Below are 50,653 nucleotides of genomic sequence, written 5' to 3' on the forward strand. Positions count from 1 at the left end.
GGTAGTATTGGATCCTCATGAATACCCCCTTCGGTTTCAGGTTGAAGGTTTATGTATCATGAGTGCCGTCAGGTCACGGCTTTATTCTATCATTCAGCGCAAGATGTGTCAATAGATAACTGTACAAAAAAACTCCCCACAAAATAATAATTGTGTGATATAATATGTATGATGTAAAAGAATTAGATAGCAGGAGAACGGACTGTTTATATAATGCCACTACTGAAAGTGAATTTTATGCAGTATTTTATTGAAACTTTGGCTCTTTGTTAAGGCTTTTACAGAAATAGCCAGCAATTTGTGTGTGATATTGACATTTATATACTTTTATGATATAATTAACAAGGATTTTGGCAATAAATTTATTTATTTTTAACAAGAAATGAGTTGGCAAAAATTATGAGAAACGGTACAATTCGACAGACAGACAGGATAACTGCGTCTTTTTTTCAATATGGAAAAAAGCACGCTCTTTGGGCAGCCATGCCTAAAGAGCGTGCTTTTCGTTTTTGCCGATAATTTTTTCGGGGGTAAGGATAAATGAACAATGATAATTACAGCGGCGGATTGACTCGTGAGCAGTTTCTTTTTGAGGAAACAAGGATAACTGCAAGGCTCATGGATCAGGGCTTGGAAGATAAAGAAATAGTGGACATGATACAGGCAGACAACCTGTTTCAGTACCCGACAGAGAAGATGCTTCGGTCCAAGGCTCTATCGTGTCTGAGGAGGCTGAAGGCGCTTGACAATAAACATCTTGTTTATCATCTTGCGCATGGTTCGGGCAGCCTTGCAAGGCAGATAAATCTATATGCTGTTATGAGGGAAAATGCGATCGTATGGGATTTTTTTGTTTATACGATCGGTGATAAATACAAAGCACAGGATCTTAACTTTACTCAAAGGGATATCAACGCATTTATAAGCGAGCTTATGGAACGTGTCCCGAAGTGTTCGCAGTGGAGCGAATCTACAGAGAAAAAAATCAAGCAGGTACTTAAGAAAATGCTCGTTGAGTGCGGGTTCCTCAGAGATATAAAATCTGAAAGATTGGAACAGATCTACCTTTATCCCGAGCTTGAGGACGGCATTGTTGCAAACGGTGACAGCATTGTGCTTGCAGCATTTAACAGTATCAGATGAGAGGTAATGATATGAGCGATATAAAAGACAGACTCGCAAAGGTCGAGGAGCTTATTTCAGATGAGAAATTCCTCACCAATAAAGGCGTTGCAAATGAGGTTGGGATTCATATTTTTCAGTATGATCCCAAGGATGAGATAACAGTAAGGAGCTTTTTTGAAGAGCTCAGTCAGTCAGCAGGCAAGCCGTTCAGATTTGTTGAGTGTGATCTGTTTGAGATCTTTCTGCAGATATGCGATGAAAAGCATCTTACAAAGAATATCGAGAAAACAGAAGAAAAACGAGGCAAGGATTATCTGCTGACTAATATCCACAAGGCTGTTCCGGTCGAGCTGTATGTTAAGAAAATGCAGTATGAGCCGCACGAGCAGGGCGATATACTCCTTATAACCGGCGTGGGTAAGGTGTATCCGTTCATGAGATCACATACTGTGCTCAACAACATTCAGCATATGTTCTCGGATATTCCGGTAATAATGCTTTATCCGGGCAGCTATGACGGACAGAGCCTGAAGCTGTTTTCAAAATTCACCGATGACAACTATTACAGGGCGTTCAACCTGATCTGAAACGGGGGCAATGAAAATGCAATTGCAGAATATATACAAGGCGGACATAAACAGAAATATCAACGGAGTTATCAAGGTTGCACAGGATGATGAGGCATCAATAAAGCAGGAGCTTAGCGAGTATGTTATTACCAGAGAGCTGAGAAGTCATTTTGCGACTTTTTTTGAGAACTATGAGAACTCGATCCACGAGCCGACGGATAAGATAGGCGTTTGGATCTCGGGCTTTTTTGGAAGCGGTAAATCTCACTTCCTGAAGATGCTTTCTTATCTGCTGTCAAACCCTGTTGTTGCGGGTAAAAGAGCTGTGGATTACTTTTCGGATAAGTTTGATGATCCGATGATGTTTGCACAGATAGAAAGCTGCGCAAAGGTACCTACGAAGACTATTCTTTTCAATATAGACAACAAAGCACCGATAAACAAGGACAAGACGGTTATCGTAAGGACTTTTGCAAAGGTGTTCTATGAGCATCTCGGATATTACGGCGATGATCTGAAGGTCGCTAAGTTTGAGCAGTTCCTTGCGAAGTCAGGAAAATCAGATGCTTTCAAGAACAGCTTTGAACAGATCAATGGTGACAGCTGGGAAGATGCAAGAACAGCATTCGGGCTTATAGAGGACGATATTGTTGAAGCTCTGACAGGCGGTATCGGAATGAGCGAAACAGCTGCACGCAACTGGTTCAACGGAACAGAGGATGCCGAGATAAGCATCGAGAGCCTTGTAAGAGATATCAAGGATTATATTGATTCACAAGGCAAGGATTTCAGGCTTATGTTCATGGTCGATGAGATCGGTCAGTACATAGGCTCGGACAGTAATCTTATGCTCAATCTCCAGACCATCGTTGAAGAGATCGGAACACGCTGCGCAGGCAGAGTGTGGGTAATGGTGACCAGCCAGGAGGCTATTGACAGCATTACAAAGATAAGCGGAAACGATTTTTCAAAGATCCAGGGCAGATTCAATACCAGGCTTAGTCTTTCTTCGTCTTCTGTTGATGAGGTCATAAAGAGAAGAATACTTGCAAAGAACGAGCAGGGCGAGGATATGCTCAAAATGAGCTATGCTAAAAACGAAATGGTCCTTAGGAATCTCTATACGTTCGATAAAAATGCTGCGGTGCTCGATATGAAGGGCTATGCAGGTGAGGGAGAGTTTGTAGAGACATACCCATTTGTGCCATATCAGTTCAAGCTCATGCAGAATGTTCTTGTTCAGATAAGGCAGCACGGCAATTCGGGCAAGCATCTTTCAGGCGGAGAGCGTTCGATGCTTTCAGGCTTCCAGGAGGCTGCTCAGGCAATCGGTGACAAGGACGAGAATGCCCTTGTGCCTTTCTGGAGATTTTACGATACTGTTCACACATTCCTTGAGGGTACTATCCGCCGTGTTATCGACAGATGTCAGACTGCTGCGGATGGTAATGACGGTGTGGAACAGTATGATGTCAGTGTTCTCAAGCTTTTGTACCTGATAAGATATGTAAACGATGTAAGGGCCAATGTTGATAATATCACCACGCTAATGATAGATGACATAAGAGCTGACAAGATCGAAATGAGGAAAAAGATACAGAATTCTCTTGACAGGCTTGTATGGCAGAACTATGTTTCAAGAAGCGGTGACACTTACACGTTCCTGACCAATGATGAGCAGGATATAGAAAGAGATATCAAAAAGACGATGATCGGAGTAATGGATCTGACCAAGGGAATGAGCGATATTCTTTTCCAGGAGCTGTTCGATGAGAGAAAGCTTCGTTACGGCAAGAACGATTTCCCGTTTGACAGAGTAGTTGATGATGTTCCTGTCGGTCAGCCCAACGGCGCAATTCAGCTGTATTTTGTAACCTCTGCCAATTGCAGCTTTAACGAAGATGATGATCCTGCGTACAGATTGTACTCAGGCTCACACAATGCGGCACTTATTGCTTTGCCTGATGATAACAGGTATCACAATGAGCTTGAAGAGGCACTGAAGATCGAGAAATACTTAAAAGAAAAGAATGTTTCGCAGATGCCTGAGGCTATCCAGACTATCATCAGATCAAAGCGTGATCAGGCGCATATGTATAAGCAGCACGCAAAAGAGCTTACCAAGAAAGCTATTGCAGATGCAGATGTTTATGTTGCGGGTGAAAAGCTGAATATAAAGACAAGCGATATACATGAAAAGATCAGGAGAAGCCTTGAGGCGCTTGTTGAGAGTGTTTATACAAAGCTGAGCTATGTCAGAAAAAACTATGATGATGACTCGGATATACTAAAGATTCTTGCAGGTGCTGACGGGCAGACCAGCTTTGATGGCATCGGTTCACCTAACAGTGAGGCGTGCGACGAGGTCTTGCAGTATGTTGACCTTCAGAATCACAAGAGTATCCCAGCTAATATGATGGATATACACAGGAGATTTTCAGGCATACCGTATGGCTGGAGAGAGATAGATATAGCAGGCGTTGTTGCTGAACTGGTCGCACAGAGAAAGCTTACCGTAAGCTACAGCGGTGAAGCGGTACTTGCGGCTGACAGAAAAATGCCCGATTACCTGCGCAAGAAAAATGCAATTGATAAAACAGTTATCAGTATGCGTGTGAGCATATCACCTAAGCTCATCAAGGACGCAAGAGATGTTCTCAAGGAGTATTATAATGTCAATACCATGACGATACCTGAGGACGAGGACAAACTGATAGAATACATTGTTGACAGTTTCACAAAAGATAAGCAGCGCCTTACGGATATGCTTTCCAATGAGTACGGACAGCACAGATATCCGGGAAAGGATACGGTGCAAAAAGGTATTGATCTGCATAACAAGCTGCTTGCACAGAGAAAGGATAACGTAGCTCTTTTAAATGCTATAGTTGATTCGCAGGACGAGATGTTTGACCAGGCGGACGATATGGCAGATGTTGATTCATTCTTCAAAATACAAAAGGAGGTTTTCAAAAAGGCAGCAGCTCAGGCAGCTCGGCTTGAAAATGAAAAAGACTATCTTGAAGCAGACAGCGAGGCAGTAAAAACACTTGGCAGGATCAGAGAGATACTTGAAAGCCCACGTCCATACAACCGCATAAGCGAATTGCCGGAGCTTTGCAAAACGCTTGAGGATAAATATAATGCGATCTTAGCTCTGAAAAAAGATGAGCTGAGCAGTGATATTATTTCGGCACGGGGTGATGTTCACCAGGCAGCTGACGAGATAAAGCAGCAGGATATTATCAAGCGTGCTGATGATGAGCTGGATATGAAGCTCAGCGATGTCAGAAATGCTGATTCAATTACAAGACTTGATGCGATGAAGACACGTATCAATGCGATAAGACAGAAGTATATCCAGCAGATAATGACACCGCCTGATGGAAAAGTTGATATAGTTACAACGAGCAGAAGTGCTGTTTGTCACAGTGCTAAACTGAGATCAGAGGCGGATATTGACGAGTATCTGTCAGAGGTAAAGCAGAGGCTTATGGAAAAGCTCGGTGAACACGAAATACTTCAGATAATGTAACAGGAGCGAACGATGAATAAAACAGCGATAAAAAATTTCGCCATAGGGGCAAGAGTAAGTCTTATCTCGGCGGTTACGCAGAGAGCTTACGAGTACGAGATCACAAAGGACGGCGAGAACACTGCTGCGCTTGATCAGGTCAGCGGCAGACCGCTTACACCGACCGAGAAAAGCCAGCGTTCACAGCTCATCGCAAGGATAAACGAAAAGGGCTTTGACAATGTGATGGAGGAGGCTGCGTACACCTGGTTCAACAGGTTCACAGCTCTGCGTTACATGGAGGTCAATGGCTACCTGCCAACGAGGATAAAGGTTTTCTCGAACGAAAGCGATGAGTTCAAACCGGAAATACTTTCGCAGGCTCTCGATGTTGAGATCGAAGGGCTTGATAAGTCGTACATAGTTGATCTGATAGATGCACAGGATAACGAAACGCTTTACAAGTATCTGCTGATAGCGCAGTGCAATGCTCTGAATAAGGGGCTGCCCGAGCTTTTTGAGCAGATAGGCGGCTGGACGGAGCTTTTGTTCCCGAGAAATCTGCTGCGTGAGGACAGCGTAATTGCACGAATGGTAAAGGATATTCCGCAGCAGGATTGGCAGGATCAGGTGCAGATCATCGGGTGGCTGTATCAGTATTACAACAGCGAGCCCAAGGACAAGGTTTTTGCAAATCTGAAAAAGAATATCAAGATCAGTAAGGACGACATACCAGCGGCAACACAGCTTTTCACTCCCGACTGGATAGTTCGGTATATGGTGGAAAACTCCCTCGGTCGGCTGTGGGCAGAGGGTCACGGCAAGATTGATTCTGCCGACTGGAAATACTATCTTGAAGAAGCACAGCAGGAGGAATCTGTAAAGGCAGAGCTTGAAAAGCTGCGGGCGGAGTATGCGCAGATAAAGCCCGAGCAGATCAAGTTCCTTGACCCGTGTATGGGGTCGGGGCATATCCTCGTGTATGCGTTTGACCTGCTGATGAGCATTTACACGCAGCAGGGCTGGAGCGAGCGTGATGCAGCGGTTAGTATAATCACAAAGAACCTGTACGGGCTGGACATTGACCGCCGTGCGTATCAGCTGGCGTATTTCTCGCTGATGATGAAAGCAAGGCAGTACAACCGCAGGCTGCTGAGTCTGTCGGCAGAGGGTGCCTGCACGCCGAATCTTGCGAATTTTCAGGACATCGGCAGATTCAGCACAGATATGCTGACGGGGGAGATAGCGCAGCTTGCAGGGCAGTTTGAGAACTGCGACACCTACGGCTCGCTGATAGACGTGCAGGAAATACAGGGACTTGACGAGGCGATCGACGAGTTTCACGGGGTGATCGGGTTCAACGCACAGCAGCTTGAGCGAATGATGCAGCTTTACAAGATACTTTCGCAGCGGTACGATGTGGTGTGCACCAATCCGCCGTATATGGGCGGCTCTGGAATGAACAGCACGCTGTCAGCGTTTGTCAAAGACAAGTATCCCGACAGCAAGAGCGACCTGTTTGCGTGCTTTATTGAAAAGTGCGGAAAGTTCGCAAAGGCTGACGGATTATATGCGATGATAACACAGCACGCTTGGATGTTCCTGTCGAGCTATGAAGGACTGCGGAAAATGTTGTTAAATCACAAATCAATAATTGATATGGCGCACTTAGGCATTGGCACATTTGAGGATTTGAATAGTAAAGTTGTTCAGTCAGTTTCTTTTGTATTTTGCAATAATTATATACATAGCTATCTTGGAAGATATGATAGGCTTTTTGAGAAACAGGGTTTGCAGGAGAGCAATAATGATAAAGCTCAATGGTTAATTCAAGGAAAGCATAAGTTCCATGTGAAGCAGGAAAACTTCTCCAAGATTCCGGGTATGCCGGTGGCTTATTGGGTGAGTGAGAATTTTGTTAGGGCGTTTGAACACGGCACTCTACTTGGAGAAATTGCTGACTCAAAACAAGGACTTGCAACAACAGATAATAAAAGATTTCTTAGGTTATGGTTTGAAATATCATACAAAGATATAATGTTTAACGTTGATGACATTGAATCAGCTGCTAAGACTATGGCAAAGTGGTTTCCCTATAATAAAGGGGGAGAATACAGAAAATGGTATGGCAACAATGATTACATTGTTAATTATCAAGATGATGGTGAAGAGATAAAGAAGAATGTTTTACGAAAGTACACATATCTCAAAACGCCAGACTTTGTTGTAAAAAATACTAATTATTATTTTAAGGAATGTTTTAGTTGGTCTTTGATTTCTTCAAGTGTTGCAGCATTTAGGTATAAAGAAAAAGGTTTTATTTTTGATGTTGCAGGAATGAGTTGTTTCTCGAAAAATAACCTTCTTTATTTACTTGCGCTTTGTAATAGCAACTTTGTTATGAAAGTTCTTGAAATAATTGCGCCAACAATAAACTATCAATGTGGTGATATTGCAAATATTCCAGTGATTTTCCCTGAATCTCTGGACGAAAAGAACCATATTGAGAAAATGGTTAAAGAAAGTATTAACTTATGTAAAATTGACTGGGACAGCTTTGAAACAAGCTGGGATTTTGAAAGGCACCCGTTGGTGTGAGGTAAGAAAAATGTGTGATGTGATATGTAATATATTAATTGGTTTATTAAGTGGTATTGTTTCAAGTGGAATAGTTACAATTGCGTATGATAAAAAAACAAAGAAAATTGAGCATGAGCGTAATTTCAACGCTGACAAACAGGTGTATCATAGATATATTCTTAGTATAAGGAACGAACTGTTTTTTGCATATAAAAATAATGATTATGAAAACTTGATAAGGACAATTGAAAACGAACCGATTAGAGATAGTTTTACCAATTTAGATGATGAGAGTCATAAGAGCATAGGAGAGATTAGTAATTTTATTTCGCAGATGAAAGAAAGAATCCTATCAACAGGTTATTCTATGAAAGAAAAAGATTATAAAATCTATAACGGAAAACTATTTCAGTATAGTGTTCACGCATTGAAACTTGAGGAAGTGAAGGAAAATGGGAAAACTGATAAGTGACAAATACAAAGTATGGGAACAGGAATGCGAAGCCCGTTTCCAGAAGCTAAAGGCGAACGAGGAAGAACTCAACCGCATTTTTATCGACATTTACGGCTTGGGCGGCGAGCTGACACCCGAGGTGGAGGACAAGGACGTGACCGTGCGCCGTGCAGACCTCACCCGTGAGATCAAAAGTCTTGTCAGCTACGCTGTGGGCTGTATGTTCGGGCGGTACAGCGTTCAGCGCAAAGGGCTGGTGTTCGCAGGCGGCGAGTGGGGCGATGCGTTCCGTGAAAGCGAGGAGTCTAAAAATCAGCAGGAGGAGGCGCTCTCCGAGGCGGGCAGGGCGCTGAATGTCAAGAAAAAAGTCTACGATGAGATATTCATTGACGGTGCCTGGGAAAAGTGTATTTTCCCGCCCGACAGCGACAATGTTATCCCGATCTGCGATGACGAGTATTTCCGTGACGATGCAACCACCCGCTTTGTCGAGTTCGTTAAGGTCGTTTACGGCGAGGACACCCTTGAGGAAAACCTCAATTTTGTCGCTGACGCTCTCGGCACAAAGGGCGACGGCGCAAGGGAAAAGATACGCAGTTATTTTCTGAACGATTTTTACCCAGACCACTGCAGGATCTATCAGAAACGTCCGATCTACTGGCTTTTCAGCTCGGGCAAAAAACACGGCTTCAAGGCGCTGATGTATATTCACCGCTACCGCCCCGACACCGTTGCAACGGTCAGAACAAACTATGTTCACGAGCTTCAGGAGCGTTACCACACGCAGATAGAAATGCTGGAGTCTCAGCTCGTATCGGCATCGGGTGCACAGCAGGCACGCATCAAAAAGCAGCTGGAAAAACTGCGTACACAATCCGATGAGATCGCTGCTTACGAGCCAAAGGTCAAGCACCTTGCGGATTCGATGATACCGCTTGACCTTGATGACGGCGTAAAGAATAACTACGAAAAGCTTTCAGACATTCTGGAGAAAATCAAGTAAAAAGGGCTGGTTCAAATGACCATTGAAAATATAAAGCAAAATCTTACCGAGCGTTTCAGCGCACCGCTGCTGGAGTTCTACAAGCGCCGCATTGTGTTCTGGTTCGATCCCGAAAAAGAGTTCGAGGACGTTATTGATGAGCTTGTTCCTGACGGTGTTAAGCTGCTAAAGCTCACGGGCAGCAATAATTTCACTGCAAAAAAGCTGCTGGAGCACGATGATGCTCAGTGCGATTACCTCGTCTATGATCCCACCGAACACGGCAGAGCCCAGGACAACTGGCTGCACGATATCGAGCTTTACAGCGAATCGTTCAGTGCCGACAGGATATCTATGTTTATGCAGGATATTGGCATCCCCGACGAGCATAATTTCCGTAAGGCTTTAAAGGGCTATTCAAAGTTTCTGGCAAGCCAGGACAGAGTGGGTAAGCTGAAGGCTTTCGGCACAAAGTATACATCTGTCGGTCAGCTGAACTGTGATATTATTGCCGTACTTCTCGGCGTTAAAGATAACAGCAGCCGAGGAATCATCAAGTCGCTGATGATTGCTTCACTGCGGTGTGATGACAGCTATATGCTTGAAAACATAACTAAGTTCGGTAATGATGATGCTTTCCGCCAGATGCTGATAAACTCCGTTGGCTTTGCAAGTGAAGCGATCGATCTGAATGAGCTTGCGGCGCATGTTATCATTTCAGCGGCAGCATCAGAGCTTGGCGACGATATGGTGGACGGCTTGGAAAAGTATATTTCCGAGCAGAGCTCAAAATGTGATAATTGCTATTCTCTTATCAGCGATTGGCAGCACTCGGGTGACAGTGATGTATTGTACGAAATAATCGCACAAGTCAATGAGCGTTTGCAGCTTAATGAAAAGTTCAGAACACTGGAATACGAAACTCTGCAGCGTGCCAGCTGTCTGCCTTGCTTTGATGAGCTTTTGCTTGAAAAGATGTACTCAGGTCTGATAAATGACAGCATCCGCACAGATGAGCTTATCAGCGTATGTGAGAGCCGAAAGCTATGCGGCTGGATAGATAAGTATCGTGATGTATATGATGGTATCAGCTGCGCTGCACAGATGATAGAGTGTCTGCGTGAAAGCATGGCACAGCTACACGTATCGCAGTATAGCGAATTGTGGTCGCTGTATACTGACAAGCTCTGTTATATAGATACATATTACAGAAAGTTCTGCCTTGCATTTGAACGCTCGGTAAAGCACCCGATCGACTATCTTGACGATATTTTCAAGACAGCTGCTGAAAGGGTAGAGAATATTTACAAGAATGAATATCTTTGCAAGCTCGGTTCAAAATGGTCTGCACTTATCGCTGATGATGTGAGAGAAGATATGTGTCTTGTGGGTATCGAGCAGCAATGTGAATTCTATAAGCGCAAGGTCCAGCCGATAGTTTCGGGAGGATCAAGAGTCTATGTTATAATCTCTGATGCATTCAGATACGAAGCAGCAAAGGAGCTTGAAAAGAGACTTACCGCTGAAACTAACGGTAATGCTAAGCTTTCTTCCATGCAGTCTGTTTTCCCTTCTGCGACCAAATATGGAATGGCTGCACTGCTTCCGCATAGCGATCTTGAGTTAACAGACGATATGAAGGTCACCTGTGACGGATCAAGCACCTCAGGCACTTCAAATCGTGATAAGATTCTCAAAAAAAGTAACGCTAAAAACGCTGCTGTGAAGTACACAGACCTTATGGCTATGAAAAAAGAGGACAGACGTGCTCTTGTCAACGGTGCTGATGTAGTTTATATCTACCACAACAGCATAGATGCAATGGGTGAAGAGGCTGCTACCGAAAATCAGGTGTTTGAGGCTTGCGAGACAGCAATGGAGGAGATCAAGTCAGCAGTCAAAATGATCTGCGGAACACTCAGCGGTTCAAACATAATCATCACCGCAGATCACGGATTTTTGTACTCAAGAAGTCCGCTTGAGGAGAGCGAAAAACTTGATAAGCAGCATATTACGGGTGAGATAAAAGAACTCGACAGACGATATGCTGTAACTTCGGCGGATTCAAATGCAGAGTATATGCTTGATGTTTCTTTAAACAGATATGGCACTGATTACAAGGGCTTTGCACCTCAGGAGTCGATAAGGATCAAAATGCAGGGCGGTGGTGTGAACTATGTGCACGGCGGAATGAGTCTGCAGGAAATAGTTGTTCCTGTTATTGAGTTCAAGAACTACCGCGCGGATTCAAAGAATTTTGTGGACATAAAGAAAGTCCAGCTCCAGCTGCTTGCGGAAAGCAGAAGGATAACCACATCGTCTGTATTTATCAGATTCTATCAGGTAGAGCCTGTTGAGGGCAAGACGATCGCTGCATCATTTGAAGTGTACTTCACCGATAAAAACGGAAATATCATTAGTGATGTGCATACTATTACAGCTGATAAGGTTTCACAGAATGCTCAGGACAGAGTTTTCAAAGTGAACTTTGCTATGAAAGGTGAGCAGTTCAGCGACAGCGAGGTATATTATCTTAACATAGCTGATAAGGATAGCAAGGAAGTGCTTGCTAAGGAAGACTACAAGATCAACATAGCTTTTGCTGATGACTTTGATTTTTAATTGTTTGGAGGAATAACCATGGATGCTCTTGACAGAAAGGTCATAGATACTTTTCCGGGGAAGATAGTAAGAAAGGATCTCACTGCGCTGATGAAGCGTGGTGCGAATGTGCCAACGTATGTGCTTGAATATCTTCTTGGAATGTACTGCTCGACAGATGATGAGGAGATCATAAATAACGGCATCGAAAAGATAAAGAAAATTCTTTCCGAGAACTATGTCAAGCCCGATCAGAGTGAGTATGTGAAATACAAGATCAAGGAAAAAGGCCGCTACACGGTCATTGACAAGATAACTGTGCGTTTTGATGAGGATGAATGCAAGTACATTGCTGAGTTTACAAACCTTGATATATCACCGTTTGAGGTGCAGTCTGACCTTGTTTCACATAACGAAAAGCTGCTTATCGGCGGTATCTGGTGCATAGTAAAGATCGAGTATAAGGATCCTGATATGCAGCAGGAAGAAGAAACCTTCGATATCTTTGACGGCGACAAGCAAAAACAGAAAAGGGGCAGAAAAAAGAAGTCAAAGTACGGATCACCATTCAGCATTGAGTCGCTAAGACCGATACAGATGGCAAATCTTGATCTTGATGAGATAATAAATGCAAGAAGCGAGTTTACAAAAGACGAATGGATATCTCTTATGCTGCGCTCCGCAGGATACGAGCCTGATGAGCTTGATGAAAAGCAGAAGCTGCATTATATGCTCAGATTTGTGCCGTTTATTCAGAAGAATTATAACCTCGTTGAACTTGGACCGAGGGGTACAGGCAAAAGCCATGTTTACAGCGAGCTTTCGCCGTTCTCGATCCTGATGAGCAGCGGACAGACGACTGTTTCAAATATGTTTTACAATCTGTCTGCACGCAGAGTCGGTCTGGTAGGTAACTGGGACTGCGTTGCTTTTGATGAGGTCGGCGGAATGAAAAAAGCTCCCGTTGATTTTGTTCAGACGATGAAAAACTACATGGCTAACGGTTCGTTTGCAAGAGGTTCTGAATCGATAGGCAGCGATGCATCTATCGCATTTGAGGGCAATACTTTTAGAACAGTCGGTGAAATGCTGCGCACAACGAATCTGTTTGAACCGTTCCCGGATTCGTTCAATAATGACTCGGCATTCTTTGACAGGATACACGCATATCTTCCGGGCTGGGAGACACCGAAGCTGCGTTCAAGCCTGTTCACTCAGCACTTCGGGCTTATTTCAGACTGCTTTTCAGAGTATTGTCATGCTATGAGAAAGTATGATTTCACCAACAGCTTCGGCGAGTATTTTGAGCTTAACCGCAACTTCAATACCCGTGATGAAACGGCTGTCAGAAGGACATTCTCAGGGCTTGCAAAGCTATTGTACCCTGATGAAGTTATGACCAAGGACGAGATGAAAGAACTGCTTGAGTATTCGATCGAATGCCGACGCAGAGTGAAAGAGCAGCTTCGTAAAATGGAGCCTACCGAGTTCAGTGATGTAGGACTGGGATACATTGACCTGGAAACTAATGAAGAACATATAGTTTATCTTCCCGAAGAAGCAGACGGCACGCTTATTCCGGAAGGCTTTGAAAAGCCCGGTTATGTATATGCTGTCGGAAAGTCTGTCGAGGATAAGGTCGGCATATACAGGCTTGAAAACAAGCTGCTTGACAGCGGAAGCGGAAAGCTCAGCTTCAAGAATGTTGAGGGCTTGGGAAAATCTCCGAAAGCAGTCAGGGAAAGCATTATTGCTGCATTCAATTATTGCGGTGAAACTTATGCTAATCTGGTCAGAAACAGATTCGCTGATTACGATTACAGCCTTTTCTTCAATGACCTTCAGGGAAAGGGTTCAAGTGATGAGCTGTCAGTTGCAGAGGTCGTTGGGCTGTTTTCGGCACTCGCTAACCGTCCTGTTATGCCTTCAACTATAATCTGCGGCAAGGTGGTAATGTCGGGCAGCATGATGCCGCTTACAAGTGATATCAGCGAGATATTTGTTGCCTGTGCAAATGCAGGTGCAAAGAGGATCTTTATGCCTGACGATTTCAGGGATAAGTATGACACTCTGCCAGAAAGAATAAAAAACGAGATAAAGGTCGTCTTTTATACGTCGCCGCTGGATGCGGCTAAAAAAGCACTCGGAGTTGATTATTGATGGACGTTTACAAGTGCATAGCCTGCGGTGAAGAAAAGCAGAGCGATACGCCCTGCAGCTGCAGTATCTGCGGATTCACAATGTATAAGACTCCGTATGACAGAAAAGATCTCATCATTTCGGAGATAAGAAGATATATTTATTCGTACTCTACCGATCCGATTAAAATGAATGAGCTGGAATTCCGTGGTCTCAAAGAGGCATTGACACGTTTCCCAAGCTACAGCGAAATAAGCAGGTTTGTTCACGATGCAGAAAAGACAGAGGTATTCATTGACCGTCTTAACAGGTCATGTGACCAGCTGAACGAGTATGTACACAAAAGCTATGAAAACAGTTTTGTTGCCGATCTTGACAAAGCAGAGGATCATATGATCGAAAACAAGCTTACTCTTGATGCCTTTTTTGATGTGCTTGGAAAGAGTTACGAAGTAAAGGATATTGAGCTGCCGAAAGTCGTTATGCACTATGTAGTGACGCCTTTTGACGAACGTGTAAGAAAAGCCGATGAGCTTTTTGAGCTGCAAAAACAGGTGATAGCAAAGCTGTGGAGGTTCATCAAGCAGAACAATCTCTTTGGTGAGAAGTCGTTTGCCTCAAAGAAGATAATGAAACTCGGCAAGGATCCGCAGTGGGACGAGCTTTATTCCAAATGCAGGCAGGAACTTGAACGAGTACTTGAAAAAAGGTATATGGTGGATATATTTGATGATGGCACTGCAGAGATCGGTGAAATGCTCGGTGCGGTAATGAGTGCTGTCAATGTTATCATCAGCTCGGATATACTGCGGTCAAGTAAGAAGTATATTTTCAACGGTGAAAAATGGCTTGGGCAGGATGAGTGTGAGCAGCGTATCAGCGAGTGCTTGAACAGCATATTTGCAGATGCAAGAGAGGTTGCAGACAGTGAGGATTTCTTAAAAGAAGAATCTGAGGATAAGCTCTTTGATATCTACAACGAGATGCTTGAAATGGATCCTAAAATGTATATGAAGCTTTACAAGGGCAAGCTGTTTGTAGGCAGGGCAGAGCGAAAACTCAACGAGCTTATCGGGCTTGATGTAATAAAGAACAACATTCAGAAGATAAAGGCATATGCGCTCGCAAATAAAAATGATGAGAATTTCAACCTGCATATGTGCTTTTACGGAAATCCGGGAACTGGCAAGACGGAGGTCGCCCGCATTATTGCTGGAATACTGCACGAAAATGGTTTGCTGCCGACGGACAAGGTGATAGAAACAGACCGCAGCGGACTTGTTGGCAGATATATGGGCGAAACGCCGCAGAAAACTCTTGAGGTCATAGCCGCTGCAATGGGCGGTGTGCTGTTCATTGATGAGGCGTATTCGCTTGTGCCTGATGATAATGGACAGGATTACGGTCACGAGGCTGTTGCCACGCTTATAAAGGCGATGGAGGATTTCAGAGGCAAATTCTGCGTTATCCTTGCAGGCTATAAGAACAAGCTCAACGAGATGATAAAAACCAATCCGGGTTTTCGTTCCCGCATTCAGTTCGAGCTTGATTTCCCTAACTACTCCCGTGAGGAGCTTGGCAGGATAGCAAAGATGATGTTCAGAAACAGAAAATATTCCATCAGTGATCCTGCTATGGACAAGGTGCTTGATATAACTGATGTCAGGCGAAAGGATCCCAACTTTGCAAACGCAAGAGAGATCAGAAATATAATCGACCAGGTCGTTATGAACAACAGCCTGCGCTGTATTGGTTCGGAGGAGCGCATTGTTGAGATAGTTGATGTCAACAAGTACATAAAGGATTCTGGCATTAATTTGCCGCTGACGAACGATAAGGTCAACAGGCGTATTCTCACAGCTGATGAGGAACTTGATGCTCTTGTCGGGCTTGACGCTGTCAAGCGTATGGTGAAAAAGATAAAGGCTTATGGAAAGCGTAACAAGGACAGCGCAGATTTCAATATGCACATGTGCTTTTACGGAAACCCCGGAACGGGCAAGACAGAAGTTGCCAGGATACTTTCACGGCTTTTGTACGATGCAGGTGTTCTGCCCGAAGCAAAACTGACAGAGACCGACGCACACGGTCTTATCGGCAAGTATGTAGGTTCTACTGCACCAAAGACGCTTGAAAAGATCAACGATGCTATGGGCGGTGTGCTGTTTATTGACGAGGCGTATGCACTGACTAATGACAGCAAGAGTGCAGAGTACGGCGACGAGGCAATATCTGTTCTGCTGAAAGAGATGGAAGACAAGCGGGGAAAGTTCTGCGTTATCATGGCAGGCTACAAAGACGAAATGACGGAGATGATAAGTACCAACCCGGGACTTGCATCACGCATTCAGTTCACGCTGGATTTTGAGGACTATACCCGTGAAGAGCTTGGTGAGATAGCCGTGAGGATGCTTGAAAGCAAGGGCTATGTCATCAGGGAGGATGCACTGAAGCTGGTACTTGACCTGACAGATCATTTCAGAAAGCAGGACAACTTTGCAAACGCACGAACAGTCAGAAATATACTCGATCAGGTTATAATGAACCAGAACCTGCGCACCGAGGACGAGGGCGGAAATGACATTATCCTCAGCGATGTGCAGGACTATATCACCGACGAAAAGATAGATCTTTCCAAGAACCAAACCAAGAAGATCGGGTTTTAAGGAGGTAGGGAAATGGGATTTGAGATTTCGAAAACCGGATTGCTAGCAAAGTATATCAAAGAAGACGATACTCAGGATGTTGTTGTGCCTGAAACTATTAAAGGCATAGGAAAAGATGCATTTAAGGGTATTGAAGGGATAACCTCTGTAAAATTGGGAGCAAAGATCAAAAAAATCACGGTTTGGGGATTTATAAAATGCAGTGATCTGCTTGATATTAATGTCTCGAAGAATAATCCCAACTACTCCAGCAGAGATGGCGTCCTGTATAACAAGGACGGCACGGTTTTGTTATTCATGCCGCAGGGAAGATCTGAACTTGTAATTCCGGAGGGCGTGGTTGAGATAGGTGACTACGCATGTTCATGTGCGTTCAAACTAAACAAGGTAGTTTTGCCAAGCACTTTGAAGACTATAGGAAAAGAAGCGTTTCTGCATTGTTCGTTTGAGCAGATCGCAATTCCCAAAAGCGTTGAAAGCATTTCTGAAAATGCATTTGCCGATTGTACTAAACTGAGAACAGTCAGAATAGATGCAAAACTTGAGGCTATCAGCAGCTATTCATTTGCATTTTGCAAGAAACTCGAAGAAGTTAATATCCCTGAAAGTGTAAAAACTATCGATATAGGAGCATTTGACGGATGTAGTTCTCTTAAGTCTATCGTGTTCTCTGATGGCTTAAAAACCATAGGCCATTATGCATTTAAAAAATGTATTTCTCTTAAGTCCATTATTATCCCCAAGAGTGTGGAAAGAATTCAAAGTTATGCATTTGAAAAATGCGTTTTTGAATACGATGATGTAGTATTCAAAAGCAATGAAACTGTTATGGAAATATGTGCTTTCCCTGATAGTGTATTGGATGAGTATACTCCAACAAAACTGGTGCATAGCCCGGATGAATTCATCGCAACACCCAGACCGCTGCTGGATCAATACATTACGAAAAGCGGTGTGCTCAAAAAAGTTCCTAAAAAAGCGCATAGGTGGCATCTGAAGATCCCTGAGGGAGTTAAAGAGATCGCTGCTGATGCTTTTTCCGGAAGTGCTATAATCCGTGATGTAACTTTCCCGACAAGTCTTACAAAAATAGGGGATCGGGCGTTTTCTGAGTGTGAAAACTTAAAAAAAACTATTTTTGCCAACGGCCTTGAAACGATCGGTGAGAGTGCATTCGAAAAGTGTTCTATTGTACTTGTTGAGCTTCCCAATTCGTTAGTTACTGTCGGCATGAATGCTTTTTGTGAAAACTATAGTTTGCGTAAAGTAGTTGTTCCTTCAAGCGTAAAAACAATAGAAGAAGGCGCTTTTCACAGCAGCAGGTATTTGCAAAGGCTGTTACTGAGCGAAGGCATAGAAGAGATAGGACCTAATGCTTTTTATAATTGTCCTGTATTGGACACTATCGTTCTGCCTAAAAGTCTGACAAAAATCGGAGATAGAGCATTCTGCTATTTAGACCCCGATGACGATGAGGTAATTAATGAATGGATAAACGCACCGATATACTGTTATGAAAACTCTGCCGGTGAGGAATATGCGATAAAGAATAATTTTGAACACAGACCTTATGATGAAGCAGACAATGATCCATATTTCATAATCAAAGATGGAGTATTGGAACGGTACTTCGGTGAATCCGGAAAAACAGAGCTCATTATCCCCGCAGGTGTAAAGGAAATTGGCAGAAGTGCATTTTATAAATGTGATGAATTGGAACATATTATAATTCCAAATGGGGTAACCATTATCGGTGATGGCGCCTTTGCAGCTTGTTATAATCTATCCGAGATAACTATCCCAGAAAGTGTTGTTAGTCTTGGATTCAGGTCGTTTTCAGATTGTAGAAGGCTTGAAAGAGTAATAGTTGAAAATAACGATATTTCGATTGACGATACTGCATTTGAATTATGCTTTGAGCTGAAAGGGCTTACATATATCAATGATCCGGATGCTTATGAGCATAAACGAAAACTTGCATTGAGAAACCCTGAAACTGAGAATAATCAGACTGCTGCAAAAACAAAACAGCAAATTGTCAGCACATCAAAACCTGTGACACCTGTACCGGTTACCGAATCGGCAGAACCGAAAAAGTCGGAGCTTGTTAAGACAGCGGATACTGTTCATGCTACTGATGCCGTTAAGCCTGTTTCAGAGGTTAATCCCGATTCGCCCAATCCCTCATCTCCGGCAGATGTCAAGCCCGCCGAGCCGGCTCCGGTGGAAGCCGAAGCAGCTGCGCCGCAGGTTGCTTCTGCCGAGTACATACCGCCTGTTTTCCCGCCGAGAATCAACGATCTGGAGATCAAGCGTTTTTATGAATATACCGATCCGTTTGCTGATGTTAACGGCAAGGAGTTTGCGGTATTTATTGATGAATTCTATTATGCCTCATGCATAGATTATCTTAATCGCAATGGTGCAAAGGTCGTGCTTTGTCCTTCGGAGAACACGGATTACATTCTTGTTGAGCTTCCCAACTACCACAAGGCGTTTTATTATGCACACAAGGTCGGTTTCAAGGGCAAATTTACATTAGTGGATGATATTAAAAAGTATCTGACAGAAGAAGAAAGAGAGTACTACCATTACTGCGAAGATGTCGTTGGTTTCGAGTTCTCTTATGAACCAAAGATCGATTTTGAAAAAAGCTGCGAACTGATGTATGCCGTGTATGATGTGGTGCTCGGTGAACTTAATAAGTGCAGAACCCGTCCGTATGGTGAAAGCATCAGGTATGTGACATCAATAACTTCTTGCTTAGGATCCTCGAAACCGGATAATTCATACAACGATATGATCGACTGGATAAAGGGCAAAGAGGCTGATGAAAACTTTGATAAATATGAACAATTGATCTACGGTATGTCGTTTGAGGACAAGCTTTGTGCGGTGATGTATGCACTTGCCCGTTACGAGTGGACGGGCTATGAAGATGACGAATCAATGTGCGATTTTGCATACAAGCTCACGCAGAAGTGGTTCAGAAAAAAAGAAAAGCCAAAGCTCAAAGAGAAGATCACTGAAGATGTAGCATATCTCAGATTAAAATTCAAAGATATTGACAAGAGTGAACGCTTCGATGGCATAGGCTTAAAGTATTATGTCCCTTATGTCGACCTGATGAGATTTGAGTGGGCAAAGGAAAGGCTTTGCGTTGTTGCAAGAACTGATAAGAAACAGAAAGTCCTTAAATCCGATGTGTTCTCCGCACAGCAGGGCGATGTGAACCTGTATGTTTGCTATGCTGCTAATCCCGAAAAAGAGGATTATTATTACCTCGACAACACTCAGCCGTTCCAGTGGCGAATGACTCCCGTGGAGATCTGGAACGCTGCAAAAGAAAAGATAGTGTGGCTGTCAAAAAAGGAAATGCCTGCAAACATTCCGGAGCGGATAGATACGAGCATTTCCGAGCTTGAGGAACTCGGTAAGAACGGCAGAAAGAAGATGCTTGACAAGATCAAAAAGCAGGCTGCACAGCTTGAAAAGTACACCCACAAGATAGATCCCGAAAGCGTGCCTTGCTTTGCTGACCTCGGTGCAGTCATCAAGGAACTTGAGGAAAACAAGGCAAAGATTCAGCAGCAGGCAGAAGAAGTTGAGGCGGAGCTCAGAGCGGTCGACAGCAAGCTGAGAGAGGCGTTTGATCAGCAAAGTGCACAGGTGCCGTCGGCAGTCAAGAAAAAGGATACCGAGGCGGAGATCGCAAGGCTGACAGATGAAAAGAGTCACCTTGGATTTTTCAAGGGCAAGCAGAAAAAGGCACTGCAGGCGCAGATAGACGAGCTGAACGCACAGCTGCCGCAGCTCGACAGTGCGATAGCTGCAGAGAAACAGGATCAGAAAGCAAAGTACGACCCGATTATTACCGAACTCGGCACGCAGAAATCGCAGCTCCAGCAAAGGCTGAAAGAACTCAAAGACCTTATCGCCGAGGCAGACAGTACGATAGCATCTCTGAAGTTTTAGGAGGGATTTATTATGGGATTTAAGATTGAAAACGGAGTAATGCTCGGATTTGATTTCATGGATTTGGCTGAAATAGCAGTGATCCCCGACGGTGTCACTCAAATAAAAGATGGTGCTTTCAGAGCATGCAAAACATTGACTAAAGTGGTGATACCCGCATCGGTTAAGACAATTTATAGTTCGGCTTTTGCAAATTGTGATAAACTTAAAACTGTGGTTATAAGTGATGGGCTTGAGACGATTTGGGATAGAGCCTTTTACAAATGTCCATTGCTTGAAGAAATAACATTGCCTGATACATTGAAAGAAATAGGTGATGAAGCTTTTTACAGATGTTCAGGTCTTAAAGAATTAAAACTCCCTGAATCATTGGTGAAAATAGGAGTATCCGCTTTTTCGGGCTGCTCAAGTTTAAAAGAAATAAGCATTCCTGAATCAGTTGCTGAAATGGGAGTTAGTTTTCTTGAGGGCTGCACAGAACTAAGGTCTGTCGATATAAGATGCAATACTGATGATATAACATATTGTGCTTTCGAGGGATGTAAAAACCTTGTAAGTGTTAATATGCCCGAGAGTGTCAAGGAGATAGGGCAGGGTGCTTTCAGGGATTGTTCGAGTCTATCAGATGTAAAACTACCTGATGGTCTTATTAGGATAGATTTTCAGGCTTTTAAGTCTTGTCTGGGACTAAAGAGCATTGTACTGCCCGAGGGATTAACTACAATTGATGGTAATGCATTTGAAGATTGTGAAAACCTTGAAGATGTAGTTTTCCCTAAAAGTGTCACTGACATCGGAGAGCATGCATTTTATAATACTAAGTTTTTAAAGAAGGGAACTCCTTTAACGCTGGTAAACGGCATATTGATAGGCTGTAATGCAACGGGTGACACCCTTGAGATCCCACAGGAAATTAAGGAGATCCCAGCCAGGTTTTTTGCACATGAAAAAATCAAAAAGGTGATCATTTCAGGCGCAACAAAGAGGATAGGGGGCAGCGCATTTGAAGGATGCGAATTGGAAGAGGTCGTTTTGAATGAGGGCGTGCAATACATAGGCACTTGTGCTTTCATGTCGTGTAAAAACCTTAAACAAATAGATCTGCCTAAAAGCATTGTAAGTATAGATAACTGGGCGTTTTCAGGAACAAGTATTCAAAGAGTTGTTGTCCCGCCAGATGTCGATTTTCCTGACAATGGAAGCGCTGTGTTCCCAAGATGTCTTGAATATATTGAATTACACGAATCGATAAAAGAAATCCCGGAAGAACTGTTTGTATCAGGTGCAGCAACTGGTAACGGTATGGGTGAGAAATACGCACTGAAGACGATTGTAATGGCTCTGGATTGCACGTTTGATTCCGATGATCCGAGTGAGTGCTTATGTTATAATTACTATCCAGATCAGAGCATCAGCTTGAAACATACAAAGGAATCTTTAGAGTGTGACATTATTCTGACGAAGGGTAATATCAGAGTTAAACTTCCGTATGTTGCAAAGTGGAGCAGTAAGGATCCTAAAAACGCACTCCTGCTTCTTTGTGAAACAGATCACGATAAATGCAAAGAATTATTTGACTCTGTTAAAAACACAAAGCTTAAACCAGCTCTGGCAGTAATGCTGGCCCTTAAAGGAATGGATGATATCGTTGCAGACTACATGGCTGCAAAGTCCAAGGTAATTATTGATATGCTGATGGCTGATGATTATTTTGATACGATCTACGCTATAAAAGAAAAGGGACTGATAAAGTAGCACAGTGCTTTCAGGAGGTGTGGTATTATGCTCAAAGGAATACTCGTAATAGTTATCGGTTTTCTGCTGGTCAAAGCATTTTGCGATACCGTGCTTGATATCTTCTTCGGAAAGAAAAAGTAGTTGTTATTTCATAAGAACAAGAAATCAGATATAAAGGAGTAAAATTATGCATCGGAAATTTACTATCACAATAGACAAGAATTCACCTCAGGCACTTTTATTTATGAAGGAATACATAATACCGTATATTACTTTCCTAGACGAATCAATTAGAAAAATCACACTGATTTTGTGACCAATTCCAGCAGCTCAGGTAGATTCTTGGAAATCATGCGTGAATTTATCCCATTGGATGAGATTGGCGAGGATAAGGCAAGGAAACTATTTGATTCAGATATGGAAAGCGGTAAGTTTACATGTAATGTTTATATGGATAGAACGGATTAATGCAATAGCGTTAATGACGAAAAATGAAAATGAATAGGCGTATCAATAGGAAGTGTAAGACATGAAGAAAAAATACTCACTGAAGCAGCGGATGCAGTTTCGTTTTGACAGCATTATGTCAAAGGGAGTCGCATCGAAGATTGGACTTCTGATAGTCATAACCCTGATCTTTATACTCATAATGGGTATACTTGCGGCAATCATTCTTGGCGATCTGCATGGCCTGCTGCCGTGGACAAGCTGGAAAACGCTGATGTATACTCTCGATCCGGGAAATCTTGACGGTGCTGAGGGACGTCATCTGTACATTGCAATGATGCTTGTTGCAACGTTGTATGGTTTGTTCTTTACGGCAGTGCTGATAGGTCTCATAAACGATGCTATCTCACAGAAAATGGATTCGCTGGCAAGGGCGAAAGGTGCGGTCATTGCGGAAGGGCATACGGTTATTCTTGGTTTCAATGAGTCGACTTTCGTTATACTCTACGAGCTGATCGAGGCTAATCTCAACCAGAAGGAAAAGCAGGCTGTGGTCATTATGGACGATGTCGATCCTATCGAGATGAGAGAACAGGTCAACGCATTTATCAAGCAGAACAAGCATTCAAAGAATACGAGGATCTATTGCCGCAACGGAAGCATCTATGACCGTGAGGATCTTGAAAAGTGCTCGGTGCTGACAAGCCGTTCAATAATCATCAATACGCAGAATGATTTCGATACTACAAAAGCGATCCTTGCCTGCACAAGCATTCTCAACGAGCATCCTGAGGATTCCGATTCGTACACGGTCGCAGTTGTTTATGATGCGAAGAACGAAGATGCTGCTCAGATAGCAGGCTGCGATGGACGTAAAAACGACAGACTTGTAATGCTGCCGCTTCAAAAGACTCTTGCGAGGATAGCTGTGCACACCTCACGTCAGCCCGGTATCTCAAAGGTTTTTACCGAAGTGTTCAGTTATGATGATAACGAGTTTTATATTCTTGACAAGGACGATTGCTTTGACAGACTGTATGGCAAGACAATCACGCAGATCAATCTTATGTTCAAAGCTGCAATTGCTATTGGCGTTTACAACGAGCGAAATGGAATCGTCATTGACGATCCGGAAAAGGTAATGTTTGAAAACGGTGACAAGCTGATATTGCTTCAGGATGACGATGATCCTCTTGCGACTGAGGATAATGAGTTTTCACCTCAGATTTTTCATGGTATCAAGATGAAACCTGCTGAAAAATGCAAATGCCTTGTTATCAGAGCAAGACCTATCACAAACGATGTCCTTGTGGAGCAGCCAAGCTATTTCAGTCCGGGTTCGAGCGTTATTCTTGCAGGTGAAAAGCAGAACATAGACGAGTATCTCTCACCGGATGTCAGAAAAGTATTTGATGATACTGATATTGATTTTGTCGTTCATGAGGTTGAACATCTGCATACAAAGAAATGCATCGACGAACTGATGCAGCAGTATCTGCCCGATTATGTGCTTATTCTTTCGGGTGCGGTCACTGTCGAAGAGATGGAAGCCGAGGACGAAGAAACGATCAAGATCCTGCTTTATCTCAGAGAGTTCCAGAGGGTAACGGGACACAAGTTCTTTGTTACCAGTCAGCTCAACAGCGTCAAGAACCAGAAGCTTGCCAATGTGACCGGTACAGATGACTTTATCATCAGCCGTCACATCGCCGCATTGCTGATGACGCAGATATCGCAGACAAGAGAGCTTAGGCAACTGTTTGATGTGTTGCTTGAAAGCGAAGGATATGAGTTGTACATGGAAAAGGCTTCGGGTTTTGTGCCGTTGGGGGTACCTGTTGATATCTATTCAGCTGTAAATGCTGCATCTAAAAAGCAAAGGGTATTTGTAGGAATCAGACAGATGAAAGATGGGAAATACCTTGATCCTGATGTCAACCCGCTGAAATATGAAAACGGGGAGCTGAAAAAATACATATTTGGTGAGCAGGACTACTTTATTGTCCTTGCTGAGGAACTATTGGTTTGAAATAAGGGCTGCAATGTCTTTAAATATTATTTATTATTAAGGAAAAAACTATGGCATAATACTACCCGATCATCACCGAACTCGGCACGCAGAAATCGCAGCTTCAGCAAAGGCTGAAAGAGCTCAAAGACCTTATCGCCGAGGCAGACAGTACGATAGCATCTCTGAAGTTTTAGGAGGGATTTATTATGGGATTTAAAATTGAAAACGGGCTTTTGCGTAAGTATATTAAAACACCCGGAGAAACATCGGTTGTTGTTCCGAATGGAGTAATAAAAATAGCTCATGGTGCATTTGAATACTGCGCTGGAATTAAATCTGTTTCACTGCCGGATAGCCTTCTGGAGATAGGTGGTAAGGCTTTTTGCGGATGCAAAAAGCTGACGAAGATCAATATACCTAAATGCGTAGAAAGAATCGGGACAGATGCATTTGATGAAACAAAATTGATTGAAGACCTGAGAAAACAGGCTTATAAGGATTATCAGGATAATAAGGTGGATGTTCTTTACTGTAGAACTATCATAATAGATTCGGCTTTGATAGAGGTAAAACTGCCTATGTATGGCTCGACCATTGGGAATGTATATAAAAGAGAAGAAGTTGTTTTCATAGTACCTGAACATATTACTTGTATTGCAGACAATGCTTTTTATGATATGGAACGCAGAGAAACACCCAAGGTCGTATCTATAGAACTTCCAAAGGGATTAAAGAGGATCGGTTATTCATCATTCAATAAGTGTAAGAGTTTAACACATATAGACATACCTGAAGGAGTAACATCAATTTCTGATTGTGCTTTCTTAGGATGTGAAAAGCTTGAAAGCATAGATCTTCCACAGGGGCTTGAGGTGATTGGAGAAGCGGCGTTCTCAGGATGTGCAAAACTGCGTTCTGTTGATATTCCTGATTCGGTAGTACGCATTGATTCATCGGCATTCAGTGGATGTAAAATGCTTAAAAATGTGAATTTCAACCGTGATATACCATGTGTCTTTGCAGATTCTTTTGACGGAACTAAGTGGATAGAAGATATGAAAAAGAAGTCCGACTTTGTTGTGCTTGGTAAAACTCTTTTGTGTTCATCTCAATCTGTCACGGGTGATCTTGTTATTCCGGAAGGTGTTACTGTAATTGCGGGTCGATCGTTCTTGGGCGCAGAGATCACATCGCTGACTATACCAGAGGGGGTTACAACAATATGTGATCAAGCATTTCAGGATTGTGAAAAGATCACAGAACTAAAGCTGCCAAGCACTTTGCGAAAAATAGGAACGAGTGTGTTTTTGCGATGCAATAATGTCTCGAAGCTTGTCATTGCTGATAATCCGTATCTGGAACTGAAAAACGATCAGTTGTATAAGAAGGATTCAAGAAGAGTCAAGATACTAACGCTAAAAAAATAACGGATGGATATGGATGCTGATAAGGAGGTATCATCTATGCTTAAAGGAATACTCGTAATAGTTATCGGTTTCCTGCTGGTTAAAGCATTTTGCGATACCGTGCTTGATATCTTTTTTGGAAAGAAAAAGTAGCATACATTAAAAGCAGTCGGGGAAACCCGGCTGTTTTTTGATATCTCACATGATGAGTTTGTCCGCTTGACAATGGGGCGGTACTATGGCACTATGAGAATGAAAAGCATTTATTAACGCATTTAAGGAGAAACCATTGTGAAAAAGAATGATATAACCGTTCGCTCGGGGGCGGTGGAGTACATCACTTATGTGGCGGCTGTGGGCGAGAAAGAGGACAGCTTTGAGGTCAGGTATGAGGACGAGAACATCTGGCTGACGCAGAAGATGATGGCTGCGCTTTATGATGTAAGCGTTGCTGCGGTGAATCAGCACATCAAGAAGATATTTGACGACGGCGAGCTGAGCGAAGAGACAACTATTAAGAAATACTTAATAGTTCAAAATAAGCAAAGAAATATGGATACAAAGAATAGATATCTGTTAGTAAGCTGTGACAGAAAAATGCCTGCCCGAGTATCAATTCGGACAGGGTCGATTTTTATCATATTTCGGAAAATACTGCGGAATAACAATATAAATTTTCCAATTTCGGAAAACACTTGACATTTTGCTTTGCATGTGGTATACTCTTGGAAAGGAGGCGATTGGCATGGTAAAGCGTGAGGAATACTTGAAAAAGCTTCTTTCATGGAAGGACGAACAGGTAATAAAAGTAGTATCTGGTATTCGCCGATGCGGAAAGTCCACTCTTTTAAAGCAGTTCATTGAGTTGCTTCAATCCCAGGGCATTGACAGTGAACAGATAATCTATCTGAATCTTGAAGAAATAGAAAATGATGAGCTTTACGATTATAAGTCACTTTACAACTACATCACAGAGCGTTTATGCAAGGGTAGGAACACATATATCTTTCTTGATGAGATACAGAAGGTCGATGAGTTTGAAAAGGCTGTTGACAGTCTTTATGTTAAGGAGAACACCGACATTTATATTACAGGTTCAAATGCCTATTTGCTTTCTGGTGAGCTTGCAACGCTTCTTTCAGGAAGATATGTTGAGATATCTATACTGCCGCTTTCATTCAAGGAATTCTGTAGTTTGAAAGGCGGCGACAATACGGATATGCTGCTCGCAGAATACATGCGCGACGGCGGATTTCCATATGTTTCGGTCATGGAAAAGACAACGGAAAAGGTAAGCACTTATCTAGAGGGCATTTTCAATACCATTGTTATCAAAGATATTGAGGAACGCAGCAAACGACGGGAGACCGATGCAGACAAACGCAAGATTAATGATATAGCATTGCTTAAAAGCATCGCAAAGTATCTGGCAAGCTCTGTGGGCAATCTGATCTCAACCAAGAGCATTGCGGATTATATTTCTTCATCATATAGAAAGGTCTCGCAGAACACGGTAAGTGATTATATCTCAGCTCTGGAGGAAGCATTTATATTTTACAGCGCTGACAGGTTCAATGTTCCGGGGAAGGCAATAATGAAGACCTATCGAAAACTGTATATTGCGGATCTTGGACTGCGAAGATATCTGCTTGCAAGAAAGAACTATGACCTCGGGTTCTCGCTGGAGAATATAGTGTATCTGGAACTTCTGCGTCGTGGCTATCATGTGTCTGTGGGCAAGGTACAGGATCTGGAGGTTGATTTTGTTGCTCGCAAGGATGACAGGACAGAGTATTATCAAGTTACAGCAAATATGACCGATGAGAGTACTTTCGAGCGGGAAATCAAACCACTCAGGCTGATCACCGACAATTACCCAAAGACAATACTCACTCTTGACAGATTCACACTTGGAGACTACGAAGGTATAGAGGTACGCAGCGTTGTAGACTGGCTGCTTTGATATAAGCTATGCAAAAAAACTACACAAATCAAGAATTTTAATAAGCCGAGTATACTCGCAGCTAGTATTATGACTCAAATGATCTTGCATTCTGTGTAATGATTTTACTCTGAAAGGAAATTCAGTGCAATTTGCGAGATAATGTGTACATTTTACTGCATTGATGTTCTTGCATCCGTTCCGGTGAAGCAGCATGATCTTAATAAGTTACAAGAAGATATTCAACATTTTTATAAGAAATATGGTCAGTTGTTTATGCCAAATCATTTGGTAAAATCAAGTCTAGATTTTCTGAAGGTTTCAGTTGACAAACTAGTTGACATGTGCTATAATGAAGGTGTAGCAAAAAAAGCTTTATAGCTTTTTGTAAGGGCGGCACTGCGGTGGCGTCCTATTTTTTGCGTAAATACGAGCTTTGAAGCACACTCGCAGCCAATATTATTACTCTAATGATCTTACACTCTTAAGAACGCCAAAAACCCTGCCCATTTTATTCTTTGGGCAGGGTGGTTTTGTTGTTATGCGACTATTTCGATCTGGTATGTAATCGCTGATTCTGCGGTGTTTGCACGCAGCTTGCGTGGTGGGAACATAAATTGGAGTTCGGGTCCTTTCATTTTCCAAAGCTGTGCAAAGTTCGGAGCGCCCTTGATCTTTTCTGCATCTATACCCGTGAGCTGCGTGTTGAAGTAATCGAAATGCGTTTCGGGATCAACGAGCGAAAAGTAGTTAGCGACGATCTTACTATCCTTTATCGCTGTTATTCCTATCGCACTCATACGGTCGTTTGCACGGTTGGGTGTTTCAACATCAAACACGATGTAGACTGCCATGATACATCACTCCTATCGCAGTAGCTCTTAGGATAATTATACCGTACCGCAGACAAAAGGTCAATTGGCAAATCATTATTGCTCACAACCCAATGTGACATTCTTGTTAAAAAATATGAAACCTGTGTGAAAAATAGCACTCTCCCCTTGACAGTGCTAATTCAGAGTGCTATAATATAATCAGAACAAAGGAACAGAGAAGCACCAAAGGATCCGGGTGCGGAACCCTCCGTCCCCTTGCTCGAAGCAATGGAAACAATGTGACGAGTAAAAAAGGAGGACTGACCTATGTTGTATCCAAGCATTTTCGGTGAAAACTTATTCGATGATTTCTTCAGATTCCCTGATTTTAGCAGAGACGTGGAGAAGAAGCTGTACGGTAAACACGCCGCCCAGGTCATGAAGACTGATGTTCATGAGCATGATGATCACTATGAGATCGTGATCGACCTGCCGGGCTTCAAGAAAGATCAGATCAATCTTGAGCTTCAGAACGGTTATCTGACTGTCAGTGCCGCAAAGGGACTTGACAAGGACGGAAAAACTAAGAAGGGCAAGCTGATCCGTCAGGAGCGTTACGCAGGCGCAATGCAGAGGAGCTTCTATATCGGAGATACTGTTACAGAAGCCGATGTGAAGGCGAAGTTTGAGGACGGTGTTCTGAACATCTGCGTTCCGAAGGCAGAGCCTAAGAAGCTGAAGAATCACAAGTATATCGCAATTGAGGGATAATACCTCGCTAAGTTATGATCCCAAAATGATGCTCCCCGGAGCTGTTCGTATGAGCAGTTCCGGGGAGTTTGTTTTTTTATGATTTGAATGAATCATTATCCTGCCATTTCAAACAGGCTCTTGAAATTCTTTTTGGAGAACGAGGTCAGCCGTCCGTTGCTCACCCATTCTATGAATACATTGTCGAGATCGTCGATGTATAAGGCCATGGCAATACTGCCAACAGGCACACTGTCACTTATCTTCTCCCTGAGCTTGACCTTTGCTCCGGCTGTTACTTCATCTATCATTGCTATGACCTCCTAAAAACACACTTGTGTTATTATACAACAGCGGAACGGGAGTGTCAAGCATTGATCGAAACTTTGAATCCACTGGGTTCAAAGTCAGAATTATTTTACAGGCTTTCTTTTACCTGTTATGCTTTCGACCTCAAGGGCATACACAAGCGTTCTCGGTATAGCCGCCGTGCTGAACGGCATATCTTTTCCGTCATGATAATGCGCCATGAGCAGTTTCAGCGCAGGCAGTTTTTCTTCTTCCGAGAGGATACGGATATGCCCTCTGCCGATCACACTTCCGTATGCCATTGTGCAGTATCCTTTGTCCTCGAAGTATTGCAGCTCATGTTTGCAGTCCATTTCAAATGAAGCCCTGTTATCCTTTTGGATAAGCCCGACCTTGTAGCCCTCCAAAGCACTATGAAAATAGAGCGTGATCTTGTCTCCGTTCACCGCCATACCGAAATTCAGCGGCAGGATATACGGAAATCCATCATCATTCAGAGCCAGTCTGCATACATCGCAGTTTTTCATGATCTCTATGATCTCGCTGAGATCGGTCACTTCACGGTCTTTTCTTCTCATAAGCCGAAAATCCTCATATCCTCGTCAACGGTTGTAATTCCTGCAATGCCGAAGCTGTCTACAAGAACCTTTGCCACATTCGGAGACAGGAACGCAGGCAGTGTCGGTCCGAGGTGGATATTCTTCACGCCGAGATAAAGCAGAGCCAGCAGAACTATAACTGCTTTCTGCTCATACCAAGCGATGTTATAGGCAATAGGCAGATCATTCACATCATCAAAACCGAATACCTCTTTCAGCTTCAGAGCGATAAGTGCCAAAGAATAAGAATCATTGCACTGTCCTGCATCAAGAACTCTCGGAATACCACCAATGTCGCCTAAATTGAGCTTGTTATACTTGTACTTCGCACAGCCTGCGGTGAGAATAACTGTATCTTTTGGCAGCTTCTCAGCAAATTCCTGATAGTAGCTTCTGGACTTCGCTCTGCCGTCACAGCCTGCCATGACTACGAATTTGCGGATAGCCCCCGATTTTACTGCTTCTACAACAGTGTCGGCAAGTGCGAATACCTGTTCATGGGCAAAGCCGCCGATAATAGAGCCAGTTTCGATCTCGGTAGGCGGAGGACATTTCTTAGCCTGTTCGATGATCGGCGAGAAATCCTTTACTTCGCCGTAGGGTGCGTCAATATGCTTACAGCCCGGATAACCTGCGGCACCTGTTGTCCAAAGCCTGTCCTTGTAGCTGTCCTTCGGCGGAACGATGCAGTTTGTGGTCATCAGCACCGGACCGTTAAAGCTCTCAAATTCCTCTTTCTGCTTCCACCACGCATTGCCGTAGTTTCCTGCAAAATGCGGATACTTTTTGAAGAACGGATAATAATGCGCAGGTAGCATTTCCGAGTGCGTATAAACATCAACTCCCGTATCCTTTGTCTGCTCAAGGAGCATTTCAAGGTCTTTCAGATCGTGACCTGAGATCAGTATTGCAGGATTTTTGCGGACACCGATATCAACTGTCGTGATCTCAGGATTGCCGTATGCTGTAGTATTTGCAGCATCAAGGTCAGCCATACCCTGAACGCCGTACTTGCCGACTTCCAGCGTGAGAGCCACAAGGTCATCGACCGACAGACTGTCATCAAGTGTTTTAGCAAGAGCCGACTGTAAGAAAGCATCAAGCTCCTCGTCATCGCTGAGCAGAGCATTTGCGTGTTTCGTGTAAGCCGCAAGTCCTTTCAGACCGTAAGTGATCAGCTCACGCAAGGAACGTATATCCTCATTCTCTGTTGCAAGAACGCCGACAGTCTTTGCTTTCCAGGCATAGTCCGTACCATTCCACAGAGCTGCTTCGGGGAGAGACTCCTTATCCTGCACCTGTCCGAGCAATTCTTCTTTGACTGCAAGTGTTTCAGTAACCTTAGCAGTAATGCTGTCAAGATCGAAATTCGCATTGGTGATCGTGATAAACAGGTTCACACTGATAAGATGATTGACAGCCTTATCGACAGCCTGTCCCTCTGCACGAAGCTGATTTGTCAACGCAGACAGCCCCTTTGTAACGTACACAAGCAAGTCCTGCATTGCTGCGACTTCGGGTTGTTTACCGCAGACACCGCAAGCGGTACAACCCTTACAGCCTGCTGTTTCCTGACACTGATAGCAAAACATTTTCTGTTCCATGATAAATACCTCCGTTATTTTCTTATCTCAACGATACTGCCGTCCGGCGAAATGACTGCGACTTCAAGCGGAATATCCTTACCGCTTGCTTCTATCGCACGTTTTATCGCATACTCCATACCTCCACAGCATGGTACGGTCATTCTTGTGAGAGTGATGCTCTTTATATCGTTATTACGGAATATCTCTGTCAGCTTTTCGGAGTAATCAACAGCATCGAGCTTCGGACAGCCGATGAGCGTAATCTTCCCACGGATAAAATCATGGTGGAAGTTCCCGTAGGCGTAAGCTGTGCAATCGGCAGCGATAAGCAGATCAGCACCGTTGAAATAAGGTGCATTTGTGGGCAGGAGCTTTATCTGTATCGGGAACTGTCTCAAACAGCTTGGAACACGGACATCGCTGTCATCTTCTTTTGGCGTAAAGCTCTGCAATGCAGAACCCGGACAGGTGAAACCGCTGCAAGCGGACTTCTTCTGCTTGTTTTCTTGCACCGCCTTTTCATCATAAGCCGCCGCTTCACGCTCGGTGAAGTGGATAGCGTCCATAGGACAGGCAGGGAGACAGTCACCGAAGCCGTCGCAGAAATCGTCACGCATGAGCTTAGCCTTGCCGTTCACAATAGCGATAGCCCCCTCATGACAAGCCTTAGCACACAGACCGCAGCCGTTGCATTTTTCTTCGTCTATCTCAATTATTTTCCGTATCATAGCCATACCTCCTTGACTTTCTGTATCCATTATAGTATAATCAAAGGAGAAAGTATGTTGTAATTACAACATTTTTGGAGAAAAATATGGATATTTCAGTTTTGCATAATTCGATACTGTTCAAGGGCTTTGATGATACCGAAATATCGGAGCTTATGAAAGCGCTTAATGCAGTTGAAAAGAAATATAATAAGGGTACGATGATCTTTTCTTCGGGAGAGATCACCGATAAGCTATGCTTTGTGACCGCAGGCAGCGTTACCGTGGAGAGCAACGATATGTGGGGAAACCGAACGATACTCAACCTCGTAGGTAAAGGACAGTTCTTTGCGGAAAGTTATGCACTCCTGCCTGATGTGCCTATGCTGGTCGATGTCTGCGCCGCTGAGGATTGCACTGTTGTTTTTCTGCGCATGAAGTCGCTCGCTGACCTCAACGATACGATAAGGGCGAGACTTCTTGCAAATCTTCTGACTATCACCACAAGAAAAAATCTGCACCTGTCGAGCCGGAGCTTTCATACTGCTCCGAGACAGGTGCGTGGACGTATTATGGCGTATCTTAATACCGTATCGGTTCAGAAGCATTCCCGTGAGTTTGATATACCCTTTGACCGTCAGCAGCTTGCGGACTACCTCAATGTGGAACGCTCGGTGCTATCAAATGAATTGAGCAAGATGCAGAGGGACGGACTGATACGATGCAGGAAGAACCATTTTGAGATCATATAACAGAAGCGCAGATGACCATTTTAGCCATCTGCGCTTTTTTATGCTCCTGTTTTTTCAAAGCCTTTCAAGACCTGTTTATCCGAGAACGAGGACAGCTTCCCGTCCGACCATTCTATGAAAGCATTGTCCATTTCGTCTATATAAAGTATCGTTGCCCTTGAGCCGACAGGATAATCCCCGGTGACTGCTTCTGTCATTCTGATCTTAGCACCGACTGTGATAGAGTCCATCATAGTTATAACCTCCTGAAATTCACACACTTGCTCTATTATACAATGTTCGGTAAGTGGCAGCCAAGAACCAATAATCCAATGCTGAGTTTGTATTCAGGTATTGCAATATCAAAGGCAAAGGCGAATAGAAGCACCCCATATACAGTTTTCGCTGTAATTGATGATAAGACCGATCCTGCCAACGAGAAGTTTGAAATGGAATGGAACGTTTTCTGGCTTTTCGTCAATGTTCTCCAGTTTAACCCTGAGTTTTCGTTTGTAACAGCAATAGGTCTTGAAAAGATGATCTATATTATTTCCCGAAATGGAATAGATGCGTTTTTAGATTCAAGAGGTTGGTTCTTGAGATGCAAAAAACTGAAGCATAAAAAGCTTTATAGCTTTTTGTAAGGGCGGCACTGCGGTGGCGTCCTATTTTTTGCGTAATTACGTGCTTTGAAGCACACTCGTAGCTCATATTATTACTCTAATGATCTTACACTCTTAAGAACGCCAAAACCCTGCCCATTTTATTCTTTGGGCAGGGTAGTTTTGTTGTTATGCCACTATTTCGATTTGGTATGTAATTGCTGATTCTGCGGTGTTTGCACGCAGTTTTCGTGGCGGGAATAAAAATTGGAGTTCGGGACCTTTCATTTTGACCATCTGACCGCCGACTGAACCTGCTTCACGGGAAGTAAGGTCGCCGTTGTAGCCCTGCTTCAGGTTTACTCCTACCTCGCTGGCTGCTTCCATCTTGAATCTGTTGAGGGTCTCTCTGCCCTGCTGTGATGTTATACCTTTCATCTTTAAAATCTCCTTTTTTCTTCGGGTCTGCTTTATTATCTTGCGCAGGCTTTACGAAATTATAAAAGGAAATTTTTGATTGTTTGAAAATACATAAGTACGAAATTATGGACTGTTATACTTTGGGTGACGTAATCTCATTTTCCTTTATTTCAATAATGTCATTTTTGTTAGTATCCTCATCGAGTTCCTCCAGTGTGATCTCAACAGGTTCTTCTTCCTTTTTATCCTGACTAAAGTCGCCCTCCATAAACCATTTGTACGCTCTTTTGGAAATAACCTTTGTTTCGGCAAAATCAATGCTGCCCCCAATGACAGCGCCAACACCGGGAACAAATTTTCCGAGGTTTACGATTCCCTTTTGACCAAATTTAGTAATGAATCTGAATCCGACTTTCTGATTGATCTTTGTAAGGACTTTGCCAGGTATCTTTTTTATCATTGACTCTGCAAATTTGACACCAAATTTTATTGTTGCTTGTTTTATGATCTCGTTAACGCTGACACCGGCAAGACAAGCATAAACAAATGTTTGTGTCTGATCACAATTAAGGTCATATCCCGACATATAAGCAATGCACGCTATCATTCGCATCTGAACATAAAGGACGCTGGTCACATTGGCTGGAAGCGTTACAGGTAGAGTGATTATTCCGCCAAAGCCTGTGAGAAAACCTGATGTGGTACACTTGGCAATCTGGCTCTTTATCATTGCTTTGCAGGCTTATTCCTTTGTTTTGTGTTTTTTAAGATAATCCTCTGCAAGTTCTTCGACGCTCGGACTTACTTTAGGTACACCGTTAACACTCTTTTCATAGCATGCTCCGAGCACTTTCATAATATCTTCTTGTGTTATTTTTTTTCCTCGGCTCTTTATTGTCCTCTTTTTTCTTCTCTCCCAGCATTTTTATTCCTCCTTGATTTTTGAAATGATATTTATTTCTATTTATTATATAGTCTGTGGAACATATTGTCAATAAAATCATTATATTTTTACTGTTAATAACTGAAGGATAAAACAAAAGCACCAACTGTACTGAAATTTGTACTGTTAGTGCTTTGCTTTCTTCAGGCTGTGAGCTTATCTATCAGCACAAGCATGCGGTTGTACTTTTTCACACAATATCTGATAAATGATCCGGATCTTTGGGGTATATGATAGTTTTTACGTGACCGTGATCAATACTGTAAGGTCGCAGAATCAGATCGCTGCCGTGATGAATAATGAAATAAAGTGATAACTTTATATCATTTTGATAATATTAGGCGAATATTAGGCGTAAAAATCTTAAAGATATTTTCTCAGATCGCAAAAAAAGGGGTTGACTTTTTTTGTTAAACATTGTAAAATATCTATATACTGTTAGAATGGATGAATTATGCTTATTTTCATTTTTCTAATAATACTTATCCTATATTCCACTGGCAAAGGGGGTGGTGTATTTATATGATAAAGAGAATGCTTGGTCGCATTGTCACGGCGGCCATTGCAGTTTGCATTGTGGCAGCAATAATGTGTTTTCCTGTATTCGCAGCAGGAGATACCTGTGAGCTTTATATCCCTGTATCCATAAGCGACAGCGGAGGCAAGATCCCTAAGGGGACTGTCTTTACAGTTGAGATAAAAAGCGAAACGGGAGCTCCTTTGCCTGAGAAAACGACTCTTACAGTCGATGTTTCAGGCAACTGTCAGTTCGGACCGATCGTATTTGACGAACCGGGCAATTATGAATACACCATCAGTGAGCATAAAGTCACGCAGGATAAAGTCATAACCGATGATACCGTGTATGATGTCCATATACTACCCTATAAAATTACACTACGAGTTCAAATAAAGATCCTTCCAAATCGTTTGGCTCAGCCGTTCGCACAAGTGTTGTGCATTAAACCTTGCTGTTGGCAGGGCTTTTTTTGTCTGTTTGAAGGTTATACTTTTTCGTATTGTAGCATAAGCCAAAGGGGCAGTCAACGGATAACAGTACAATTATTTGTACATGATCGGTTGGGTCGGTTTTTGTGCAATTAAGCATATCACACAAGCACTTTTTGTAGAAATTTACAATCCAAATCCGCTGTCATCAGGCAGGTGGTATGTGACCTTGCAGCTTGTTTAAAATGCAGATATTATCTTTTGGTTTTAATGTAAAGCAGTTGACATTATGCAAATGGATATGATAAAATAAGATAAACGGGTATATGCCGTAATGAACTGACAATGTCAGAGATATGCGGACAGTTATACCAGAATGAGGAGGAGAAAAGATGGCTATAAAAAAACGTATTATTGCAGCGTTAGCGTCAGCACTTTTTGCAGTTTCTATATTTCCGTTTTCCGCACTTGCAGATGCAGGACCTGCTTACGAAAAAAAGGATGTTACGGCATACAGATACAGCATGGATAAAAGCGAGACGCTTCAGTGCCTGTTCCTCAATGATCTGCCTGAGGTGCCGTATGTGAATGTTGAGGATTACCTTGACAGGATCTACGTTAAGGATTATACTACTTCGGCAAGCGGCGATGTTTACACAATAAGCGGAAACGGCATGACGATCGTGGCGGATACAACAAAGGACACGGTGACGATCAGCGGTTATGATTCAAACATAAGGCAGAATGTTGTTGTGTTGGAAAAGGAAGACGACCCTGAATATATCAAGTCACCTGGTACGGTTATAAATGGAACGGAAAAACCTGTCGTACTTGATTATTCAAAGTACAGCATCGATCTTATCGGCGACAGCGGAAAGCTGTATTTCCCTTTGACAACTATTTCGGATATGTTTGACTGCACATACCGTGCGGCAGAGTACATTGACGGTAATCTGTACTTTGTGGCGACCTTAACAATGAAGAGCGATAACGATGGTTATTTCGACCGTTCATCTGTTTACAAGAACACAGAACGCTCACAGGCAATGGCAGATTATACCTACAACGAGCTGTGCTTCTTTATGGATCATTTTTACGGCAGACCGTCAAAGGCTCCGATAGCAAAGAGCATTGCAGAAAAAGGATTCGATAAAGCTCTTGATGATTACAGCGGTGTAAAGCAGCTGCTTCGCTCAACGAACCGTGCTGATTTTCATATCGGTACAATGATGCTGCTCGATCCCACCGAGGACGGCGGACATACGTCATTGTGCGGCGGTATACTCAGCGAGCTTGATAGCTATAGTGAGGATGAGGACTGTGTGATGTTAAGTGATTTCACAGGGAAAATGCTTAAGACCGGTTTGATCGCAAAGATACTCAATAAAACTGATGATAGTGAGATCACCAAAGAAAAGATCAAAAATGTCAGAGAAGAAAAGCTTAAGGATGCAACTTTATTAAAGAAATGGGAAGATAATAAAACGGCACTTTATGTTAAGGGCGAAACTGCTCTTTTCCAGTTTGGATCATTTATTCAGGGCGTTGTTGACGATTTCAAATGGTCGCTTGATTACGCATCAAAAAACGGAATAAAGAATTTTGTGATCGATATTGCTGCAAACGACGGCGGAGACGAAACGATAGCGCACTTTATTAACACTATCATCGCAAACAAGCAGAAAAACAATAATGAAATAAATGCAAAAATGCGCAGTATGGTCAGCGGCAATATTCTTGATACCAAATGGATATCCGACCTTGACCGAAACGGAATAATAGACGATAAGGATAAAACCGTATATTACGATCTTAACTATGCTATTCTCACATCAAGCGCCTCCTTCTCAAGCGCAAACCTGATGCCATGTATGGCAAAGGATAACGGCATACTTATCATCGGTGAGACCTCCGGCGGCGGTACATGTATGCTCAGCAAGCATTATTACCCCGACGGCACGTACTATATGACCTCAGGAGATTTAGTTTTGCTTCGTGGTGACAAAACTGATGTCGAAAGCGGCGCAAAGGTGGATTTTGACCTTACGTTCATCGGCGAGGACGGCTTGAAGCACTACGACAATTTCTATGATTTTGCAAAGCTGGAGGAATGTATCAACAAGTTCTATGGCATAGCTCCGGAAGTCAAGCCGGAGGTCAAGCCTCAGGAGCAGCCAAAGGTTGAGCCTGCAAAGGCAGAGGCAGACAAGGACGCAGCTCCTCCGACAGGTCACGTGGGGAACACGTTTACGGTCACAGTTCTTTTTATAGCCGTTTGTACGCTGGCTGTTAAGAGAAAGGACGAAGAGTAGATCCACACGGCGAAATAATGAGCGACAACAAACCCTGCTCGATCAGTTTCGGGCAGGGTATTATTATTGTATGCTGAAGCATACAAAGAGATCCACCGCCGTGAGTTTCACGGCAGCGGATCCTGTCTTTATATTTGGTATTATGACTATGGAGCGCCGAGAACGGGATCCTGCTTTTGTGCCTGCGCTTGGCGATCCTTCTCGATCTGCATTTCCATTCTCGCTTTCTGAGTATCCTCAATAATGATCTGCTTGCCTGCCTGATGCAGCTGCTCCAGAAGTTCATTGCCGTTCTTTGCCTTGCCGATGATAGCATTCAGTTCCTTAGTGCTCTTTATGTCTTGTGCCATTCTATTGAAGTCGTCTCTGGTCTTGATGTCTTCAGCGGCAGCGTTAAGATATTCATCCGACATAAGCTCGTCCAGCTCCGCCGACAACTCCTCCTGCGTCATAGTTTCGCCCATCTCCTGCATACCGACCTTCATGCTCTTTACAGTTCTTGCAGCGGTCTGTATGGCGATCATCTTAGCCATTGCATCAATGACCTGCTCCCTCTGCTGGTCAAAGAATTCGTCCTCGCTCAGATACTCAGGACGCTTTGCATTTGCAATGCGGTCAAGCTCCTTCCTCTGTTCATTGACCTTATGATCCTCTACATCGATCCTGATCTTGCTGACCTTGCTTTCTGCTTCCATATTTTCCTGAGCGCTCAGCTCGTTGAGTACGGCAGGCTCTGTAAGATGCTCTTTTACAGTCTCCTGTATCTTTGCGGCAAAGGGGTCATTAGGATGCAGCTCTGCCTCTGCTTTCATCTCCATAAGCTTTTGAACATATACGGCAAAGGAATAAGCTATCTCCTTCTTCTTTTTCCTGTCCTTGATCTCACAAGAGTCGTAGTAATCAGACCAGGTGATGCCGTCTATCATAGCGTCGACCATCGTGCTGAGCTTAGCAGTCTCTTCTGTGGGCTTTGTCGTGTTCTTTATATTTTTAAGCTCGACAACTGTCATCTGCCTATCCATGTCAAGGAAGAAACTTCTCTTTTGATTGTCTAAGTTGACTCCGTTAAGAGCTCTCTGATCTTTCACAGGCTTTGTCACATCGTAGATAAGGTCGCCTTTTTTGACGGAATCATGGTTTGTAAAATTGTAGATCTCTCGCTGGTCATCAGGCTTTTTTGCGTCCTCGTTAAACTGCTTTTCAAAGTGGAGTATATTCTTTTCGGCAGATCTTACATCAGACACAAACTTATTGCGCAGATCCTTCATCTTTGCAAGGTCGGGAACCGGCTTGTTAAATTCCTTTACCCACTGAACGTTGTGCTCCTCAAGGCTCACAAAGTCCTGCATAATACCCAGAACGCCAAATTTTTTCAGCGACTTTTCTACCACAACGGGATCCTTATAGCTGTATTTGGCAATATCCATGCTGCCGTTTTTATCTTCACGCTCAATATCCAGAATAACATCCTGAAATTTCTGGATACCTTTGGCGCTCTTATAAAACATGGCTCCGGGAGCAGGCAAAACTCCGATGCCCTCCAGCGCTGCTTTTTCCTTTGTCTTTAACAGCTTTACGGTGTTGTTCAGGTAAGCGTGCTCAGGCTTGTCCTTATACTTTTTCTCTATCTTGTCAAGAAGCGATAATTGCTTTTTAAGAGAGCCCACGAGCTGCTTGTCCTCAACGTTAACGAATCTGGTAATACCCTTGCTATCTTCGCCGTTGTAGAGGTCGAAGTTTGACATTCTGAACGTTTCGCCGTTGCCGTTCACGACCTTTACAGAGTTTTTCTGATCCAGGACCGCAACCTCATCACCTATTTCATCGTCATAATACACATCTGATGAGTGGCGGCTCGCTTCATTACGCATATCGTATACCTGAGCTCTCAGCGGGTCGTCTGCAGGTAAAAGGGCATAGATGTTGTACCAATACTGCTCAATATTGATCTGTGTATTAACATGTGATTTTCTTACAAGCTTTGGCATAAGTCATTTCTCCTTTGGATCTATTTCTTCAAGTTTTTTGTTCGCTTTCATAAGTAATACCCCCGCCGGAAACAAACGGGTGCAAAAAATATAATTAAAAAAGAGAATGGCTGTTAGTGCAGCGGCTGTTAAGAGAAAAGGCGTGGAGCAGATGCACAGGTGGGACAATGAGTGGCAATAACAAACCCTGCTCGATCAGTTTCGGGCAGGGTATATTTTATTGTTATGGGTCACTAACAGTTCAGCGGATATTATAATAGTCACCGCTGCACTTTATTCGTGCAGCATATACTGTGTATCTCTGTCGATAATGCTAAGCATTGCTGTTGCAGGTGCTAAATCGAACTGCGTGCCGATGTTTTTCTCTATCTCGCTGCGTGCCACCGCCTGAGGCAGATATTTTCTGTAGCTGCGGTTTGAGGTCATTGTATCATAGCTGTCGGCTACGGCAATTATTCTTGCCATATACGGTATATCGTAGCCTGATAATCCGTCGGGGTAGCCCTTGCCGTCTACTCGCTCGTGATGATAGCGTGCGCCTATGGACAGATCGGGCATACTTTGTATCTGCGAAAGGATATCATATCCGTAGATGGGGTGCTTTTTGATTATTTCATATTCCTCGTCAGTAAGCTTTGTAGTTTTATTGATAATCGTATTGGGTATGCCTATCTTGCCGATATCGTGCAAAAGTCCCATATAATAGATGTCAAGCTGCTGCTGCTTTGACATACCGAGCTCTGAGGCTATCATCATCGAATACATCGCCACACGCAGAGAGTGGCCGTTGGTGTATTTGTCCTTTGCGTCGATCGTGCGTGCAAGTGCTTCCATGACTTCTGTGGTGAGGGTCTTGATCTTCTCTGTGTACGAGGTGATCTCCTGCACAAGTGCCCCTACGTCATGAGACAGCACACCTATCTCGTTATGAGTTTTGATCTTTTTCAGATGCTCCTGTGCAGCTTCGCTGTCCTTGCTTTTCATATACTCTCTCACAGTCAGCTGGACATTTGAAAGGGGTTTGATCGCAAGGCGGTTGACAAGTATCATCAGTATGATGCAGCACAGGACCATTCCGCCCAGCAAAAGCCCTGCCATCAACCAGATCTGCTCCACAAGCTGTGAATGGAAAGAATCCCAGTTGTAGTCGATAGCCATAACGGCTTTTATCTCTCCGTTATAGACAAGGGGCATATAGCCTATGTAATAGTTGCTGCCGCTTTCCCACTCGGCAGGTGCAACTTCAAAGGCGTAGGTATCATAGTCGCCGTCAAGTATCTTTTTTATAGCGGGGTGAGATTTCAGCTCCAGCTTACACCTGTCTCCAAGGACGCTGTTATTATCGCCCTCATTTTTTGCAGCCTCATAATAAACAAACCCACGATCCTTTTCACGGATATCTATACACACCATACCTCCGTATTTGAAGACATTAGTCTGGCTGTCAAATGAAATCGTGATATTTTTATATATTGACTGGGCAAGGAACAGTTTTTCTTCCTCGGGGAGCGAGGCGATCATCTGGTCAATAGTTATGTTTTTATCACGGAGTTTTGTATAGACATCATCAAAAAAGTTATAATCAGTTTTTATGGAAGGTGTTTTTATCTCGCTGCTGTGTTCTTTGCTGTAATCAAAGAACCATGACATGACTTCGGGAAATTCCATCATATCTTTCACGAATTTAAAATCACGCTCGATCATGTCGTTCTTTGCGCTCAGATAGCTGTTTCTTGAGCTGTAATACATAGCGATGGTACCGATCACAGTGCCGATAACATAAAACAGCATCACAAGCGCAAGTATCTGCAATCTGAGGCGGCGTTTGTTCTTCAATGCTACTCCTCGCTTTCGTTATGAAACTTTCATGGTTTTGCTGTTTTTGATTATAGCACAAATAAAATGGTTTATCAACAATTTTTTTAATTATTTTTCTTGTTTAGTTTAAGCTCAAAGCATGATAAAGCACCATTGAATTTTCGGGGCAGTATTATTTGATCGGGGTGAGATCATTTATAAAAAATGCCAACCATACAAAGATTGTACGGTCAGCATTTTTTTCTTTCAAGCTTTCACAACAGCATTACGGCTTATTCTTTATTTACGCCGTAAGCATGAAGATACATCTTATGCCTGTGAGGAAGAGGTATCTTTACCGGTCTGCTCGGAGTTATCCGTTGTCTGCTTATCTTCGGAAGATTTGCTGTGCTTATGCTTTGACGAAACCTTTACCTTAACAAGCTTATTATTCTCGTCGTATTTAAGCTTTACTATATCGCCCACGCTTATATCGGAAGCGGTAATTGCCTCGCCTTTTTTCTTCAGGGCAACTTCTGAAGTGATATCCGCCTGAACGGTGGTGCCGTTTTCGGTGAATTCACCTTTGCTGCCTTTACCGCCATGCTTTCTGCCGTGCTTTCTTGGGGCTCTCTTTTCGGAAGTTCCGGTGCGGGCGGAGTCAGATGATTTGCTGTTTGAGTCTGTATCAGAACCGGACACGGTGCTGTCAGAGCTCGTTTTCTTTTTGCCTTTGGTCTTGCTTACAGAGCCTGAACTGTCGTCAGATGATGTTTTTGCGCCGTCGCTCTGACCGGAGGTAAACTCACCCAATGCAACGGTAATACTGCTGCCGTTTATGGCTGTGACCTTGCCGACTTTAACGTTGGTCGTTTTTGTTTTGGCGGTATCTGTCTGTGCTGAAGCGGCAGGCTGCTGAGTGCTTTCGGCGGCAGTAACGCTGAAAGCAGTGAGTGATGACGTTGCCATTATCAATGCGCATAGACACGCCAGTGTTCTTTTTGAAACCTTCATTGTTATCACTGTCCTTTCATGTTTCGTTTTTCGGGCTTTTCCCTGTGAGATCCAGGGGGTAACGTGCCTCCTTTCAACCAAAGCCCTTTTATTCTCTTTGGGCTCAAAGCAGATTTTCTGAGCCTGAACTGATTATATTCCCCTGACTTAAAATTTGATTTAAATAATAATGACAGGTAAATAACTTCTGTAAGAATTAAAAGCACTAAGAGTACGAAAAAATGTACGCTTAGTGCTTATTTTTCTGTATCGCTTTCACTTGCAAGGGGATTAGTCCCGATGCCGTATTTTACTCGAAGTCGTTTGAATATCCTGCCTAAGGGCTGCATAAACAGAGCAAGGAAAATAACGTTTGAGACCGCATAGGTCACGGTGACCCAGGCGGCAGAGGAGATAAGAGCGAGATAACGGGAGAATATAATTTTGCCGTCCGTCCACAGGCAGGTATAAAGGTCCATGAGCAGGGAAAAGAAAACGCCTATCACCGCTCCGTATACAAGCAGCAGGATACGGTTTTTCACCAGCCATTTGCCAAGCATACCTGCAAAGTATCCTGTAAGCCCCCAGGCAAGCATCTGGAAGGGTGTCCAGCCTCCTTGTCCGAAATAGAAGTTAGAGACCAATGCTGTGAAGGCACCCACCATAAAGCCTGTTTCTCTGCCAAAATAGATGGCTGTAAGAATGATTATGGCGGAGCAGGGTTTAAGGGAGGGAAGAAAGGCAAAGACTATCCTTCCAACCACAGAGAGGGCGCTCATCAGGGCGATGATAACCAGTTCGGCGGCGGGAGAGCTTTTCTTTTCATAGATATACAGGTAGGCAGCAATCATAAGGATCACCACGCTGATACATGAAAAGCTTACGGAGCGTTCCTTGAAAAATACCATTCCTGTCACGCACACAGCAGGGATACACAAGAGGAAAACGCAAAGGCTTATAACTCGTGCTTTCATCTGCGTTCACTCTCCTTGACCGCTTTTTCCAGGGCGGCTGTGGTGGTCACGCCGGGGAAGACGCTGCGGGCTATCCTGCTTGCATCGGTGGTATAAAAATTATTGTGGGAGAAAAATTCATTTGCCACAGTCTTGCTGTGTATTTTTCCGTCAAAAAACAATGCACAGGTATGGGCGTACTCGGCGGCAAAGTCAAGGTCATGGGTGGCGATGATAACGGTTTTGCCTTGCTCACACAGGCGGGTAAGTGTGTTGCCCAGCAGAGCTTTGGCGGCAGGGTCAAGCCCTTTGCCCGGTTCGTCAAGAAAGAGTATTTCCGGCTTGGTGAGCAGCAGTTTGACCAGGGCGCATTTTTGTATTTCTCCCCCGCTCAGGTCATAGGGGTTCATATCAAGCAGCGGCTCAATATCAAAGGTTCGGACAAGCTCATCAAGGGTATCCGTTTGTCCCATAAACTTACAGGTGTTTTCAAACTCCTGCCCTACGGTGGGGCTTACAAACAGCTCGCAGGGGTCCTGTGGCATATAGGCTACATTTTCACGGTAAAGGGTATTACCTTTATATGCTTTGATGTTTTTTCCGTTGATAGTAATCTTGCCCTGCCATGGTCTGAGTATTCCGCAGAAAAGCTTTAACATGGTGGTCTTTCCGCAGCCGTTGGAGCCTACGGCGGCAAAAAATTCTCCTTGTTTTACGCATACATCAAGGCAGTCCACAACGTCCTTGCCGTTTGGGGAATATCTGAAATAGAGGTCATTGGCTTTAAATGCCAAGGGCTTATTTTTATCCTGTTTGACAAGTGTGGGCTTGTCCGGCTTTTTGTCAAAGGTCTGCTCCAGAATATTCTTGGCATCTCTGACGTAAAGGGCGGTTTTGCCCAGGGGGAGCAGAGTTCTGGTACAGGGCGGGATATAGCCTTGAAGTGCAGGGTCATCGGCTGCTGCGGCGATAAAGCTTTGTTTATCGTAACACTTTGCTCTGCCGTTTTCAAGGAGAATTATCTTATCACAATAGGGGAATATTTCACGGGGACGGTGCTCGGCAATGACCAGGGTGATGCCAAGCTCGCTGTTGAGCCGCACAAGCAGAGAAAACAGCTTGCTTGTGCCGATGGGATCAAGCTGTGCGGCAGGTTCGTCAAGCAAGAGTATCTTTGGGGACTGCACCAGGGCGGAGCAGAGGCAGCACAGCTGTTTTTGTCCGCCGGAAAGGTTATGTATAGGACGGTCATAGATGTCCTCGATACCCAGATAGGTTGCCATTTCGCCAACTCTGCCCAGTATTTCACGGCTGTTGGTACCCAGGTTCTCCAGTCCGAAGGCAAGCTCGGAGCTGACCTTATGGGTGACAGTCTGGGTATGGGGATCCTGAGAAATATAGGACAGGGTGCGGGTGCTTTCAAGCAGGGAAAGTTCATTTTGAGGTTTGCCGTTTATATTTATTTCGCCGCAAAGCTCTCCTGCGGGAGCGATCTCTTTTTTCAGTAGCTTCAAAAGGGTAGTTTTGCCGCTGCCTGTTTTGCCAACAACAAGCACCACCTGAGATGGCTGCACATCAAAGGTGACATCGTGCAGGGTATGGTTACGGCTGCCGTTATATCTGAATTTCAGCTTGCTGCAGGACAGTATCTCCATAACAGTTTCTCCTTGATAATATAGTACATTGGTGACAGGCACAGCAGAAAATAGCTTCCCACGCCAAGGGCATCAAAGCCTTGGGTGGATAGACGGGGATAGTACCAGTAATCCAGCCGCCGGCTTCCGATCAGGACATAACAGGTGATGCACAGGGCAAGGGAAAAGGCAAGAGCTGCGGCATCCTTTTTGCGAAAATGTCTTCGCTGTGAATAGGTGCGGCTCTTTGATCCGTAGCCTCTGGCTTTCATGGAAAGGGATATATCAATGACCTGTTCAGCCTCATAGGCAAGGCAGGCAGTGAATATCATTGCTGTGCGTTTAAGGCTTTTCCGACGGGTGCCTCCGCCGGCATAAAAGGCATGGAGCAGCCGGGTATATTTACTGTGAAGCTTGGGGATAAAGCCAAGTATCATAGATATAACAAGAGCGGTCTTGGGCATACGTTTGCCAAAAACCGCAAGTATTTCATCCTGTGTGATAAGGGCACTCCAGACGCCGAACCATATCAGCAGGCTTGCGATGGAGCATCCAAGGCTGAGCCCGTAAAGTAGTGCTTCAAGGGTATAGGGCTGTTTGCCCACATAAAACAGCTCGGTCATGCCTCGGTGGACAAAAAGGGGATTGGTGACAGCCATTACAGCCATTATCAGAGCGCAGACGGCAAGAAGCTTCAGCGACTCTTTCTTTTTAATGCTCACAAGCAGCACCACGCCTCCAGTCAGGGCGCAGACCTGCAGATACGGATTTACCGTAAATACACAAATGCTCATGACGCATAGAAAATACGTCATGGGCACTGTGGGGTCAAATGTTTTCAGATAGCACATTATGCTGCCTTCTGGGTAGTGGTCTCTGTATCGGCAGGGTAAAGCTTATTATAGTCGCACACGTAGAAGAACTCCACTTTATCGCCGGCTTTGAGCTTGCAGGCATCTGCGCCGACGTCGGGGATCGTGCCGTTTACCTTGAACATCCAGCCGGAGGTCTTTCCGCAGGAGCCTTCGCTGATGTGGTTGATACCGCTGACATATGTACCGTACTCTGTCTTTTTAGTCTCCACCTTGATGTTGTTATCCTCTGCTGCCTTGTTGAGCAGGTCAAGGGCGGTCATACCGTCGGTTATCTCATAGCTTTTGCCGTCAAGGACTTTTCCGCTCTTTGGAACGAACTCTTCGCTTTGCAGTCCCTTTTCAAGGGTATCGTAGTTTGCAAGTATATCGGCAACGTCGATAGTCATTACAGCTTGCTGTTTATTGTCCTGTGAGGAGGAGCTTTCTGCGGCTGAGGATGGATCGGCGGCAGATACTGCATCGGCGTTGGAGGACGACTCGCTTACAGAGCTTGCTCCTGCAGTGGATGAGCTTTTGCTGTCGGAAGAAGAGCTTGAATCTCCGCAGGAAACCAGGCAGGCAGTACAAAGGACTGCTGCGGCTAACATTGATAATAATTTTTTCATTTCACATTTCTCCTTACTGTTAGTGATAACTAAATTATATCACACTGAATTAATAAGTCAATATATAAAGCGACAGAAAAACCGACGGGATCCGTAGGTTTTTGGTCAAACTGACTACTCAGCAGCTTTACTACTCGCCATAGACGGTCTTTGCGTAGTCAACGGTAGCTTTGGCGTCCTTGGCATAGCAGTCTGCGCCTATCTTTTGGGCATAGTCCGCTGTAAGCACTGCGCCGCCTACCACGGTCTTACAGCCGGGGTACTGTTCGTTGAGCAGCTTTATAGTTTGTTCCATAGCACCAACGGTGGTGGTCATAAGGGCAGAAAGCCCCACCAGCTTGACCTGCTTTTCGATAGCAGTATCCACTATTTTCTGAGGGGGGACGTCCTTTCCAAGGTCGATGACCTGGTAGCCGTAGTTTTCAAGGAGCAGGCGTACGATATTTTTTCCGATATCGTGGACGTCGCCCTGGACGGTGGCAATAACTATTTTTCCCTTATCCGCTTTAACGCCCTTTGCAGCCATAGATTGCTTTATAACGCCGAAGGCACTTTGTGCAGCGGTGGCAGCTTGAATGAGCTGGGGGAGGAAGACCTTGCCTTTTTCGTAATCCTCTCCCACTTTATCAAGGGCGGGTATAAGCATATTGTCCACCACCTCAAGAGCAGGCAGGTCTTTGAGGGCATCCTGTGTGAGCCGTGCGGCATCCTGTCGCAGACCACGGATAACTGCACTTTCAAGAGTGATATCAGCTGCGCTGTCACTGCCGGGTGAAGCGGATACAGGAGCACCTGCGCTATCCTGATATGCGGCGATAAAGCTCCGGCAGCCCGGGTCAAAGCCTGACAGCATTCTGAACGCACGCACCGTATCGGTCATGCCCTCTGCCATGGGATTGATTATTGGCAGGGTAAGTCCGTTTTGCAAAGCCATGCACAGGAAATTACGGTTGATAAGGGGGCGGTTAGGAAGTCCGAAGCTTATGTTTGAAACGCCAAGGACGGTTTGAAGTCCAAGCTCTTCACGTACACGGCGTACTGCCTGAAGTGTTTGTCCCGGTCCTGTTTCCCCTGTGGAGGCAGTAAGAGTCAGACAGTCGATAAACACGTCCTTTTCAGGGATCCCAAGGGATACGGCTTTTTCAAGTATACGCTTTGCAATATCAAACCGCTGCTGTGCTGTTTCGGGGATACCGTTCTCGTCAAGAGTCAATCCTACCACAGCTGCACCGTAATGCTTTACAAGGGGCAGCACCGTTTCAAGGGACTGCTGTTTACCGTTGACGGAATTTATTATAGGTTTACCCGGATACACACGCAGGGCAGCTTCAAGAGCCTGTGCAGAAGAGGAATCAAGCTGCAGGGGAAGGTCGGTGACTTCAAGGATAGCGTTGACTGCCTGTGGCAGCACGGCTGCTTCGTCGATACCGGGAGTTCCCACGTTAACATCGAGAATATCAGCTCCCGAATCGGTCTGGGATATAGCTTCAGAGCGGATATAGTCAAAATCATTGTCAAGCAGGGCTTGCTTCATTCGCTTTTTGCCCGTGGGGTTGATACGCTCGCCGATGATCCGAGGCATATCAAGCAGCACAGTTTTTGTTCCTGAGCAGACTGCGGCCGGGCAGGCTTTTTCACGATCCCCTCGCCTTATGTTTTCAAGCTTTGCCCGCATTGCTCGGATAAAGTCGGGGGTCGTTCCGCAGCAACCGCCGAAGATCTGCACACCGCACTGTGCAAACCGGGGCATATACTCCGCAAAGTCGTCGGGGGTAAGGTGATACTCTCCGGTGACAGGATCGGGCAGACCTGCGTTTGGCTTTGCGATAAGGGGCAGGCTTGTCCACTTTGAAAGCTCTTTTATCATGGGCAGGATCTCCCCGGGACCAAGGGAGCAGTTTATGCCTATGGCTGATGCGCCAAGTCCTTCAAGCGTAATAGCTGCGGCGGAGATCGGGCAGCCTGTAAAAGTACGTCCGTTTTCGGTGAAGGTCATGGTGACAAATACAGGCAGGTCGGTATTCTCCTTTGCGGCAAGAAGAGCTGCTTTTGTTTCAAGCAGATCGCTCATGGTTTCGATCACCACAAGTTCCGCACCTGCTTTTGCACCTGCAAGACACATGGTTTTAAAGGAATCATACGCTTGCTCAAAGGTCATTTGTCCCGCAGGCGGCATAAGCTGCCCTGTGGGTCCGATGTCAAGCGCAACACATACGTCCTCACCTACCGCCTGCTTCGCAAGTGCAATGGCTGCAGTTATGCTCTCCGCCGGGTCAACACCCGTACCCGCAAGCTTTATCGGGTTTGCTCCGAACGTGTTTGCGTAAACTATCTGTGAGCCTGCCTGGGCATATGCCTTGTGTACCGCCGCTACTCGCTCGGGCTCCGTAAGATTGAGCCGCTCAGGCAGTTCCCCCGGTCTGAGCCGCAGCATGGTCCCCATGCCGCCATCTAAATATGTGTATTCGTTTCTTAATAGCCTCTGTATCTCCATCTTTACCTCCTATGGTCTATCGTAAATCAGAATTTGTCGGGGTATGCGTGTCGAGCAGCTGGGGGAAACCCTTTTGGAGAAGGGTTCTCCCCCAGGCCCCCTTCCTAAACCTTTTAATGACTTTTCAGCAACGGGAGGCAAAGCTCCCGTCACTGAAAAGTGTTAGAGAGTTCAGAAAAAGAGTTTGAGAAAAAACGCTCCCAAGAGAATACCCACAGTTGCTTGACAGGTATACCTCAACAAATGCGGATTTACCGAGGTTTGCACAACACAGCTCTACTCTTGTACAGTTATCACAAAGTGAAAGCCCGGAGCGGCACGAAAGCCGTTGCCTGCTCAAACCGATATGCGACGGACAAGCGTGCCGCCGCGGCGGCAAATTCTGATTTATGTTATGGTTTTCGCATTTTACAGGTTTTATTATAGGGACAATCGGAACAGGAT

General features: G+C 44.2%; 36 protein-coding genes. 20 read left to right on the forward strand and 16 right to left on the reverse strand.

The genetic code is table 11. The features are described 5' to 3' along the window. Nucleotides 1-540: 540 nt before the first annotated feature. The 15 genes from T494_RS0110130 to T494_RS0110215 all read left to right on the forward strand — a co-directional run bounded on the left by T494_RS0110130 (nucleotide 541) and on the right by T494_RS0110215 (nucleotide 28,169). Nucleotides 541-1,143, forward strand: coding sequence for a DUF1819 family protein (locus T494_RS0110130; protein ID WP_028506201.1), 603 nt, complete (start codon nucleotides 541-543; stop codon nucleotides 1,141-1,143). Between the two features lie 11 nt (nucleotides 1,144-1,154). Further along, nucleotides 1,155-1,712, forward strand: a complete 558-nt coding sequence (locus T494_RS0110135; protein ID WP_028506202.1) for a DUF1788 domain-containing protein — start codon at nucleotides 1,155-1,157, stop codon at nucleotides 1,710-1,712. Nucleotides 1,713-1,728: 16 nt separating this feature from the next. Next, the gene (gene brxC, locus T494_RS0110140; protein WP_028506203.1) at nucleotides 1,729-5,229 is read left to right on the forward strand and encodes a BREX system P-loop protein BrxC; all 3,501 of its coding nucleotides are present in this window, start codon (nucleotides 1,729-1,731) and stop codon (nucleotides 5,227-5,229) included. 12 nt (nucleotides 5,230-5,241) lie between these two features. Further along, nucleotides 5,242-7,806 (forward strand): BREX-1 system adenine-specific DNA-methyltransferase PglX, encoded by a 2,565-nt coding sequence (pglX, locus tag T494_RS0110145; protein ID WP_028506204.1) that lies wholly within the window; start codon nucleotides 5,242-5,244, stop codon nucleotides 7,804-7,806. 10 nt (nucleotides 7,807-7,816) lie between these two features. Continuing rightward, entirely contained in the window at nucleotides 7,817-8,260 is a 444-nt protein-coding gene (locus T494_RS0110150; protein WP_028506205.1) for a hypothetical protein, read from the forward strand. Further along, nucleotides 8,241-9,245 (forward strand): hypothetical protein, encoded by a 1,005-nt coding sequence (locus T494_RS14030; protein ID WP_028506206.1) that lies wholly within the window; start codon nucleotides 8,241-8,243, stop codon nucleotides 9,243-9,245. Before T494_RS0110150 ends, T494_RS14030 begins: the two co-directional genes overlap by 20 nt. Nucleotides 9,246-9,260: 15 nt before the next feature. Then, a complete protein-coding gene (gene pglZ / locus T494_RS0110160; RefSeq protein WP_028506207.1) occupies nucleotides 9,261-11,846 on the forward strand; it encodes a BREX-1 system phosphatase PglZ type A in 2,586 nt (861 codons plus the stop codon). An 18-nt stretch (nucleotides 11,847-11,864) separates the two neighbouring features. Then, nucleotides 11,865-13,985, forward strand: a complete 2,121-nt coding sequence (gene brxL / locus T494_RS0110165) for a BREX system Lon protease-like protein BrxL (RefSeq protein WP_051540344.1) — start codon at nucleotides 11,865-11,867, stop codon at nucleotides 13,983-13,985. Then, the gene (locus tag T494_RS13515; RefSeq protein WP_051540346.1) at nucleotides 13,985-16,630 is read left to right on the forward strand and encodes an AAA family ATPase; all 2,646 of its coding nucleotides are present in this window, start codon (nucleotides 13,985-13,987) and stop codon (nucleotides 16,628-16,630) included. The genes brxL and T494_RS13515 overlap by 1 nt, the downstream gene beginning before the upstream one ends. Before the next feature lie 12 nt (nucleotides 16,631-16,642). Continuing rightward, nucleotides 16,643-20,605: a leucine-rich repeat domain-containing protein gene (locus T494_RS0110175; protein WP_028506209.1), complete on the forward strand. Its 3,963-nt coding sequence runs from the start codon at nucleotides 16,643-16,645 to the stop codon at nucleotides 20,603-20,605. Between the two features lie 12 nt (nucleotides 20,606-20,617). After that, complete coding sequence (locus T494_RS0110180; RefSeq protein WP_028506210.1) at nucleotides 20,618-22,360, forward strand: leucine-rich repeat domain-containing protein; 1,743 nt, start codon at nucleotides 20,618-20,620, stop codon at nucleotides 22,358-22,360. Between the two features lie 511 nt (nucleotides 22,361-22,871). Further along, entirely contained in the window at nucleotides 22,872-24,818 is a 1,947-nt protein-coding gene (locus tag T494_RS0110195; RefSeq protein WP_028506211.1) for a hypothetical protein, read from the forward strand. Between the two features lie 188 nt (nucleotides 24,819-25,006). After that, entirely contained in the window at nucleotides 25,007-26,227 is a 1,221-nt protein-coding gene (locus tag T494_RS0110200; RefSeq protein WP_028506212.1) for a leucine-rich repeat domain-containing protein, read from the forward strand. Nucleotides 26,228-26,497: 270 nt separating this feature from the next. Continuing rightward, complete coding sequence (locus T494_RS14350) at nucleotides 26,498-26,905, forward strand: hypothetical protein (protein ID WP_028506213.1); 408 nt, start codon at nucleotides 26,498-26,500, stop codon at nucleotides 26,903-26,905. A gap of 46 nt (nucleotides 26,906-26,951) precedes the next feature. Next, on the forward strand, nucleotides 26,952-28,169 hold the full coding sequence (locus tag T494_RS0110215) for an ATP-binding protein (RefSeq protein ID WP_028506214.1): 1,218 nt from the start codon (nucleotides 26,952-26,954) through the stop codon (nucleotides 28,167-28,169). Nucleotides 28,170-28,687: 518 nt separating this feature from the next. On the opposite strand, the gene T494_RS12965 is transcribed toward T494_RS0110215, so the two are convergent. Next, nucleotides 28,688-29,002, reverse strand: coding sequence for a hypothetical protein (locus T494_RS12965; RefSeq protein ID WP_037344657.1), 315 nt, complete (start codon nucleotides 29,000-29,002; stop codon nucleotides 28,688-28,690). A gap of 288 nt (nucleotides 29,003-29,290) precedes the next feature. Between T494_RS12965 and T494_RS0110230 the strand changes: the two genes are divergently transcribed. Further along, nucleotides 29,291-29,734 carry an Hsp20/alpha crystallin family protein gene (locus tag T494_RS0110230; protein ID WP_028506216.1) on the forward strand — a complete coding sequence of 148 codons (444 nt, stop codon included), beginning with the start codon at nucleotides 29,291-29,293 and terminating at the stop codon, nucleotides 29,732-29,734. Nucleotides 29,735-29,829: 95 nt separating this feature from the next. Here the strand turns inward: T494_RS0110230 and T494_RS0110235 are convergent, their stop codons facing one another. From T494_RS0110235 to T494_RS0110250, 4 genes are all read right to left on the reverse strand, one after another. Next, nucleotides 29,830-30,024, reverse strand: coding sequence for a hypothetical protein (locus T494_RS0110235; protein WP_242836429.1), 195 nt, complete (start codon nucleotides 30,022-30,024; stop codon nucleotides 29,830-29,832). Between the two features lie 102 nt (nucleotides 30,025-30,126). Beyond that, nucleotides 30,127-30,600 carry a pyridoxamine 5'-phosphate oxidase family protein gene (locus T494_RS0110240; protein WP_028506218.1) on the reverse strand — a complete coding sequence of 158 codons (474 nt, stop codon included), beginning with the start codon at nucleotides 30,598-30,600 and terminating at the stop codon, nucleotides 30,127-30,129. Further along, a complete protein-coding gene (gene hcp, locus T494_RS0110245; protein ID WP_028506219.1) occupies nucleotides 30,597-32,225 on the reverse strand; it encodes a hydroxylamine reductase in 1,629 nt (542 codons plus the stop codon). The genes T494_RS0110240 and hcp overlap by 4 nt, the downstream gene beginning before the upstream one ends. 14 nt (nucleotides 32,226-32,239) lie before the next feature. Then, entirely contained in the window at nucleotides 32,240-32,935 is a 696-nt protein-coding gene (locus tag T494_RS0110250; protein ID WP_028506220.1) for a 4Fe-4S binding protein, read from the reverse strand. An 86-nt stretch (nucleotides 32,936-33,021) separates the two neighbouring features. On the opposite strand from T494_RS0110250, the gene T494_RS0110255 reads away from it, so the two are divergent. Continuing rightward, complete coding sequence (locus tag T494_RS0110255) at nucleotides 33,022-33,666, forward strand: Crp/Fnr family transcriptional regulator (RefSeq protein WP_028506221.1); 645 nt, start codon at nucleotides 33,022-33,024, stop codon at nucleotides 33,664-33,666. A 38-nt stretch (nucleotides 33,667-33,704) separates the two neighbouring features. Here the strand turns inward: T494_RS0110255 and T494_RS0110260 are convergent, their stop codons facing one another. Further along, nucleotides 33,705-33,899, reverse strand: a complete 195-nt coding sequence (locus T494_RS0110260; protein ID WP_081777288.1) for a hypothetical protein — start codon at nucleotides 33,897-33,899, stop codon at nucleotides 33,705-33,707. Between the two features lie 42 nt (nucleotides 33,900-33,941). Between T494_RS0110260 and T494_RS0110265 the strand changes: the two genes are divergently transcribed. Then, nucleotides 33,942-34,289 carry a hypothetical protein gene (locus T494_RS0110265; RefSeq protein ID WP_242836430.1) on the forward strand — a complete coding sequence of 116 codons (348 nt, stop codon included), beginning with the start codon at nucleotides 33,942-33,944 and terminating at the stop codon, nucleotides 34,287-34,289. A 147-nt stretch (nucleotides 34,290-34,436) separates the two neighbouring features. On the opposite strand, the gene T494_RS14210 is transcribed toward T494_RS0110265, so the two are convergent. Next, nucleotides 34,437-34,685 (reverse strand): alpha/beta-type small acid-soluble spore protein, encoded by a 249-nt coding sequence (locus T494_RS14210; RefSeq protein WP_242836431.1) that lies wholly within the window; start codon nucleotides 34,683-34,685, stop codon nucleotides 34,437-34,439. 115 nt (nucleotides 34,686-34,800) lie between these two features. Then, nucleotides 34,801-35,397 (reverse strand): EcsC family protein, encoded by a 597-nt coding sequence (locus T494_RS12975; RefSeq protein ID WP_242836432.1) that lies wholly within the window; start codon nucleotides 35,395-35,397, stop codon nucleotides 34,801-34,803. Between the two features lie 735 nt (nucleotides 35,398-36,132). On the opposite strand from T494_RS12975, the gene T494_RS0110285 reads away from it, so the two are divergent. Continuing rightward, nucleotides 36,133-36,714 (forward strand): FctA domain-containing protein, encoded by a 582-nt coding sequence (locus tag T494_RS0110285; protein WP_028506224.1) that lies wholly within the window; start codon nucleotides 36,133-36,135, stop codon nucleotides 36,712-36,714. Nucleotides 36,715-36,950: 236 nt separating this feature from the next. Further along, the gene (locus T494_RS0110290) at nucleotides 36,951-38,870 is read left to right on the forward strand and encodes a S41 family peptidase (protein WP_028506225.1); all 1,920 of its coding nucleotides are present in this window, start codon (nucleotides 36,951-36,953) and stop codon (nucleotides 38,868-38,870) included. Between the two features lie 146 nt (nucleotides 38,871-39,016). Here T494_RS0110290 and T494_RS0110295 read toward each other — a convergent pair whose 3' ends face one another. The 8 genes from T494_RS0110295 to T494_RS0110330 all read right to left on the reverse strand — a co-directional run bounded on the left by T494_RS0110295 (nucleotide 39,017) and on the right by T494_RS0110330 (nucleotide 50,209). Then, nucleotides 39,017-40,858, reverse strand: coding sequence for a hypothetical protein (locus tag T494_RS0110295; RefSeq protein ID WP_028506226.1), 1,842 nt, complete (start codon nucleotides 40,856-40,858; stop codon nucleotides 39,017-39,019). 273 nt (nucleotides 40,859-41,131) lie between these two features. After that, nucleotides 41,132-42,694, reverse strand: a complete 1,563-nt coding sequence (locus tag T494_RS14215; RefSeq protein ID WP_242836433.1) for an HD-GYP domain-containing protein — start codon at nucleotides 42,692-42,694, stop codon at nucleotides 41,132-41,134. Between the two features lie 291 nt (nucleotides 42,695-42,985). After that, a complete protein-coding gene (locus T494_RS0110305; RefSeq protein ID WP_028506227.1) occupies nucleotides 42,986-43,669 on the reverse strand; it encodes a hypothetical protein in 684 nt (227 codons plus the stop codon). Nucleotides 43,670-43,905: 236 nt separating this feature from the next. After that, nucleotides 43,906-44,622 (reverse strand): ECF transporter S component, encoded by a 717-nt coding sequence (locus tag T494_RS12985; protein ID WP_051540350.1) that lies wholly within the window; start codon nucleotides 44,620-44,622, stop codon nucleotides 43,906-43,908. Next, nucleotides 44,619-46,256 carry an ABC transporter ATP-binding protein gene (locus T494_RS12990; protein ID WP_051540352.1) on the reverse strand — a complete coding sequence of 546 codons (1,638 nt, stop codon included), beginning with the start codon at nucleotides 46,254-46,256 and terminating at the stop codon, nucleotides 44,619-44,621. The genes T494_RS12985 and T494_RS12990 overlap by 4 nt, the downstream gene beginning before the upstream one ends. Next, nucleotides 46,229-47,086, reverse strand: coding sequence for an energy-coupling factor transporter transmembrane component T (locus T494_RS0110320; RefSeq protein ID WP_028506228.1), 858 nt, complete (start codon nucleotides 47,084-47,086; stop codon nucleotides 46,229-46,231). Before T494_RS0110320 ends, T494_RS12990 begins: the two co-directional genes overlap by 28 nt. After that, complete coding sequence (locus T494_RS0110325) at nucleotides 47,086-47,715, reverse strand: DUF4430 domain-containing protein (protein WP_028506229.1); 630 nt, start codon at nucleotides 47,713-47,715, stop codon at nucleotides 47,086-47,088. Before T494_RS0110325 ends, T494_RS0110320 begins: the two co-directional genes overlap by 1 nt. Before the next feature lie 130 nt (nucleotides 47,716-47,845). Next, entirely contained in the window at nucleotides 47,846-50,209 is a 2,364-nt protein-coding gene (locus T494_RS0110330; RefSeq protein WP_028506230.1) for a homocysteine S-methyltransferase family protein, read from the reverse strand. Nucleotides 50,210-50,653: the final 444 nt, after the last annotated feature.

Source organism: Ruminococcus sp. FC2018 (genome assembly GCF_000621805.1).
GTDB lineage: Bacteria > Bacillota > Clostridia > Oscillospirales > Ruminococcaceae > Hominimerdicola.

Excerpts from the sequence above, each read along its gene's own strand:
- T494_RS0110130 (WP_028506201.1), top strand. The coding sequence starts at position 541 with ATGAACAATGATAATTACAGCGGCGGATTGACTCGTGAGCAGTTTCTT.
- T494_RS0110135 (WP_028506202.1), top strand. The coding sequence starts at position 1,155 with ATGAGCGATATAAAAGACAGACTCGCAAAGGTCGAGGAGCTTATTTCA.
- brxC (WP_028506203.1), top strand. The coding sequence starts at position 1,729 with ATGCAATTGCAGAATATATACAAGGCGGACATAAACAGAAATATCAAC.
- pglX (WP_028506204.1), top strand. The coding sequence starts at position 5,242 with ATGAATAAAACAGCGATAAAAAATTTCGCCATAGGGGCAAGAGTAAGT.
- T494_RS0110150 (WP_028506205.1), top strand. The coding sequence starts at position 7,817 with ATGTGTGATGTGATATGTAATATATTAATTGGTTTATTAAGTGGTATT.
- T494_RS14030 (WP_028506206.1), top strand. The coding sequence starts at position 8,241 with ATGGGAAAACTGATAAGTGACAAATACAAAGTATGGGAACAGGAATGC.
- pglZ (WP_028506207.1), top strand. The coding sequence starts at position 9,261 with ATGACCATTGAAAATATAAAGCAAAATCTTACCGAGCGTTTCAGCGCA.
- brxL (WP_051540344.1), top strand. The coding sequence starts at position 11,865 with ATGGATGCTCTTGACAGAAAGGTCATAGATACTTTTCCGGGGAAGATA.
- T494_RS13515 (WP_051540346.1), top strand. The coding sequence starts at position 13,985 with ATGGACGTTTACAAGTGCATAGCCTGCGGTGAAGAAAAGCAGAGCGAT.
- T494_RS0110175 (WP_028506209.1), top strand. The coding sequence starts at position 16,643 with ATGGGATTTGAGATTTCGAAAACCGGATTGCTAGCAAAGTATATCAAA.
- T494_RS0110180 (WP_028506210.1), top strand. The coding sequence starts at position 20,618 with ATGGGATTTAAGATTGAAAACGGAGTAATGCTCGGATTTGATTTCATG.
- T494_RS0110195 (WP_028506211.1), top strand. The coding sequence starts at position 22,872 with ATGAAGAAAAAATACTCACTGAAGCAGCGGATGCAGTTTCGTTTTGAC.
- T494_RS0110200 (WP_028506212.1), top strand. The coding sequence starts at position 25,007 with ATGGGATTTAAAATTGAAAACGGGCTTTTGCGTAAGTATATTAAAACA.
- T494_RS0110215 (WP_028506214.1), top strand. The coding sequence starts at position 26,952 with ATGGTAAAGCGTGAGGAATACTTGAAAAAGCTTCTTTCATGGAAGGAC.
- T494_RS12965 (WP_037344657.1), bottom strand. The coding sequence starts at position 29,002 with ATGGCAGTCTACATCGTGTTTGATGTTGAAACACCCAACCGTGCAAAC.
- T494_RS0110230 (WP_028506216.1), top strand. The coding sequence starts at position 29,291 with ATGTTGTATCCAAGCATTTTCGGTGAAAACTTATTCGATGATTTCTTC.
- T494_RS0110235 (WP_242836429.1), bottom strand. The coding sequence starts at position 30,024 with ATGATAGATGAAGTAACAGCCGGAGCAAAGGTCAAGCTCAGGGAGAAG.
- T494_RS0110240 (WP_028506218.1), bottom strand. The coding sequence starts at position 30,600 with ATGAGAAGAAAAGACCGTGAAGTGACCGATCTCAGCGAGATCATAGAG.
- hcp (WP_028506219.1), bottom strand. The coding sequence starts at position 32,225 with ATGGAACAGAAAATGTTTTGCTATCAGTGTCAGGAAACAGCAGGCTGT.
- T494_RS0110250 (WP_028506220.1), bottom strand. The coding sequence starts at position 32,935 with ATGATACGGAAAATAATTGAGATAGACGAAGAAAAATGCAACGGCTGC.
- T494_RS0110255 (WP_028506221.1), top strand. The coding sequence starts at position 33,022 with ATGGATATTTCAGTTTTGCATAATTCGATACTGTTCAAGGGCTTTGAT.
- T494_RS0110260 (WP_081777288.1), bottom strand. The coding sequence starts at position 33,899 with ATGATGGACTCTATCACAGTCGGTGCTAAGATCAGAATGACAGAAGCA.
- T494_RS0110265 (WP_242836430.1), top strand. The coding sequence starts at position 33,942 with ATGTTCGGTAAGTGGCAGCCAAGAACCAATAATCCAATGCTGAGTTTG.
- T494_RS14210 (WP_242836431.1), bottom strand. The coding sequence starts at position 34,685 with ATGAAAGGTATAACATCACAGCAGGGCAGAGAGACCCTCAACAGATTC.
- T494_RS12975 (WP_242836432.1), bottom strand. The coding sequence starts at position 35,397 with ATGATAAAGAGCCAGATTGCCAAGTGTACCACATCAGGTTTTCTCACA.
- T494_RS0110285 (WP_028506224.1), top strand. The coding sequence starts at position 36,133 with ATGATAAAGAGAATGCTTGGTCGCATTGTCACGGCGGCCATTGCAGTT.
- T494_RS0110290 (WP_028506225.1), top strand. The coding sequence starts at position 36,951 with ATGGCTATAAAAAAACGTATTATTGCAGCGTTAGCGTCAGCACTTTTT.
- T494_RS0110295 (WP_028506226.1), bottom strand. The coding sequence starts at position 40,858 with ATGCCAAAGCTTGTAAGAAAATCACATGTTAATACACAGATCAATATT.
- T494_RS0110305 (WP_028506227.1), bottom strand. The coding sequence starts at position 43,669 with ATGAAGGTTTCAAAAAGAACACTGGCGTGTCTATGCGCATTGATAATG.
- T494_RS12985 (WP_051540350.1), bottom strand. The coding sequence starts at position 44,622 with ATGAAAGCACGAGTTATAAGCCTTTGCGTTTTCCTCTTGTGTATCCCT.
- T494_RS12990 (WP_051540352.1), bottom strand. The coding sequence starts at position 46,256 with ATGGAGATACTGTCCTGCAGCAAGCTGAAATTCAGATATAACGGCAGC.
- T494_RS0110320 (WP_028506228.1), bottom strand. The coding sequence starts at position 47,086 with ATGTGCTATCTGAAAACATTTGACCCCACAGTGCCCATGACGTATTTT.
- T494_RS0110325 (WP_028506229.1), bottom strand. The coding sequence starts at position 47,715 with ATGAAAAAATTATTATCAATGTTAGCCGCAGCAGTCCTTTGTACTGCC.
- T494_RS0110330 (WP_028506230.1), bottom strand. The coding sequence starts at position 50,209 with ATGGAGATACAGAGGCTATTAAGAAACGAATACACATATTTAGATGGC.